This is a genomic window from Massilia sp. UYP32 (genome assembly GCF_050434365.1).
GTDB lineage: Bacteria > Pseudomonadota > Gammaproteobacteria > Burkholderiales > Burkholderiaceae_D > Telluria > Telluria timonae.
Genome location: NZ_JBNDIK010000036.1, coordinates 1 through 55,922, shown reverse-complemented (window position 1 = coordinate 55,922; position 55,922 = coordinate 1). Strand labels below are relative to the sequence as shown.

General features: G+C 69.3%; 49 protein-coding genes and 1 pseudogene (1 of these 50 running past the window's edge). 19 read left to right on the top strand and 31 right to left on the bottom strand.

The genetic code is table 11. The annotated features are described in order from the left end of the window. The 4 genes from ABIB42_RS23845 to ABIB42_RS23830 all read right to left on the bottom strand — a co-directional run. Positions 1–495: the 5' end (the start) of a catalase gene (locus ABIB42_RS23845; RefSeq protein ID WP_219863742.1), read on the bottom strand. The gene continues 969 nt to the left of window position 1, outside the view; only the first 495 of its 1,464 coding nucleotides appear in the window; the start codon lies at positions 493–495; its stop codon lies off the left edge, out of view. Positions 496–644: 149 nt separating this feature from the next. Further along, entirely contained in the window at positions 645–878 is a 234-nt protein-coding gene (locus ABIB42_RS23840; protein WP_429249096.1) for a hypothetical protein, read from the bottom strand. A 2-nt stretch (positions 879–880) separates the two neighbouring features. Further along, positions 881–1,954 (bottom strand): Ku protein, encoded by a 1,074-nt coding sequence (locus ABIB42_RS23835; RefSeq protein ID WP_005669984.1) that lies wholly within the window; start codon positions 1,952–1,954, stop codon positions 881–883. 33 nt (positions 1,955–1,987) lie between these two features. Then, positions 1,988–2,953 carry an SDR family oxidoreductase gene (locus ABIB42_RS23830; protein ID WP_005669987.1) on the bottom strand — a complete coding sequence of 322 codons (966 nt, stop codon included), beginning with the start codon at positions 2,951–2,953 and terminating at the stop codon, positions 1,988–1,990. Positions 2,954–3,108: 155 nt separating this feature from the next. Between ABIB42_RS23830 and ABIB42_RS23825 the strand changes: the two genes are divergently transcribed. Both ABIB42_RS23825 and ABIB42_RS23820 read left to right on the top strand, forming a co-directional pair. Further along, the gene (locus ABIB42_RS23825) at positions 3,109–4,587 is read left to right on the top strand and encodes a GGDEF domain-containing protein (protein ID WP_005669989.1); all 1,479 of its coding nucleotides are present in this window, start codon (positions 3,109–3,111) and stop codon (positions 4,585–4,587) included. Between the two features lie 121 nt (positions 4,588–4,708). Beyond that, positions 4,709–6,397: a SulP family inorganic anion transporter gene (locus ABIB42_RS23820; RefSeq protein ID WP_005669990.1), complete on the top strand. Its 1,689-nt coding sequence runs from the start codon at positions 4,709–4,711 to the stop codon at positions 6,395–6,397. Positions 6,398–6,399: 2 nt separating this feature from the next. Here ABIB42_RS23820 and ABIB42_RS23815 read toward each other — a convergent pair whose 3' ends face one another. Beyond that, the gene (locus ABIB42_RS23815; protein ID WP_005669992.1) at positions 6,400–7,029 is read right to left on the bottom strand and encodes a 1-acyl-sn-glycerol-3-phosphate acyltransferase; all 630 of its coding nucleotides are present in this window, start codon (positions 7,027–7,029) and stop codon (positions 6,400–6,402) included. Positions 7,030–7,222: 193 nt separating this feature from the next. On the opposite strand from ABIB42_RS23815, the pseudogene arsC reads away from it, so the two are divergent. Next, positions 7,223–7,567, top strand: a pseudogene (gene arsC, locus ABIB42_RS23810) (arsenate reductase (glutaredoxin)); the annotation flags it as partial. A 6-nt stretch (positions 7,568–7,573) separates the two neighbouring features. On the opposite strand, the gene ABIB42_RS23805 reads toward arsC, so the two are convergent. The 7 genes from ABIB42_RS23805 to ABIB42_RS23775 all read right to left on the bottom strand — a co-directional run bounded on the left by ABIB42_RS23805 (position 7,574) and on the right by ABIB42_RS23775 (position 15,820). Next, positions 7,574–8,809 carry a DUF1565 domain-containing protein gene (locus ABIB42_RS23805; protein ID WP_005669995.1) on the bottom strand — a complete coding sequence of 412 codons (1,236 nt, stop codon included), beginning with the start codon at positions 8,807–8,809 and terminating at the stop codon, positions 7,574–7,576. Positions 8,810–8,932: 123 nt separating this feature from the next. Then, positions 8,933–9,376 carry an acyl-CoA thioesterase gene (locus tag ABIB42_RS23800; RefSeq protein WP_005669997.1) on the bottom strand — a complete coding sequence of 148 codons (444 nt, stop codon included), beginning with the start codon at positions 9,374–9,376 and terminating at the stop codon, positions 8,933–8,935. 379 nt (positions 9,377–9,755) lie between these two features. Continuing rightward, positions 9,756–10,481: a hypothetical protein gene (locus tag ABIB42_RS23795; RefSeq protein WP_219863747.1), complete on the bottom strand. Its 726-nt coding sequence runs from the start codon at positions 10,479–10,481 to the stop codon at positions 9,756–9,758. Positions 10,482–10,488: 7 nt separating this feature from the next. Continuing rightward, positions 10,489–13,143 carry an aminopeptidase N gene (pepN, locus tag ABIB42_RS23790; protein ID WP_229520403.1) on the bottom strand — a complete coding sequence of 885 codons (2,655 nt, stop codon included), beginning with the start codon at positions 13,141–13,143 and terminating at the stop codon, positions 10,489–10,491. A gap of 226 nt (positions 13,144–13,369) precedes the next feature. Next, positions 13,370–14,434, bottom strand: coding sequence for an alkene reductase (locus tag ABIB42_RS23785; RefSeq protein WP_005670003.1), 1,065 nt, complete (start codon positions 14,432–14,434; stop codon positions 13,370–13,372). 10 nt (positions 14,435–14,444) lie between these two features. After that, positions 14,445–14,741, bottom strand: coding sequence for an ArsR/SmtB family transcription factor (locus ABIB42_RS23780; protein ID WP_005670005.1), 297 nt, complete (start codon positions 14,739–14,741; stop codon positions 14,445–14,447). Positions 14,742–14,851: 110 nt separating this feature from the next. Beyond that, entirely contained in the window at positions 14,852–15,820 is a 969-nt protein-coding gene (locus tag ABIB42_RS23775; RefSeq protein WP_429249095.1) for a succinylglutamate desuccinylase/aspartoacylase family protein, read from the bottom strand. 116 nt (positions 15,821–15,936) lie between these two features. Between ABIB42_RS23775 and ABIB42_RS23770 the strand changes: the two genes are divergently transcribed. Beyond that, the gene (locus ABIB42_RS23770; protein WP_429249094.1) at positions 15,937–16,569 is read left to right on the top strand and encodes a hypothetical protein; all 633 of its coding nucleotides are present in this window, start codon (positions 15,937–15,939) and stop codon (positions 16,567–16,569) included. Here ABIB42_RS23770 and ABIB42_RS23765 read toward each other — a convergent pair. The 3 genes from ABIB42_RS23765 to ABIB42_RS23755 all read right to left on the bottom strand — a co-directional run bounded on the left by ABIB42_RS23765 (position 16,550) and on the right by ABIB42_RS23755 (position 18,630). Beyond that, positions 16,550–17,020: a hypothetical protein gene (locus tag ABIB42_RS23765; protein ID WP_005670010.1), complete on the bottom strand. Its 471-nt coding sequence runs from the start codon at positions 17,018–17,020 to the stop codon at positions 16,550–16,552. The two genes, ABIB42_RS23770 and ABIB42_RS23765, sit on opposite strands and share 20 nt — an antisense overlap. Positions 17,021–17,123: 103 nt before the next feature. Continuing rightward, positions 17,124–17,993: a pirin family protein gene (locus ABIB42_RS23760; protein WP_429249093.1), complete on the bottom strand. Its 870-nt coding sequence runs from the start codon at positions 17,991–17,993 to the stop codon at positions 17,124–17,126. Positions 17,994–18,033: 40 nt separating this feature from the next. Next, entirely contained in the window at positions 18,034–18,630 is a 597-nt protein-coding gene (locus ABIB42_RS23755) for an FMN-dependent NADH-azoreductase (protein WP_071363155.1), read from the bottom strand. Positions 18,631–18,740: 110 nt separating this feature from the next. Between ABIB42_RS23755 and ABIB42_RS23750 the strand changes: the two genes are divergently transcribed. Further along, the gene (locus ABIB42_RS23750) at positions 18,741–19,694 is read left to right on the top strand and encodes a LysR family transcriptional regulator (protein ID WP_429249092.1); all 954 of its coding nucleotides are present in this window, start codon (positions 18,741–18,743) and stop codon (positions 19,692–19,694) included. Here the strand turns inward: ABIB42_RS23750 and asd are convergent. The 5 genes from asd to ABIB42_RS23725 form a co-directional block, all read right to left on the bottom strand. Beyond that, positions 19,691–20,497, bottom strand: coding sequence for an archaetidylserine decarboxylase (gene asd / locus ABIB42_RS23745; protein WP_051205172.1), 807 nt, complete (start codon positions 20,495–20,497; stop codon positions 19,691–19,693). The genes ABIB42_RS23750 and asd overlap by 4 nt on opposite strands. Positions 20,498–20,716: 219 nt before the next feature. Continuing rightward, positions 20,717–21,559, bottom strand: coding sequence for an SMR family transporter (locus ABIB42_RS23740; RefSeq protein WP_429249091.1), 843 nt, complete (start codon positions 21,557–21,559; stop codon positions 20,717–20,719). 3 nt (positions 21,560–21,562) lie between these two features. Further along, the gene (locus ABIB42_RS23735) at positions 21,563–22,807 is read right to left on the bottom strand and encodes an MFS transporter (protein WP_429249090.1); all 1,245 of its coding nucleotides are present in this window, start codon (positions 22,805–22,807) and stop codon (positions 21,563–21,565) included. 11 nt (positions 22,808–22,818) lie between these two features. Beyond that, positions 22,819–23,529 (bottom strand): HD domain-containing protein, encoded by a 711-nt coding sequence (locus ABIB42_RS23730; protein ID WP_429249089.1) that lies wholly within the window; start codon positions 23,527–23,529, stop codon positions 22,819–22,821. Then, complete coding sequence (locus tag ABIB42_RS23725) at positions 23,526–24,191, bottom strand: ribonuclease HI family protein (protein WP_005670026.1); 666 nt, start codon at positions 24,189–24,191, stop codon at positions 23,526–23,528. The genes ABIB42_RS23730 and ABIB42_RS23725 overlap by 4 nt, the downstream gene beginning before the upstream one ends. An 87-nt stretch (positions 24,192–24,278) precedes the next feature. Here ABIB42_RS23725 and ABIB42_RS23720 point away from each other — a divergent pair, with 87 nt between their 5' ends. Further along, a complete protein-coding gene (locus tag ABIB42_RS23720; RefSeq protein WP_429249088.1) occupies positions 24,279–26,204 on the top strand; it encodes a S9 family peptidase in 1,926 nt (641 codons plus the stop codon). A gap of 24 nt (positions 26,205–26,228) precedes the next feature. On the opposite strand, the gene ABIB42_RS23715 is transcribed toward ABIB42_RS23720, so the two are convergent. Together ABIB42_RS23715 and ABIB42_RS23710 are read right to left on the bottom strand one after the other, a co-directional pair. Next, the gene (locus ABIB42_RS23715; RefSeq protein ID WP_184237721.1) at positions 26,229–26,750 is read right to left on the bottom strand and encodes a YXWGXW repeat-containing protein; all 522 of its coding nucleotides are present in this window, start codon (positions 26,748–26,750) and stop codon (positions 26,229–26,231) included. 173 nt (positions 26,751–26,923) lie between these two features. Continuing rightward, positions 26,924–27,160 (bottom strand): hypothetical protein, encoded by a 237-nt coding sequence (locus tag ABIB42_RS23710; protein WP_429249087.1) that lies wholly within the window; start codon positions 27,158–27,160, stop codon positions 26,924–26,926. A gap of 224 nt (positions 27,161–27,384) precedes the next feature. Between ABIB42_RS23710 and ABIB42_RS23705 the strand changes: the two genes are divergently transcribed. From ABIB42_RS23705 to ABIB42_RS23670, 8 genes are all read left to right on the top strand, one after another. After that, entirely contained in the window at positions 27,385–30,510 is a 3,126-nt protein-coding gene (locus ABIB42_RS23705; protein WP_429249086.1) for a penicillin-binding transpeptidase domain-containing protein, read from the top strand. 91 nt (positions 30,511–30,601) lie between these two features. Next, positions 30,602–31,921, top strand: a complete 1,320-nt coding sequence (locus ABIB42_RS23700; protein ID WP_429249085.1) for a hypothetical protein — start codon at positions 30,602–30,604, stop codon at positions 31,919–31,921. Further along, positions 31,918–32,478: a hypothetical protein gene (locus ABIB42_RS23695; protein ID WP_229409909.1), complete on the top strand. Its 561-nt coding sequence runs from the start codon at positions 31,918–31,920 to the stop codon at positions 32,476–32,478. The genes ABIB42_RS23700 and ABIB42_RS23695 overlap by 4 nt, the downstream gene beginning before the upstream one ends. A gap of 25 nt (positions 32,479–32,503) precedes the next feature. Next, on the top strand, positions 32,504–33,610 hold the full coding sequence (locus ABIB42_RS23690; RefSeq protein ID WP_081589987.1) for a hypothetical protein: 1,107 nt from the start codon (positions 32,504–32,506) through the stop codon (positions 33,608–33,610). Continuing rightward, complete coding sequence (locus ABIB42_RS23685) at positions 33,607–34,617, top strand: hypothetical protein (RefSeq protein WP_429249084.1); 1,011 nt, start codon at positions 33,607–33,609, stop codon at positions 34,615–34,617. Before ABIB42_RS23690 ends, ABIB42_RS23685 begins: the two co-directional genes overlap by 4 nt. Positions 34,618–34,762: 145 nt before the next feature. Then, complete coding sequence (locus ABIB42_RS23680) at positions 34,763–36,817, top strand: hypothetical protein (protein ID WP_005670043.1); 2,055 nt, start codon at positions 34,763–34,765, stop codon at positions 36,815–36,817. 10 nt (positions 36,818–36,827) lie between these two features. After that, positions 36,828–39,080 (top strand): SUMF1/EgtB/PvdO family nonheme iron enzyme, encoded by a 2,253-nt coding sequence (locus ABIB42_RS23675; protein WP_429249083.1) that lies wholly within the window; start codon positions 36,828–36,830, stop codon positions 39,078–39,080. 45 nt (positions 39,081–39,125) lie between these two features. After that, positions 39,126–40,016: a pirin family protein gene (locus ABIB42_RS23670; RefSeq protein ID WP_429249082.1), complete on the top strand. Its 891-nt coding sequence runs from the start codon at positions 39,126–39,128 to the stop codon at positions 40,014–40,016. Positions 40,017–40,251: 235 nt separating this feature from the next. On the opposite strand, the gene ABIB42_RS23665 is transcribed toward ABIB42_RS23670, so the two are convergent. The 3 genes from ABIB42_RS23665 to ABIB42_RS23655 form a co-directional block, all read right to left on the bottom strand. Beyond that, positions 40,252–41,796, bottom strand: a complete 1,545-nt coding sequence (locus ABIB42_RS23665; protein ID WP_429249081.1) for an FHA domain-containing protein — start codon at positions 41,794–41,796, stop codon at positions 40,252–40,254. Positions 41,797–41,912: 116 nt separating this feature from the next. Further along, a complete protein-coding gene (locus ABIB42_RS23660) occupies positions 41,913–42,896 on the bottom strand; it encodes a PP2C family protein-serine/threonine phosphatase (protein WP_429249080.1) in 984 nt (327 codons plus the stop codon). A gap of 62 nt (positions 42,897–42,958) precedes the next feature. Further along, positions 42,959–44,224 carry an MFS transporter gene (locus ABIB42_RS23655; RefSeq protein ID WP_429249079.1) on the bottom strand — a complete coding sequence of 422 codons (1,266 nt, stop codon included), beginning with the start codon at positions 44,222–44,224 and terminating at the stop codon, positions 42,959–42,961. A 108-nt stretch (positions 44,225–44,332) separates the two neighbouring features. Here ABIB42_RS23655 and ABIB42_RS23650 point away from each other — a divergent pair, with 108 nt between their 5' ends. From ABIB42_RS23650 to ABIB42_RS23640, 3 genes are all read left to right on the top strand, one after another. Further along, positions 44,333–44,818, top strand: coding sequence for a GNAT family N-acetyltransferase (locus ABIB42_RS23650; protein ID WP_071363138.1), 486 nt, complete (start codon positions 44,333–44,335; stop codon positions 44,816–44,818). A 119-nt stretch (positions 44,819–44,937) separates the two neighbouring features. Beyond that, on the top strand, positions 44,938–45,660 hold the full coding sequence (locus ABIB42_RS23645) for a MarC family protein (protein ID WP_184237697.1): 723 nt from the start codon (positions 44,938–44,940) through the stop codon (positions 45,658–45,660). Positions 45,661–45,705: 45 nt separating this feature from the next. Next, complete coding sequence (locus tag ABIB42_RS23640; RefSeq protein WP_184237694.1) at positions 45,706–46,455, top strand: hypothetical protein; 750 nt, start codon at positions 45,706–45,708, stop codon at positions 46,453–46,455. On the opposite strand, the gene ABIB42_RS23635 is transcribed toward ABIB42_RS23640, so the two are convergent. The 5 genes from ABIB42_RS23635 to ABIB42_RS23615 form a co-directional block, all read right to left on the bottom strand. Continuing rightward, the gene (locus tag ABIB42_RS23635; protein ID WP_429249078.1) at positions 46,456–46,926 is read right to left on the bottom strand and encodes an SH3 domain-containing protein; all 471 of its coding nucleotides are present in this window, start codon (positions 46,924–46,926) and stop codon (positions 46,456–46,458) included. Positions 46,927–46,934: 8 nt separating this feature from the next. Continuing rightward, complete coding sequence (locus ABIB42_RS23630) at positions 46,935–48,512, bottom strand: hypothetical protein (protein ID WP_429249077.1); 1,578 nt, start codon at positions 48,510–48,512, stop codon at positions 46,935–46,937. Beyond that, positions 48,482–50,833 (bottom strand): FtsW/RodA/SpoVE family cell cycle protein, encoded by a 2,352-nt coding sequence (locus ABIB42_RS23625; protein WP_429249076.1) that lies wholly within the window; start codon positions 50,831–50,833, stop codon positions 48,482–48,484. Before ABIB42_RS23625 ends, ABIB42_RS23630 begins: the two co-directional genes overlap by 31 nt. Then, on the bottom strand, positions 50,830–51,792 hold the full coding sequence (locus ABIB42_RS23620; RefSeq protein ID WP_429249075.1) for a protein kinase domain-containing protein: 963 nt from the start codon (positions 51,790–51,792) through the stop codon (positions 50,830–50,832). The genes ABIB42_RS23625 and ABIB42_RS23620 overlap by 4 nt, the downstream gene beginning before the upstream one ends. 99 nt (positions 51,793–51,891) lie before the next feature. Continuing rightward, positions 51,892–52,371, bottom strand: a complete 480-nt coding sequence (locus ABIB42_RS23615; RefSeq protein WP_005670065.1) for a hypothetical protein — start codon at positions 52,369–52,371, stop codon at positions 51,892–51,894. A gap of 194 nt (positions 52,372–52,565) precedes the next feature. Here ABIB42_RS23615 and ABIB42_RS23610 point away from each other — a divergent pair, with 194 nt between their 5' ends. Beyond that, complete coding sequence (locus tag ABIB42_RS23610; protein ID WP_429249074.1) at positions 52,566–53,702, top strand: metallophosphoesterase; 1,137 nt, start codon at positions 52,566–52,568, stop codon at positions 53,700–53,702. Positions 53,703–53,814: 112 nt separating this feature from the next. Next, positions 53,815–55,257: a M20/M25/M40 family metallo-hydrolase gene (locus tag ABIB42_RS23605; RefSeq protein ID WP_184237678.1), complete on the top strand. Its 1,443-nt coding sequence runs from the start codon at positions 53,815–53,817 to the stop codon at positions 55,255–55,257. Positions 55,258–55,280: 23 nt separating this feature from the next. Here ABIB42_RS23605 and ABIB42_RS23600 read toward each other — a convergent pair whose 3' ends face one another. After that, positions 55,281–55,652 (bottom strand): DUF1566 domain-containing protein, encoded by a 372-nt coding sequence (locus tag ABIB42_RS23600; protein ID WP_005670069.1) that lies wholly within the window; start codon positions 55,650–55,652, stop codon positions 55,281–55,283. Between the last annotated feature and the right edge of the window lie 270 nt (positions 55,653–55,922).

The window sequence follows — 55,922 nt, the reverse complement described above, 5'->3', positions numbered from 1 at the left end:
CCAGAAGTCGAACATCATATTGGCCGACTTCAGGTTGGTCTGCGGATCGCGCTTCTGGGTGTGGATGAAGTCCGGGAAGTTGATCGGGTCCTTGATGAAGAACACCGGCGTGTTGTTGCCGACCAGGTCCCAGTTGCCTTCCTCGGTATAGAAGCGCAGCGCGAAGCCGCGCGGATCGCGTTCGGTGTCGGCGCTGCCTTTTTCGCCGCCGACGGTCGAGAAGCGCAGGAAGACCGGGGTCTGCTTGCCGACGTGGGCGAACAGGTTCGCCTTGGTCAGGCCGGTGATGTCGTGGGTGACGGTGAAGCTGCCATAGGCGCCCGAACCCTTGGCGTGGACGACGCGCTCAGGGATGCGCTCGCGGTTGAAGTGCTGCAGCTTTTCGATCAGGTGGAAATCCTGCAGCAGCAGCGGGCCACGCGGGCCGGCGCTCAGCGAGTTCTGGTTGTCGGCGACCGGGATGCCGGAGGCGGTGGTGAGGCGTGCTTGCGTCATTATAGAATCTCCTTATCACTGATGAAAAATCAATGAAGAGATTCTATCAAGAAACTAGCAAATCCGAAAGTGTTGTGAATTTATTGCCGCGATAGATTTTATAAATTCAGCAAAAATGATATGCGCGGCGTTTCCCATTGTCAAGTTCTTCAATCGCCGTTCTTGAAGATGCCGCGCACGTTCATCGCCATCAGCGCCAGCTGCAGGGGAATGAGGGCCCAGGCTTCGTCGTGCCAGCCCCACACGATCCACAGCAGGTTACTGAGGATGAACATCCAGAACCCGAACACCCGGCGTTCGGCGCGCTTGGAGCCGATCAGGAAGGCGGCGTAGAGGCTGACCAGCATCGCCGGCCATTGAAGGAGGTCGATCAGTCCCTCCATCCTCACGCCGCCTTCTTGCGTGCCGGCGCCTTGGCGGACGCTTTCCTGGCGACCGCTTTCTTCGCCGCCGGCTTGGCCGCGGTCTTGCTCGCCGTAGCCCGCGTCGACTTGGCGGCGCTCGCGCCCGCACGGCTGCCCGATCCCGCCGTCTTGCGTGCGCGCGGCACGTGGACCTCGTCGTCGTCGTCGTCGCCGGCCGCCGGCTTTTTCGACTTGCGCGGCGGCGGATCGTCGTCATCGTCGTCGTCATCTTCCAGCGCCGCCGCCAGCGCGGCCCTGGCCGGCTTCTTGCCCAGGCTGGCCTGGAGCAGGGCGACCAGGTCGATGACCTTGCCGCTCGTGCGTTTTTCTTTCTCGGGCTCGGGCTGGGTGATGGTCTTGGTCTGCCTGGCCTTGATCTTCTTCTTGACCAGGGCCAGCACGTCCTCGCGGTAGGTGTCGTGGTACTGCTCCGGCGCCCAGTCCTCGCTCATGCCCTCGACCAGCGCCATCGCCATCTTGAGTTCCTTGACGGTGACGGCGGCGGTCTTGGAGTCGGGCGACGGGATCTTGAGTTCGCCCGCATCGCGCATCTCGTCCGGATAGCGCAGCGTGTTGAGCACGATGGTGTCGCCCACGCACACCAGCGCCGCCAGGTGCTGCTTGACGCGGATGACCACGCGCGCGATGCCGATCTTGCCGGCCTCGCGCAGGGTCTCGCGCAGCAGGGCATACACCTTGGCGCCGCCCTTGCCCGGCGCGAGGTAATACGGCTGGTCGTAGTAGATCAGCGGCACGTCCTCGGCATCCACGAAGGCCTGGATGTCGATGGTCTGCGTCGCTTCGGGGTTGGCGCGGCGCAGGTCTTCGTCGGACAGGACGACGTACTCGCCGTCTTCATATTCGTAGCCCTTGACGATGTCGTCCCACGCCACCTCCTTGCCGTTGCCCTTGTTGTAGCGCTTGAAACCGACCGGCGAAAAGTCGCGCCGGTCGAGCATGGTCAGGTCCAGCCCCTTGCTTTCGACCGCGGTATACATATCGACCGGAATATGGACCAGCCCGAAACTGATCGCCCCCTTCCACATGCTGCGCATGGATGTCCTCCTTGTCGTTCGCAGGCCGGCCGGTCAGCCGACCGAACCGGTGATCGGCAGCACGATGCCGGTGATGTAGCCCGAGCACACTGGCGAGGCCAGGAACACATAGGCCGGCGACAGTTCTTCCGGCTGGGCCGGGCGTTTGTAGTCGGTCTGGGCGCCGAATTCCTTCAGCTGCTCGGGCGGCTGGTCGGCCGGGTTCAGCGGAGTCCAGACCGGGCCCGGCGCCACCGCATTGACGCGGATGCCCTGTTCGATCAGGCTCGAGGCGAGCGACATCGTGAAGGCGTGGATCGCGCCCTTGGTGGCCGAATAGTCGAGCAGCTTCTTCGACCCCTGCAGGCCGGTCACCGAGCCGGTGTTGATGATGGACGCGCCCTGCTTGAGATGCGGCAGGCATGCCTTCGCCATGTGGAAGTAACCGTAGATATTGGTGCGGAAGGTCTCGTCGAGCCGCTCTTCGGTGATGTCGAGCAGCGAATTCGCATGTTCCTGGAAGGCGGCGTTATTCACCAGCACGTCCAGGCGGCCGAATTCGGCCACGACTTTTTCCACTGCCTCGTTGCAGAAGGCGGCGTCCTTGACGTCGCCCGAGATGGTCACGCAGCGGCGGCCCTCGGCCTCGACGCAGCGCCTGGTTTCCTCGGCGTCTTCGTGTTCGTTCAGGTACATCACGGCCACGTCGGCGCCTTCGCGCGCGAACAGCACCGCGACCGCACGGCCGATGCCGGAGTCGGCGCCGGTCACGATGGCGCTCATGCCTTCCAGCTTGCCGCTGCCCTTGTAGCCCTCGGCCATGAACTTCGGCTTGAGTTCCATCTGCGCCTCGATGCCGGGCTTGGCCAGGTGCTGGGCGGGCATTGGCGTCTCGGGCTGGCGCACGCCGGTCTGCACCGCCTCGTCGCGGCTCTCGGCCTTCTGCATGCTGCCATCGATCTGGTCCTGGCGGTTCTGGATGGCCTTCTGCTTGTTTGCCACGTCGTCCTGCTGTCCCATCGTGCTTCTCCCATGAATGTACGTTCGATCTGGAGAGTATTGGACGCGCGGCGCGGCGCGACGGTGCGGTTCCACACACAGCGCCGCGGTTATGGCACACTCGCGAGGCAAACATGTCGAATCGGTAATGCCAGGAAACGTTTTGGAGGATGAGAATGGGAGAAGAGGGCGCGCGCGCCGATGAAGTGAACATCGACTACAGCTGCCTGTTCGTGAACCCGGTGGGCCAGCGCCGCGCCGATTTCCAGAGCGCCTGCGCCGGGGTCTTCGCGCAGTTGCGGGTGGCCTCCGGCGCGACCCAGGCGCGCGGCCTGCTGGAACGCGAGCCGGCCGACCTCGTGGTGCTGGACCTCGAACGCTGCGAGCTGGGCATCGACCTGGCGGCCCTGGGCGCCCTGGTGGCCGAACGGGCCGGCAAGCCGATCCTGGTGCTGTGCCCCTTCACCAACGCGCGCTGGCTGCCGGCGCTGATGGCCTTCGGCCCGATCGACTATGCGATCGGCCCGCTGCGCGCGCAGCAGACGCGCGCGCTGCTGGACGCGCGCCTGCGCGCCGGCTTCGCGCGCGCGCCGGCCCCGAGCCCGGCCGAGGAAGCGCTGCAAACGCTGCTGGCGCTGCGCGGCGCCAGCCAGGAGGCGCTGGACCACGCCGACGACAGCGTGCGCTTCGCCGAGCGCCTGTGCGCGGCCTTGTCGGGCTGGCCGGGCCTGGTGCATGCGGCGCTGTTCCAGCACCGCGACGGCGACCTGCACCTGGAAGCCGAGCAGGGTGTGGCCGGCCTGCACCTGATGGCGCTGCTCGAGGTCGAGGGCCGCCTGCTGCAGTCGCCGCTGCGCCACGCCTTTCCCGGCCTGCTGGCCGCCGCCAGCGGCGAGTTCACCCTGCTCGACGCGCCGGAAAAGGCGGGCGAGCCCGAACTGGCGGCCAGCCTGGAGGGCTTCGGCGTGCGCATGGCGGTCGGCCTGCCGATCCCGGGCCCGGGCCCGGGCGGCCCGCGTGGCTCGCTGTGCCTGATGTTCGACCATGCGCGCGCCTTTTCGCGCGCGCAGCTGCAGGCGCTGGACGACCTGGCCCAGCTGGCCGCGCATGGCCTGCGCATGGCCGAGGTCACGCGCGAGAACGAGGCCCTGCTGGCGCGCGTGACCCACCTGGCCACGACCGACGCCCTGACCGAGGTCGCCAACCGCCGCCACGGCGAACACCTGCTCGAGCAGGAGATCAAGCGCGCCCGCCGTTACCGCCTGCCGCTGGCGCTGGTGAGTTTCGATATCGACCGCTTCAGCCAGGTCAACGACAGCTTCGGGCATCCGGTCGGCGACATCGTGCTGCGCACCGTGGCCGACACCGCGCGCGCGCTGCTGCGCGCCAGCGACGTGCTGGTGCGCGCGGGCGGAGAAGAATTCCTGGTGATCGCGCCGCATACCAGCGCGATCGACGGCCTCAGGATGGCCGAGAAGCTGCGCGCCGCCATCGAACAGGTCGAGATCCCGGGCTGCGACCACGTGACCATCAGCCTGGGGGTGGCCCAGCTGGGCGAGAGCGAGAGCGGCGACTCGCTCGCGGTGCGGGCCAATGCCGCACTGGCGCGCGCCAAGCGGGCCGGGCGCAACTGCGTGGAACTGGCGATGTCCTGAGGGCGTGCGGCCGGTGTCGCGCCCATCGCGGCGACCGGACGATCACAAACCGAATATCGATATGCGGTATTTATGCTACGCTAGCGGCCTTTCAAACAGGCAAGACCTCCCAGGGTAATCCATGCTTCAGTGGCTGCGCGAGTACCGGCGCGCCGCGCTGCCGGGCGACATCAGCGCCGGCATCGTGGTGGCGATGATGATGATCCCGCAGGGCATGGCCTATGCGCTGGTGGCCGGACTGCCGCCGGTGGTCGGGATCTACGCCAGCATCTTCCCGCCGCTGCTGTACGCGCTGTTCGGGACCAGCAGCACCCAGTCGGTGGGGCCGATGGCCATCGTGTCGCTGATGACGGCGTCGACGCTCGCGCCGCTGGCCACGCCCGGCACCGGCCTGTATGGCGTGCTGGCGGCCCAGCTGGCGCTGATGTCGGGCCTGGTCCTGCTGGCCTGCGGCCTGCTGCGCATCGGCTTTCTCGCCAATTTCTTTTCGCGCCCGGTGATGAGCGGCTTCACCATCGGCTCGGCGATCGTCATCGCCTGGGGCCAGCTGCGCACCCTGGTCGGCGGCCCGCTCACGCTGGACGCGACCCGGGACTGGTATGCGCGCTGGCCCAGCATCGCGCTGGGCTTGGGCTCCCTGGCCTTGCTGGTGATGGCGCGCGAGTGGCTGGCGCCGCTGCTGCGCCGGCTGCGCGTCAAGCCCGTCGTGGCCGACATCGCGGCCAAGCTGGCGCCGATGTTCGTGGTGCTGGGCGCGACCGCGCTGGTGCCGCTGCTGGGCCTTGAGGCGCTGGGCGTGGCCACCGTCGGCGCGGTGCCGGCCGGCTTGCCGGGCCTGAACCTGGCCACCTCGAGCGGCCACTGGCAGGCCTTGCTGCAGCCGGCGCTCTTGATCGGCTTCATGGTGTTTTTGATCAGCATGTCCGGCGCGCAGGCGCTGGCGCTCAAGCGCGGCGGCGAGAAGCTGGCCAGCAACCGCGAGCTGGTCGGTCTGGGCGCGGCCAACGTCGGCAGCGCCCTCTCCGGCGGCTTTCCGGTCACCGGCAGCATCTCGCGCTCGGCGGTGAACTTCGCGGCCGGCGCCAATACCCAGCTGGCGAGCATGATCACGGCCGGCCTGCTGGCCCTGGCGCTGGTGGCGCCCACCGGCTGGCTGGCCCTGCTGCCGCTGCCGACGCTGGCCGCGACCATCATCGTGGCGGTGCTGGGCATGCTCGACTGGTCGACCCTGCGCACCGCCTGGCGCTACGACCGCGCCGACGCGCTGGCGCTGCTGGCCACCGCCGGTGGCGTGCTGGTGCTGGGGGTGGAGGCGGGCGTGCTGGTGGGCGTGGCGCTGTCGATGGGCGCGCTGATCTGGCGCGCCAGCCGGCCCCACATCGCGGTGCTGGGCCGCATCCACGGCACCGAACACTTCCGCAATGTCGACCGTTATTCAGCCGAAACCACGCCCGGCCTGTTGATGCTGCGGATCGACGCCGGCCTGTTCTTCGGCAACGTGGACGCGGTGAACGAGCGCATCGACGAGGAACTGGCGCAGCGTGCCTCTACAACCCACCTGGTGCTGGTGCTGTCGGCGGTGAATGCGATCGACACCTCGGCCCTGTTCGGCCTGGGCGAATTGAACGCGTCGCTGCGCCAGCGCGGCGTGACCCTGCACCTGGCCGAAGTGAAGGGGCCGGTGATGGACCGGCTGCGCGACAGCGACCTGCTGGGCCAGCTCAGCGGGCAGGTGTTCCTGAGCGCGGCGAATGCCTGGGACAGGCTGGCGGGGTCGAGCGCGGCGGGCCGGCCGCAGCCGGGCGCCTGAGTTCAGGCGCGCTTGCGCTGCGCTTCGTTGTCGTCGCGCGGGGCGAGCCGGATCGGCGCGGCGTTCTCGGGATAGAGGGCGGTGACGTCCCGGTAGACGCCGCGGATCGCTTCCATGTCGGCTTCGACGTCGCCGCTGAGATCGAGCGTGGCGGTCACGCGCAGCTCCTTCTTCTTGTAATCGAAGCTGACCAGCAGCAGCGGCACGTTGGCGGTGCGCGCCAGGTGATAGAAGCCGCTCTTCCAGTGCGGACGGTAGCCGCGCGTGCCCTCCGGGGTGATGGCGACCCAGCACCAGTCTTCCTTCAGCATCTTCTGGGCCAGCTGGCGCGTGGCGCCCATCGGCGAACTGCGGTCCACTGCGATCCCGCCCCAGTAGCGCATCAGGCGACCCATCGCGCCGCGGAACAGCGAATCCTTGGCCAGCCAGCGAAACGGCAGGTCGAGCGCCCATTTGGCGACCAGGCCGATCGGGAAGTCCCAGTTCGAGGTGTGCGGATAGACCACGACGATGCCGTGCGGACCGGGCAGTGGCTTGAAATACAGCTTCCAGCCGAACAGCTGCAGCACGCGCAGCGCGGTGCGCTGGCGCAGGGTGGGCAGTGCCTCGGGACGCTGCAGGTGATCGTTCATCGGGTCTCCGGTTGGGCGTAATGGCATGTTGCTACGGGAATTTTTGATTACGCTCTAGAAAATGAAGCGTGGGATTCTAGCCGGAGCGGAGAGGGGGGACAAGCAAAAATGCTGGTGCCGGGTATGCGCTGTGGTTATCATGCCGCTGTCTGAACGACAAGCCAATGACAATCCGCCACTACGTGTAATGACAATGGATATCACGATTTATCACAACCCGCGCTGCGGGACCTCGCGCAACACCCTGGCCGCCATCCGCGAGGCCGGCCACGAACCGCAAGTGGTCGAGTACCTGGCCAATCCACCGGGCCGCGAGCAACTGGCGCGCCTGATCGCGGATGCCGGCCTGCAGCCGCGCGACGCGGTGCGCCGCAAGGAAGCCCTGTACGCCGAGCTGGGCCTCGACCGGCCGGAGGTGACGGATGCGGCGCTGCTCGATGCGATGGCCGCGCATCCGATCCTGATCGAGCGGCCCTTCGTGGTCACGCCGAACGGCGTGCGCCTGTGCCGGCCGTTCGAGCGGGTGCGCGAAGTCTTGTAAACCTCAGGATGGCGGCGCCGCCGGCAGCGCCCCGATGTCCGCCTTGCGCATCGGCCGCGCCCCGGTATTGCCGCTGCCGGGCGGCGCCGATTCGGATGGCAAGCCCTGTCCGATCGCCGGCGACCCGGGGCGCAGGCGGAAGTCCGGCGTGCCGCTGGCGCTGTACTCGACGAACTGAGGCGGCGCGCTGATGCTGCCGACATGCTCGCGGCCGGGCGACAGCTTCCAGTCGTCGCCGGCATTCTGGTACACGAGGTTGTTGCGGAAGCTGTTGTGGCGGCCGATCGCCCCTTGTTCGAGGATGCCGTTGTTGTTGTCGTAGACGATGTTGTTGCTGACGTGGGTGTGGTCGTTCGGCCCCTTGCTGTGATAAAAGTCGCCGCCGCCGACGACGATGCCGGTGCCGGAGGCCGCCACGGTATTGCCGCGCACGGTCACGCGGTTGGCGTCGTGCCACAGATGGATGCCGGCGCCGGACACGCGGTAGACGACGTTGCCGCGCACGCTGGCCGTGGTGCTGACGTAGATGCCGTGCATGTAGCGGCAGCCGGGCGGGCCGATGTCGTGCACGTGGTTGCCGGTCACGACCACGTCCACGCCCTTGTAATAGCTGTCGATGCCGATGCCGGAGCCGCCCTTGGACTCGCACGGCACGTCGTTGCCGATGTGGTGGATGCGGTTGCCGTGCACGCCGTTGTGCGAGCCGCCGTTGTAGATGCCGCTCAGCCATTTCATGCCGCTCTGGTACTGGGTGCCGTCGATCTCGAAGCCGATGATGTCGACGTAGTTGCCGCGGTTGTCCCAGGCCGCGCTCTGGCGCGCGTCGAGCGGCGGCACGATCCTGGCGCCCCAGCGCTCGGTGCTCTGGAAGATGATGCGCGCCTCGAGCGTGCCGCTGGTGGTGGTGCGCACGCCGCCCGAATAGATGCCGGGCGCGACGTGCACGGTCGTACCCGGCGTGACCACCTGGGCCGCGCGCGCGAGGGTGCGGAAGGGTTCGGCGCGGGTGCCGGGATTGCTGTCCGAGCCGTTGGGCGCGACATGGAGGTGGGTGCGCACCAGTTCGGGCACCACGAGTTCTTCGTGCCCGCCGTCGCGCAGCCGGCAGCCGGCCAGCAATTGCCCCGCCAACAGCGGGCAGGCCAGCAGCCAGAACACGCCCAGCTGCATGCGCCGGCGCACGAGCGGGTATATCAGCAGGCGAACGGCGGTCAAGACCTCGGGCAAAATCCGGCGCATTGCGTCCTCGTCATTAGAGCAGGTGACGGAACCAGTCTGAGCCTGCCCATGCGAGGGGGATGCCGGATCGATCAAACTCGTCCTTGAGCATGCGCAATGCGCGCACGCCGCGGGACGTCGAAATCAAGCGGTCGGCGCAGCGACCACCACCGGCATATACGTGTCCAGGAACGCGGCCGGCATGCGGCGCGGCCGGCCGCTGCCGATCTCGATGCAGACCAGTTCCCAGCGCCCGCGCAGCACGGTGGCGCCGTCGCTGTCGCGCACCAGCTGGAAGCGGCGCTCCATCGTCAGCTTGCCGTCGCCGCCGACCAGCCAGGTGGCCAGGCTCAGCGCCTCGCCTTCCACGGTGGGCAGCAGGTACGCGTAATCGCCGCGCCGGATCGCCATCGCGCGGTCCAGGCGCCGGTAGTCGTCCAGCGACAGGCCCAGCCCTTCCGAATGGGCCCAGCCGGCCTGTTCGCACCAGCGCACGTAGACGGCGTTGTTGGTGTGGTTCAGGCCATCGATGTCGCCGGCCTGCGGCATGACCGGCAGGATGAACGGTTGCGGATAATCCCAGTCCAAAGTGTGTCCTCTGCAAGCGCGGCCGGGGCCGCGAACCTGGGCATTATATGTTCACGATGATCCTGCTGCTGTACCTGCAACAGAACCTCGACGTCACGCTGGCGAGCAGCAGCCTGCGCGGCGAGTTCGCCAGCAGCGCCGCATGCGAGGAGGCCGCCGTCAGGCTGCGCGGCCCACTGCCAACACCCGAAGGCCATGCGGCGGCCTGGCATGACGCGCTGTGCGTGCCGATCGCGCGCGGGGTCAAGGTGCGTGTGGGCGCGCCGCTCGACCTGGGCGCGCTGCTGCGCGAACATCCGCCGGCAGAGTGCGGGGCCGACGGTGCCTGGCGCAGGGTGGCGGAACTGTGCGTTTCACCGTCGACGCCGACGAGCGGAGTTCAGTCGCGCTTGAACTCGGCCTGGGAGGGACAGGGCACGAGGCCGGCGATACCGCCGCCGCCGGGCTTGTCGAACAGGACCGCGCCGCCGCCCTCGGCGCCGAACATGCTCGGACGCACGCCGCCACCCGTGCGGCAGTAATATTTACCATTCTTGCGGAAGCGGTAGACGATGGTGCCGTCGGGGGATGTGTAGCTCTCCGAGGTCTGCGTGAGTGAGCTGTCCTTGCGGGCGCCCTCGACGGCGCTGGCAAAGCGCTTCCATGGCGTGTCGGTCGGTTCGAGTGGAGCCAGCTTGCCTTTGCGTAGGTCGTGATCGGCGCTGCCGGCGGCACGCCTGGCGCGGCCGGCCAGCGTCGCTTCTTCGGATGCGGCATCGTCTTGCGGCGCGGGCTGCGCCAGCGGGTCGGGATAGGCTTCAGCGGCAGACTCCGCTAACGGGGCAATGGCAGGAGCGGTCGTGACAGGCTGCGCTTCGACCGAAGGGCGTGCCGGCGAGCGAGCAGAGGAACGGGGAATCGGAGCGGGTGGTGAGGATTCGGGGGCAGGCGGCGGCACCAGCACCGGCACCACGAGGACTTCACGCAGCGCCGGCACGATGGACGGTAACGCCCGCACGCTGGTGGCGTCAAACCACCACCATGCGAGCAGCAGGTGCGCGCCGAGCGTGGCCGCCAGCGGCCAACCCGGCGCGCGGCGCGGCATCAGGCCGGCGTCCGCGCGCATCGAGCGCTTACTTCGGCGCCGTCATCGCCGCCTTGATCGCCACGCAGCGCTGTTCGTCCTGCAGGGTGTCCAGCAACGAGCGGCGGGTGAACGCCGACAGGTCCTTCATCCCGTCGGCGGCGCGGCTCAGGCGCTGCACGCTGTGCGGCGTGCACGCGGTCGGGATCATGGTGGTGGCGTAGGCGCGCATATAGACCGGGCCGGCCGCCTTGTCGATCGCCGGCAGGCGTGCCAGGCGCGCATCGGCCTCGAGCTCGCTCAGCTGGCCCTGTTCGGCCGGGAACACGCTGCCCATCGCCGTGCGGATGCGCGAGAACGGCAGCGGCGTCTTGAGGTCTTCGATCTTCCCGACCCATTCTGCCTTGACCTTCGGATCCGGACGCGATGCGGTGGCCGCCACCGCCGCCACCTGGCCGGCGTCGGATTTGTCGCGCGCGCTTTCCGCCGCGACCAGCGCGTCGGCGCCGGGGTGATTGTAGCGGTTGAGGTGGGCGATGATCGACCAGCGCATTTCCTGGGTGAGCTGCAGGCCGGCGGCGTCGACCTTGCCGTCGAGGATGCCGGCCAGGCGCGCCAGCGCCTCGGGGCTCGACGCCACGCTCACGTAGAGATTGAACCAGCGGCGCTGGACGTCGGCGTCGGCCTTGTGCGCCAGCACGCCGTCCCAGGCCATCTTCTCCAGGGCTGCATAGGTCTGCTTCGCATACGCGCTGTCGAGGCGCATGGCGTCGAGGTAGGCCTTCGACTGGACGACCTTGCCCAGCACGTCGCCGAGCAGGGTGTAGTCCTTCTCTTGCGGCGCATTGTTCAGGGCCACGGTGATGAAGTCGTTCAGCGGCAGCTGGGCGTCGCGCACGCTGTCCCACAGGCTTTGCCACAGCATGGCGCGCAGCAGCGGATCATCGACCTGCGACAATTTCGTGCGCGCGGTATCGAACGAGCGGGCGTCCAGCTGGACTTTCGCATAGCCCCAGTCCTGGTAGTTCGGGTAGACGAGGTCAGGGCAGGCCGCGCCGTCCAGATCCTTGACCGCAGTCTTTGCGCCCTTGTAGGTCACCGGCACGTTCTTGACCAGGGACAGCTTGCCGCCGTCGATCTTGAAGGCGGCCACCTGCACGCGCTGTTCGCGCAGGGTCGGCAGCTCCTTGCTCGGCGCCGATTGGGTAAGGGTAAAGTCCTTGATCTTGCCGTTGCTGCAGCTGTAATTGGCGGCGATCGTGTTCACGCCGGCGTGGTACAGCCATTCCCTGGTCCAGCCTGACAGGTCGCGGCCGGCGGTCCTGGCCAGCGTATTGATGAAGTCATCGAGGGTGGCGTTCTGCCACGAATACTTGACCAGGTAGTTGTGCACGCCCTTGCGGAACACTTCCTCGCCCAGCAGGTGGCGCAGCTGCTTGAGGGCGGCGCCCCCTTTCGAATAGGTGATGGCGTCGATATTGTCGAAGGCGTTGGCGGACGACGGCACCGGCACCTCGATCGGGTGGGTGCTCGCGGTCTGGTCCTGGATGTAGGCGCGCTGCTTGCCGGTCTGGTAGAACTTCTGCCACGAATCCTTGAACTCGGTCGACTCGGCGGTGGCCAGGATGCCCATGAAGGAAGCGAAGCTTTCGTTCAGCCACAGGCCGTTCCACCACTTCATGGTGACCAGGTTGCCGAACCACTGGTGCGCCATCTCGTGCATGATCACTTCGGTCATCGACTGCTTCTGGTCGGCCGTCATGTTGGCCACGCCGTAGCGCGCTTCGGCGAAGGTGATGGCGCCGGCGTTTTCCATCGCGCCGTACAGGAAGTCGGGCACGATCAGCTGGTCATACTTCTCGAACGGGTAGGGGATGCCGAAATACTCTTCGAAGAAGGTCATGCCGGCCTTGGTCTGGCGGAACCAGTCGGCCGGGACCACCTGCCTGGCCAGCGACTGGCGCGCGAACAGGCGCATCGGGTACTTGCCGCTATTGTCTTCCCAGACCTGGTAAGGACCGGCGTGCAGCGAGAAGTTGTAGGGGCTCAGGCGCTTCGTCTGCTTGAAGCTCCAGCGGCGGTTGGCGCCGGCGTCATCGATCCTGGTCTCGCGGGTGGTGGTGACCACGTGCCAATCCTTCGGCGCGGTGACGCTGACGGTATAGCTGGCCTTCAGGTCGGGCTGGTCGAACAGCGGGAACATCTGCTGGGCCGCCACCGGCTCGAAGTGCGAATACGTGTACACCCGGCCGTCGGCCGGGTCGACCATGCGGTGCAGGCCTTCGCCATTGGTGCTGTGCAGGCGCTCGTAGGCGACGGTGACGGTGTTGCGGCCCTTGGCCAGATGCGCCGGGTCGATCGTGATGAACCAGTTGTTGTAGCGCGCCTGGACCGGCTTGCCGTTGACGCTGACCGACTTGACGGTGGCCTTGTTGAGGTCGAGGGTGACCGCGGAATGCGTGTCCTTGAGGTCGAAGGTGACGGTCGTGGTGCCGGCGAAGGTTTCCTTGCCGGTCAGGGTAAAGTCCAGCACATAGTCCACGTTCGCGATGCGCGCGGAACGGGCGAACGCATCGGCCTGCGAGAGGAAGGCGGTTTCGGCGCGGGCCGGGGCTTGTTGTGCCGGTGCGGCGTGAACGGCGCCGCCGAAGACGAAGGCGGAAGCGATGGCAACGGCCATCACGCGGTGTGCGGGAAAGTTCACTGAATATCCTCTCTCGGGTGGGCGCATCTGGGTGCGCGAAATGTCAATCGCGCAAGAATAGCACTAACGTTCCACGCTGGACACCTGTTGGAGAGATTGCGTACTCTCGGCATGCGGATTCGATGCCGGTGTCAATACGAAGAAACGGGACCGCGAAGGTCCCGTCGAAAGAGGCGCCGCCGCTTCGCCGGCGACAGGGCAGCGAAGCGGTGGCGAAAACGAAAAATCAGGCGGCCTGTTCCAGCGTCGGGTAGTCGGTATAGCCGACCGCGCCCGGATGGTAGAAGGTGTCGGTGTTCGGCTCGTTGAGCGGCGCCTTCAGTTGCAGGCGCTTCGGCAGGTCCGGATTGGCGATGAACAGCTGGCCCCACGACACCGCGTCGGCGCTGCCGCTGGCGATCAGTTCCTCGGCCTGTTCGCGGGTCAGCTGCTGGTTGGCGATCCAGACGCCGCCGAACTCCTTCTTGATCATCGGGCCCAGCGCGTCCGGACCTTGCCCTTCGCGGGTGAAGATGAAGGCGATCTTGCGCTTGCCCAGCTCGCGCGCGACGTAGCCGAAAGTCTCGGCCGGGGTCGAGTCGCCCATATCGTGCGAATCGCGCGCCGGCGCCAGGTGCATGCCGACGCGGTCGGCGCCCCAGACCTCGATGCAGGCGTCGGTCACTTCCAGCATCAGGCGCGCGCGGTTCTCGATCGGGCCGCCATAGGCGTCGGTGCGCTTGTTGGTGGAATCCTGCAGGAACTGGTCGAGCAGGTAGCCGTTGGCGCCATGGACTTCGACGCCGTCGAAACCGGCCTTCTTGGCGTTCTCGGCGCCCTTGCGGTAGGCGGCGACGATGCCGGCGATTTCATCGAGTTCGAGCGCGCGCGGGGTGACGTAGGGACGCTTCGGACGCAGCAGGCTCACGTGGCCTTCCGGCTGGATCGCCGACGGCGCGACCGGCAGCTCGCCGTCCAGGAAGGACGGATCGGAGATGCGGCCCACGTGCCACAGCTGCAGGAAGATGCGGCCACCGGCCTTGTGCACGGCCTCGGTGACGATCTTCCAGCCCTCGACCTGTTCGTCGGACCAGATGCCCGGCGTATCGGCGTAGCCGACGCCCATCGGGGTCACCGACGTCGCTTCGGACAGGATCAGCCCGGCCGACGCGCGCTGCACATAGTATTCGGCCATCAGCGCATTCGGCACGCGTGCGCCGCCATCGGCGCGCGAGCGGGTCAACGGCGCCATGACGATGCGGTTCGGCCATTCGAGGGCGCCCACCTTGATCGGGTCAAACATTGTAGTCATCGGGTTATTCCTAAAGTCCGTCGTTCAGTTGTGCGAGAAAGGCCTGGATCGCCTCCTCGTTCCGTTGGATGAAAATCCATTGCCCGACGCGGCGCGTGTTCACGAGCCCGGCGCGCTGCAGGGTGGCCAGGTGCGCCGACACCGTCGATTGCGACAGTCCGGTTTTCTGGTCGATCAGCTTGCAGCACACACCCATCTCGAGCGGATGTTCCTGCTCGATGAAGTGCTGCTGCGGCTCCTTGAGCCACTGCAGGATCTGGCGCCGCACCGGGTTGGCCAGGGCCTTGTGGATCGCGTCGATATCCATGGGTTTCCTTATATCGGGTTCTTTCGATCCGAATATCGTCATCTTACGATATTCAAGAAATGTTTGCTGGCGACGGTGCGAAATCCCCGATCGAAGGTGGCGACGACGCCTTACTCGCGGCCGAAAGTCGTGTTCGGGCGGGTGAGGTAGTACCACTCGGTGTTGGCGGCGGCGTTGGCGGCCGGGAACAGGATGCGCCCGCCGAATTCAGCCACCACCGGCGTGCCGTCGGCGCGGTGGCCGAGCAGCTCGCCTTCGCTCACCGGGTCGAAACTCTTCCACGGGCGGACAAAAGCGTCGTCCGCATGCAGTTTGTCGTGCACCACGACCATCGACAGCGCTTCCATCTCGTCGAAGGCGACCGGTTCCGGATCCGCGGCGGCGATCAAGCCCAGGTGGGCCAGCGTGTTCATGATGGCGCGGTAGGCGACGTCCGGCGCGGCCGGATCGTCGTGCTGCCCGCATTCCAGGGTCAGCGCGTAGCCGCCGGTGCTGCGCATGTACTCGGTGGTGCCGACGCCGTAGCGCAGCACGGTTTCCAGTTCATCGGCGCTGCGGCTGCGGCGCTGCACGCCGTCGCCATAGGTCGCCAGCCAGCCGTCGACGAAGCGGCGCACGCCCAGGCGGCGCGCCCAGGCGCGTTCCTTGGCGGCGTGGCGGAACGGCTGCAGGGCGCCGTCGTTGTCGAGCGGCCCGACCATCACGAACGGCTCGCCGGTGGCGGCGAAGGAATGCAGGTCGAGCAGCACGTCGTGCTGGCCGAGCAGGGGGCACAGCCAGTTGGCGACCTGGTCCTCGAAGTCCAGCGGCTTCTCTTTCGGGAACAGGTCGCGGTTCAGGTTGCGGTCGCCGTTGCGGGTGTTCTGGGCGTAGGCCAGCGGATTGACGATCGGGACGAAGGTGACGCTGCCTGCCGCGATGTGAAGAAGGCCGCTGTCGATTTCTTCCATGACCCGCTGGATCGCCTTGGTGCCGCACACCTCGTTGCCGTGGGTCGCGCCCATGATGATGACGCGCGGGCCGGCCTGAAGGCCGGTGTAGTTGATGGATTTGAATTGGTACTGGCGGGTGGAAGTCATGGGTAGCGTAGGCCGGAGAAAAAAGGTGGCGACATTCTATCGGTAAAAGTGCAAGTGATACTATCCCCTGGAGCGAGGCCGACATGCGGTGTCGCTGCCGATCCGAAAGGAGCCATATGAAGCGACGGAAGACCAGGGCGCTGCTTGGGTTGCTGCTGCTTGCCGGCGCGGCCCAGCCGGCGCTGGCCTGCCGTTTCCTGCCGCAGCGGTCAAGCGCACACGAGCAGGTCGCGCGCGCCAACGACGTCTCGCTCGTCATGGCGGTGCGCGCGACGCCCAGGCCCGGGGCCGCGCCAGATCGCCCACGCGACACGCCGGCCTGGATGATGCCCTATCTGGGCTGGAATCCGGCGACCGGGCATAGCGGCCCCGCGAATCGGGACGACGAACGATACCTGGCGCAATACCCGGTCGAGTACGAATTCGTGGTCGAGAAGCGCTGGCGCGGCGCGGACCGCGCGACTTTCACGCTCATGGGTGTCTCGCCGCCGACCGCCTTCCATGACCCGGGACCCGAAGCCGACCAAAGCCGCGAGGAATTCTGGGAGGCCGGAGGCGGCCGCTACGCCCGGATGCACCTCTGCAGCATCGAACCCTGGTTCGTCGTCGGCGAACGGTATCTCATATTCGTCGGGGATCCGGTCACTGCGCGCAGTTACGAGCACGTCGCGACCATCGAGGGCCGGGCAAACCCCGACGACAAATGGCTGGCCTATGTCGAGGAGCGGCTCAGCCCTGCGCCTCGATAACGCCGAACCCGGCCGGCGCGTCGCCCAGATAGGCCAGCACCGCATGCGCCTGGATATTGGCGTCGTACTGGGCGTTGGCCGCGATCGCGGCGCGCAATCCCGGCACGATGTCCGGCGTATGCGGCTGACGATAAGCCTTGATCAACAGGTGCACCAGGTCGGCCGGCGCATCGGCGCGGCGCAGGCGCGATTCGATGATGGACAGCAGCGCGCGCTGCATGCGCGGGGTGGGATTGCGGATCTCGCCGAACACATAGGGCGTGTTGGCGATCGCGGCGCAGACGATGCTCTCCATCCGGTCGGCCTTGTAGTCGGACGGGATGTCGAAATACGCCTTGTTCCAGCGGGTGTGCGGATAGGCGTGGCCGGGCGGGAAGCGGTCGGCGTTTTCCAGGCCCATGGCCCGGCTTGCGCGCGACCACAGGTCGCCGAGGGTGTCCAGCAGTGCCATTACGAGATGTCTTGCGCTTGTGTCATCCCGCGAGTGTAGCGCATGGCCGGGAACCTCGCATAGGGGGCAGCAGGGCGGTTGGGGGCGCCCTGCTGCCGGTCGTTCACGCAAACCTGCCGGCGCGGAAATCCTCGACCGCCTGCTGCAGCTCGGCCTGGGTATTCATCACGAACGGACCATACTGCGCGATCGGCTCGTTCAGCGGCCGTCCGGCCAGCACCAGCAGCCGGGTCGGCGCCAGGGCCTTGATGCGTACGCCGTCGGCGCCGGGCGCATTGTCGAGGATCGCCATGCGCGCCTGGCCGACGCCCTTGCCCTCGATGACGGCCTCACCGCGGAACATGTAGACGAAGGCATTGTGGCCGGCCGGGATCGGCTGCTCGAACGTCACGCCGGCCGGGATCTCCAGGTCGAGGTAGAGCGGCTCGGTATGCGCGCGCTGCACGGCCCCGGTCACGCCGTGGGTGCTGCCGGCGATCACCTGCACCGTCACGCCATCGTCCAGCGTAAAGCGCGGCACTTCCTCGAGCGGGATGTCGCGGTACCAGGGTTCGATCATCTTGTCGCTGGCGGGCAGGTTCAGCCACAGCTGGAAGCCTTCCATCAGGCCCTCGTTCTGCTCCGGCATCTCGGAGTGGATCACGCCGCGGCCGGCCGTCATCCACTGCACGCCGCCATCGGTGATCATGCCTTCGTTGCCGGCGCTGTCGCGGTGGCGCATGCGGCCGGCCAGCATGTAGGTGATGGTCTCGAAGCCGCGGTGCGGGTGCTCCGGGAATCCGGCGATGTAGTCGCCCGGCTTGTCGCTGCCGAACGCGTCGAGCATCAGGAACGGATCCAGGCGGCGCTGCAGGGGACCGGTCAGCACGCGGTTGATCTTCACGCCCGCGCCGTCCATCACGAACTGGCCGTTGATGATGCGCTCGACGCCGCGCGTTTTCTGGATGGGGGTGGTGGCAACTGCGGTGTTCATGCTGTTCTCCTGTTGGTTGCGCCGCGTGGCGGGCGGCAGATTACGCCAGTGCTGCCTCAATTGCCGCGTTGGCCGCGGCCTGGCCCTTGGCCACGGCCTCCGGACCCATCGCCATGCCCGACGAATAGATGAAGGTGTGGTCGTTCAGGCCGAGGAAGTTCAGCAGGGCGCGCATCTGCGGCACCTGCGGGTCGGCCGCTTCGTCGTAGACGCCGCCGCGGGCCGCGGCCACGTACACCTTCTTGTTCTTCAGCAGGCCTTCCGGACCGGTCTCGGTATAGCGGAAGGTCACGCCGGCGCGGGCGACCGCGTCGAACCAGCTCTTCAGTTGCACCGGCATCGAGAAGTTGTACATCGGGGCGCCCAGCACGATCACGTCCGCCGCCTGCGCTTCAAGAATCAGCGCGTCATCCAGGGCGACGCGCGCCGCCTGTTCCGGACTGCGTTGCTCGGCCGGGGTGAACAGGGCGCCGACGGCGGCGCCGTCAAGCAGCGGGTGCGGCTGGGCGCCGAAGTCGCGACGCACGACGGTCGCGCCCGGGTTGGCGGCGGTCAGCTTGTCGACGATCTGCTGGGTGACGCGGGTCGATTCCGATGCGTCGCCGCGAACGCTGGTGGTGATGTGCAGGATGTTCATGGTAAGCCCCTTCATTTTGGTGGAGAGTTTCGATGGGGACACTTTAGCAATTCCAAAATCAGTCCGGAAGCCAGTAGAATGGATAACATTATTCTGCTGATGGGACAATCATGGACGTGGAACCGAATGACTTGCTGCTGTTCGCGCGGATCGTCGAGTCGGGCAGCTTTACCCGCGCCGCCGAGCGCGTCCACCTGCCCAAGTCGACCGTCTCGCGCCGCCTGGCGCTGCTCGAGACGACCCTGGGCGAACGCCTGCTGCAGCGCACGACCCGCAAGCTGGTGGTCACCGAATTCGGCGCCAGCCTGTACGAACACGCGCGCCGCCTGGCCGACGAAGTCGACGCCGCCGGCGCGCTGGCCCAGCACCGCCAGGGCGAACCGAGCGGCAAGCTGCGCATCTCGGCGCCGGGCGACTTCGCCAATAGCGGCCTGAACGAAGTCATCGCGCGCTTCCTGGAGCGCTATCCGGCGGTCAGGCTCGAGATGGACCTGACGCCGCGCCGGGTCGACCTGGTGGCGGAAAATTTCGACATCGCGATCCGCATGGGCGACCTGCCGAACGACGCGACCTTGAGCGCGCGCCCGATCACGCTCGAGCAGCCCGGCCTGTACGCGGCGCCGAGCTACCTGGCGCGGCGCGGCATTCCCGAGCATCCCGACGATCTCGACGCGCACGACGTGCTGTGCATCCTGAGCCGCACCGGTGGCGCCGCGCCGTGGACGCTGGTGCGCGGGAAGCTGCGCTGGGAGCGCGCGCTCAACGCGCGGCTGACGGCGAATTCGCCCGACCTGCTGGCGCGCATCGCCTCGCGCGGCGCCGGCATCGCGCTCAGCTCGACGCTGTTCGCCCAGCCCTATATGCAGACCGGTGAACTGGTGCGGGTGCTGCCCGAATGGGACATGCCGACCGCCAACGGCTGGGCGGTCTTCCCGAGCCGTAAGCTGATGCCGGCCAAGACCCGGGCCTTCCTGGAGATGATCGAATCGGCGTGCACCGAGAAGGGCCATAGCCCGCATGCCGCGGTGGCCGCCTTCAGGGCGCGCGCGACGCTGGAGGACTAGGAGGTGAGCGGCCGCTCGCCCATGGGCTCGCCCAGGCGCACCTTGCCTTCCGGCGCCCAGGCCGGATCGAAGGCGATGGCGCCGCGCTGGAACAGCATCACGACGGTCGAGCCGAGCAGGAAGCGGCCCATTTCCTCGCCCTTCTTCAGGGTGACCTGGCCCGGCTCGTAGTTCCACTCGCAGATACGCGGCATGCGCGGCGGATTGACCACGCCATGCCAGACGGTGGCCATGCTGCCGACGATGGTCGCGCCGACCAGGGTCATCACGAAAGGCCCGAATTCATCGTTCTCGAATACGCACACCACGCGCTCGTTGCGCGCGAACAGGCCCGGCACGCCGCGCGCCGTGGTCGGGTTCACCGAGAACAGCTTGCCCGGCACATAGATCATGCGCGTCAGGCGCGCGTCGCACGGCATGTGGATGCGGTGATAGTCCTTCGGGCTCAGGTAGACGTTGGCGAAGTGGCCGTGCTGGAAATGCGCGGCCAGCGACGCGTCGCCGCCAACCAGTTCGCTTGTCGTGAACTTGTGGCCCTTGGCCTGGAAGATCTGGTGGTCGTCGATGTCGCCGAACTGGCTGATGGCGCCGTCGACCGGGCACACATAGTCGCTGGCCGCGATCGGACGCACGCCGTCGCGCAGCGGGCGGGTGAAGAACTCGTTGAAGCTGGGATAGCTGGCGATGTCCGGATTGGCCGCCTCGCTCATGTCGACGCCGTACTTGCCCACGAACCAACGGATCAGGCTGGTCGTCATCGACCCTCCCTTATGACCGGCGACGCGGCCGGCAAGGTTGGTCATCGCCTGCTTCGGCATGACGTATTGCGGCAAGACTTTTATACGGGACACGGACGATCGCCTTTCTTCGAAAAGTGCGCATTATAACGGGCGTACACTATAGTAGTGCCGAATGGAAATGGTATTTCCATTGCAAGCCTTTGGTCGAGTGTACCCCAGGTGGCGCCGCAGTGGCGGACGCTGGCGCTGCGCGTTTCTTGCCCTGGACGGTGAGAGTACGATTTACGCCAGTCGCACCGCCGCCGCGCCCAGCGTTACGAAGGCGGCGCCGCAGATCCGGGCGCGGGTGGCGCGCTCGCGCAGCACGAAGACCGCGATCGCGGTGGCGAACACGATCGAGGTTTCGCGTAGGGCGGCGACCACCGCGACCGGCGCCCGGGTCATCGCCCACAGTGCGAGGCTGTAGGAGACGGTGGTGGCGACGCCGCCCAGCAGAGGCAGCGTCGGGTTGCGCAGCATGTAGCGGGGCAGCTGGCCGGCGGTACGGCGCCACGACACGACGGCGATGCCGATCCCGCTGGCGATGAAGACCCAGGCGGTGTAGGCGGCGGGCGAGCCGGAGCGCCGCACGCCGAGGCCATCGACCAGCGTATACGCGGCGATCGTCACGGCGGTGAGCAGCACCAGCACGGTCGGGCGCACGCCGCCCGAGGCATGGCCGCGGGCGCCGAACGTCAGGGCGGCGGCGCCGGCGCAAATCAGGCCGATGGCGAACCACTGCACCGCCTGGAGCGTTTCGCCGGTAAAGAAGATGCCAGCCACGGCCACCAGGACCGGCGCTATGCCGCGCATCAGTGGATACGCGTGGCCGATGTCCGCATGCTGGTAGGAGGCGGCCAGCAGCGAGTAATACGCGATGTGGATCAGGCCGGATGCAGCGATGAATGGCCAGCTGGCTGGCGCCGGCGCCGTCAGGAAGGGCAGGGCCAGCGCGCCGATCAGGGCGGCCCCGCTCATCACGGCCAGCGCCGCCATGAAGGTGTCGGTACGCGATTTGAGGGCCGCATTCCAGGCCGCGTGCAGGAAGGCTGCGAACAGGATCGCGGCAAGCACGGGCGCCGACATGGATCAGGTCCTCACGCCGGCATATCGATGGCTGCGAAAGTAATGCCACGCCACCACCAGCGCCAGCGCCTGCATCGCCGCGCACACGAAGAAGCTGCTGCCGACCCGCCAGTCGCCGGGGGGCAGGTGGCTGACCGCGCTCAGGATGGCGGTGCCGAGCAGCGGCGTGACGATCACGCCCAGGCTGCCGATCGACTGCAGGGAGCCCATCAACTCGCCCTGCTGGTCGGGCGGCGACGATTTCGACACGATGCCCTGCAGCGCCGGGCCGGTGGCATACGCCAGCACGTTGGCCAGGATGAAGACGTACATCATCCAGCCCTGGGTCGCCAGGCCATAGGCGAGGAAGGTCAGCATGCCGGATGTCAGGGCCATCAGCGACAGCCGCACCTCGCCGAACCGGTGGATCAGCTTGCCCAGCAGCCAGGCCTGGACCACCACCGAGCCGAGGCCGACGCAAAAGAGGGCGATGCCGTTGTCGCGCGGCGTCCAGTCGAAGCGGAAGGTGGTGTACAGGACCCAGGTCGATTGCAGCATCATCTGGGCGAAGGTGGCCAGGGTGATCACGACCACCAGGCCGCGGATGTCTTCGCGTTTCACCAGTCGCAGCAGGGCGGAGAAGGGATTCAGGCGCGCCAGCCTGAACGGTCCGCGGCTTTCCTTCGCCAGCGACTCCGGCACGAACAAAAAGCCATACACCAGGTTCGCCGCCGACAGCGCCGCCGCGACGTAGAACGGTAAATGGAGGTTGGCGTCGCCCAGCACGCCGCCCAGCATCGGGCCGCAGATGAAGCCGAGGCCGAAGGCGGCGCCGATCTTGCCGAAGCTCTTGGCGCGGTTCTCGCGGGTCGAGATATCGGAGGCATAGGCCGAGGCGACCGACATGCTGGCCGAGGACATGCCGCCGATGATGCGGCCCACGAACAGCCAGGCCAGGCTGGGCGCCCAGGCCGTGACCAGGAAGTTCAGGCACATGCCCGCCATCGAGTACAGCAGCACCGGACGGCGGCCGATGCGGTCGCTCAGCGCGCCGAGCGCCGGCATGAACAGGAATTGCAGGATCCCGAAGGTTGCCGCCAGCACCCCGTACCACAAGGCCCGCTTGTCCGGCCCGTCAACGAACTGGTCGAGCAGCAGCGGCAGCACCGGGACGATCAGGCCGATGCCGAGCATGTCGATGAAGACGCAGACGAGGACGAAATTGAGTTTGCCGGGGACAGCTTGCGGTGCTGCGGTCGAACTGGTCATGGACACCTCGGTCAATACAGTTCGTCTATCTTAGCATTGCTACAAGTGGTCCAGGTTGTGGTCCAGGTTCCACTCCATTCGGCCGCGAATTCCTCGCGGAAGGCCAGCAGCTTGGCCAGCCGTTCACGGCCCAGTGCACGCGCGGCGTCGGTCTGCATCATGTCCGGGAGCTTCTGCAGCTTGACCATGATGTGGTCGAGGCTATAGCGGCGGTCGTCGAAGGCGCGGTCCCGGCCCAGCGGGTCGCTTGGATGGGCCAGGCTGCTTTCCATGCGCCCCGCGATATAGAACATGCGCGCCAGCCCCACCAGGCCCAGGCCGTCCATGCGGTCGGCGTCCTGCACGATTTTCGCCTCGATGGTCTCGGCCGGGATCGCCGCCGAAAAGCTGTGCGCCTCGATCGCATGCGCCACGGCGTCGAGTTTCTCGCGCGGGAAGCCGAGATGGGCCAGCTGGTGGCGCGCCAGCCGCGCCGAGCGGCGGGAGGCCTGGTCGCGTTCGGGGTCGTTCTTCGGCAGGTTGACCAGGTCGTGCAGGTAGCAGGCGGCCAGCACCACCAGGCGGTCGGCCTCGGGGTGGTTGACGAGCAGGGCTTGCGCGGTGCGCCAGACGCGGTCGAGGTGGGCGCTGTCGTGGGCGCCGTCGGTGTCGGCGCTGCCGGCGGCCATGGCGGCCAGCCTGGTGCGCCAGTCGGCGAGATCGGTATTGCTTGTGTCGGTCATGTTTCCTGTTCCAGGGTGAGGGGCGGCATGGCGCGCTGCGACAGCGCGTCGGCCCGGGCATTCTTGTGGCGCGGGATCCAGCGCAGCCGCGCCTGCGGCAGGCGGGCCAGCAGGGCCAGCGCCTCGCTGCGCAGCAGCCCCAGCGCCGGCGCGCTGGCGCCATCGGGGGCATTGACGTCGTCGATCACGACCTGGCTGTCGCCCAGCACCAGCAGGTCGGTCGCGCCATGGTCGATGGCGGCGCGCAGCACGGCATTCAGGGCGCGGTATTCCGCTTCGCTGCTGTTGCCATGGCCGCCGTCGACGGAAAGTTCGCAGCGCTGGCCGGCCGGCCCTTCAAGCACGGCGCCCAGTCCGCAGCGGCCCGGGTTCGGCCGCGCCGAGCCATCGAACCAGGCGCGCCAGGCGCTGGCCTCCGGTCCCGCGCCGCGGGTGCGCGCGGCGGCGACGCTGGCCTGGCGCCGCGCGGCCTGCAGTTCGGCGTGCCGGCGCTGGGCCTGGCGCGCGGACAGCAGGCTGGCCAGTCCGGCGCTGCCGGCGCTGAGCGTCAGGGTGCGTTCCAGGGCATCGGCCTCCGGCATGCCGGTGCGCGCCGTCAGGCGGCGGGCGGCGGACAGCTCGGTCTTGAAGGCGGCGGCTTGCAGGATGGCGAGATCGATCATGGCGAGAGCATAACCGATTCGCGATTGTTGACAGGTGTTAAGACTTTTGAAACACTCAATCCGTTGAACTCAACCACAGGAGAAGGTATGCGTCAGAATCGCCGAGCTGTCAGTCTGTCCCTGTTCGCCATGCTCGCCGGCGCCGGCCTGGCGCCGGTGCAGGCCCTCGCCCAGGCCGCGTCGGCCAGGCCGCGCGCCCGGGCCGTCAAGCGCTACACCATCGAGCAGTTCATGGCGACGACCTCGCTCACCGGCGCTTCGTTCAGCAAGGACGAGAAGCAGATCCTGTTCAGCAGTAACGAGTCCGGCATCTTCAATGCCTACACGCTGCCCGTCGGCGGCGGCAAGCCGCGCGCGCTGACCGCGTCGAAGACCGACACCACCTACGCCGTCGGCTACTTCTACAACGACGACCGCATCCTGTTCACGCGCGATGGCGGCGGCAACGAGCAAAACCACCTGTATGTGCGTGAACTCGACGGAAAAGAACGTGATCTCACGCCGGGCGACAAGCTGAAAGCCTCGTTCGCGGGCTGGAAGCCGGACGGCAGCGGCTTCTACGTCGTCACCAACGAGCGCGATCCGAAGTTCTTCGATCTGTACCTGTACGACGCCGCCACCTATGCGCGCACGATGGTGTACAAGAACGACAGCGGCATGAACGTCTCGAGCATCAGCCGCGACGGCAACTGGCTGGCCTTCAACAAGCCCGCCACGACGTCGGACAGCGACGTCTATGTGTATGACGTGCAGGCGCGCGAGATGAAGCACGTCACGCCGCACAAGGAGCCGGCCAGTCATTCGGCCGAGACGTTCGACCCGGCGTCGAAGCGCCTGCTGTTCACGAGCAATGCGGAAGGCGAGTTCGCGCGGATCAAGGCCTACGACCTGGCCAGCGGCGCGACGAGCGACGTCGAGAAAGCCGACTGGGACCTGCTGGGCACCGGCTATTCGCGCAACGGCCGCCACCGCGTCAGCATGGTCAACCGCGACGGCAGCATCGAAGTGCGCCTGTATGACGACGCCGGCAACCCGGTGGCCTTGCCCAAGCTGCCGGGCGGCGAGATGCGCCAGGTGACGTTCTCGGAGAGCGGCAACCTGATGGCGTTCTACCTCAACGGCGACCGCTCGCCCAGCAACCTGTATGTGCACGACTTCAGGAACGGCAAGACCACCCAGCTGACGCGCAGCCTGAACCCGGAGATCGATCCGAACGACCTGGTCGAGGCCGAGGTGGTGCGCTTCAAGTCCTTCGACGGCATGGTGATCCCGTCGATCTACTACCGGCCGAAGGGCGCGTCGCCGAGCGCGAAGGCGAAGGCGCCGGCGGTGGTGTTCGTGCACGGCGGGCCGGGCGGCCAGACCATGCGCGGCTACAGCGCCCAGATCCAGTACCTGGTCAACCACGGCTATGCGGTCCTGGGCATCAACAACCGCGGCAGCTCGGGCTATGGCAAGACCTTCTTCCGCGCCGACGACCGCAAGCACGGCATGGAGCCGCTGTGGGATTGCGTCGAGGCCAAGACCTGGCTGGCCAGCCAGGGCGATATCGATCCGGAGCGCATCGGCATCATGGGCGGCAGCTACGGCGGCTACATGACCCTGGCGGCGCTGGCCTTCCGGCCCGAGGCGTTCAAGGTCGGCATCGATATCTTTGGCGTCAGCAATTGGGTGCGCACCCTGGAAAGCATTCCGCCGTACTGGGAAGCGCAGCGCAAGGCGCTGTACGACGAGATCGGCGACCCGGTCAAGGACAAGGACTTCCTGGTCGCGACCTCGCCGCTATTTCACGCCCATCACATCCGCAAGCCGCTGATGGTGATCCAGGGCGCCAACGACCCGCGCGTGATCAAGGCCGAGAGCGACGAGGTCGTCGAGGCGGTGCGCAAGAACAAGGTGGAGGTCGAGTACGTCGTGTTCGACGACGAGGGCCACGGCTTCTCCAAGAAAAAGAACGCGGCCGTGGCGAACGCGAAGATCCTCGCCTTCCTCGACAAGCATCTGAAGCCCTGAGCCGCATCCCGGCCGCGCCGTGGCTCAGTAGCGGTGAGGATTGTCAGGGCGGCGGTCGTGGCGGTTGCGCACGCCGTCGCCATCGCGGTCGCGGTCATGGCGGTCGCGGATGCCGTCGCGGTCCCGGTCGCGGCCATGGTGGCGGTCGTGCTTGTCGTGCTTGTCGTGCTTGTAGTGATGGCGGTCGCGATGGTCGCGGTAGTGGCCCGGCGGCGGGCCGTCATGGTGGGCCGGACCGCGGTTCCAGCGCGACGGCTCCATCACCCAGCGGCCGCCGCGATGGTGCCAGCTCGGCGGGGCGTACACATAGCCGGGACGGGCGGCGACATAGTGGCCTCCCACCCAGTGGTGGCGGTGCGCGCGCCACTCCCAGTAGCCGGGCGCCCAGACATAGCCGCGGCGCGGCGCGGGCACGACTTCATAGATGGGCGCCGGCGGCGCGGTGTTGATCACGACCGAGATATGCGGCTGGGCGTGCGAGTCCTGCGGGGTGAAGGCAGCGGCGCCGATGGCGACCAGGGCTGCAATCAAAATAGGGGATTTCATGTTCGTCTCCAGATCCTTGAGCGGATGCGCTGCAATATAGCAATCCGGGAAACGAAACGTGGCGTTTGAAGCAAGTTCTTACAACTGAAACAGATCAGCGGGCGGCGCAGCTTCGGGCCGCCGCGCGCCGCATCCTGGCGGCGCGTCGGCGCAGGCGATCCGACCGACGGCGTTCACATGCGGCTCCCGACGGTGACGGTGTCCGCCGCCAGCAGCTGCGATTTTTCGGCCGGGTCCAGGCGCTTCGCGCTGACCTTGACGACCGCCATCTTGTCGCCGCTGGCGATGGCGGCATCGCTGACGTTGTAGCTGCTTGCATGGGCGTCGGGAATCCTGGCCAGGTAACCGGCCGGGACGGCGACCAGGGCGGCGGCGATGAAGATGGCTTCCATGTGCTTGAGGACGTTCATTTTGCGGCTCCGTTTAGTGAGTAGTGAGGGGTGGTTGGTGTGTCGATGTGTCCACTGTAGGCCAGCCGCCGCCCTGTCTCCAGCGACATGCGACGAGCCGTAGAAAACGCGGAATGAGCTGCATCGGGAGGCGGATAAAGCCCCGGACAGGCTGTCTTTCACGCTCCCCCGGCTAGATGAGCACGAAGGGCGCGTGGGCGCCACGTAACCACCGGATGACAGGCATGCTCGCCACCCTGATCGACCAACTGGCCGCTTCGCGCACGGCGCGCCGGCGCTCCCGCAACCTGCGCGCAGGCGCCCGTCCGGCGTGCGCCGAGGCCGGCCGGTCGCTGTCCATCGGCCCTGCCTGGCTGTGGGCCGTGCTGGTCGTGGTCCTGGGCGGCGCCGTCGCGCTGGCGATGCATGCGCGCGCGCTGCCGGACGGCGCCGCCGAGACGCCCGGCGCGGTCGCGCTGGGCGCCCTGCAGCCGCTTGCGCCGGGGCTCGACTTCGTGGTCCCGCGCGAGAGCGGCGTCTCGCTCACCCAGCACGGGGGGCTGGCCCTGCTGGTGGCGAGCGGCATGCGCGCCGGCCCGGCGCTGCGGGTCGACCTGTGCACCCAGATGCTCGACCCGGCGCGGCCGCGCATGCTGCCGCTGCGGATCGGCTATCCCTTCGACGAGGCGGCGCGCATCGCGCGCGCGGCCAATGCGCCGCCGCGCAGCGTGCTGCTGGCCCGATCCGGCTCGACGATGCCACGCATCGACATCGCCGGCAATGCCGGCGCCGGCGCGACTGGCTTGACGCTCGCCTGGAACGCCGGCGCCGCAACGGCGGGCTGGATCGGCGATGCAAGCGGCGGCAACGTGACGCGCGCGCGCCAGGGCCAGGCCGTGCTGGGCAACAGCGGCTGGCTGCTGTGGGGCAGCGAGGCCCTGCGCTTCACGCGCCGGCCCAGCGCCGCCTGCCCGCAGGCGGGCGAGCTGGTGCTGCATCACTATCAGCTAGGCGCCGCTGGCGGCGCGGCCCTCGTGCAGGCCTTTCCGGCCCACGGCGCGAGCGTGGAGTTGCGCCTGGCGCCGGGCGCGTGGCAGGTGCCGCTGCGGCCTGGCCCCGGCATGGAAGACCAGGCGCTGTTCGAGGCGCTGCGCGCGCGCGGCCTGCTGCGCCAGGGGCGCGACGGCCTGGTCGAGCTCGCGCCGCGCGACCTGCTGGCCTGGCAGCAGGCTGGCCAGGAGGCGCGCGCGCCGCTGCCGGGCTGGGAAGATCACGTGCTGGACGTCGGCGACCGCCGCCTGCTGGAACGTCTGCATCACCGCGCCGACGGCGCCTATGTGCGCGAACAGGTGCGCATCTTTAACAGCGAGCGCCGGCTGGTGGCCTGGCGCACCCGGCCGGGCGCCGACGCGGTCTGGCATGCGCTCGTCGGCGGCGCGCCGGCCCCGCGCGAAGCCGGCTTGCCGGTGGCCGCGATGCGCCTGTTCGCACGTCTGCCGGAAGGCTGGGAACCGTGGCAGCGGGTCGGCGGCTGGGAAGGCGGCCGCCAGGGATCGCTGGTGACTTTGAATACACCGGCAACCGGCCGGCCGGTCGAGCTGCTGGTGGCGGGCCGGGTACGCGGCGTGATCGGCGCACGCGTGCTGGCCCAGGGTGCCTGCGACGGCCGCGCCTGCCCGGACCGCGAGGCGGTGCAGCGGCTGGTGCTGGCGCCGCTGGCCGGGGCGGCCGCGATCGCAGTGCAGGTCGAGCCGCTCGACCTGGCGGCGATGTCGGGCAGCGCCGACGCCGCCTACCGCCACCTGGCCATGGTCGATGGCCGCCTGGCCTGGCAGGCGCTGCCCGCCGGCGGCAGCGGTGGAACACGGCCCGCCGCCGTACCGGTGCGCCTGCGCGACCGCCATGGCGAAGCTTTGTGGGCCGACGGCGCGCCGGCCGGAGCGGCGCTGGGCGCCGGCCTGGCGCCGCTGCTGGGCGTGCACCGCCAGCACGACGGCAGCGTGGCCGGCATGCTGGCGCGGCTTGGCGGTGCCGGCCACGTGGCGCAGCTGAGCCTCGACCTGGACCTGCAGGCCAGGGCCCAGCAGCTCCTGGACTGCATCGGCCTGCGTGGCGGACGCTGGGACGGCCAGGCCTGTGTCGGCGGCCTCGATGCCCAGCCGGAGCGGCGCGCCGGCCTGGTGCTGCTGGATGCGGGCAGCGGCGACATCCTGGCCGCGGCCTCCAGCGGCGGCGGCCAGGCCGATCCGAGCCGCTGGGCAGAATTGCGCGACTTCGACCGCGCCGATCCGGCGCGCAGCCCACTGCGCAGCGCTGCCTTCCAGCACGACGGCGGCGCGCACCGCGCCCCAGGCTCGACCTTCAAGGTGATTACCGCGCTCGGCCTGGAGGGCGCGGCGCGCGCCGACGCCGGCCTGGACGGTCTGCTGCAGGGCTTGCCGCTGGGCGAGGTGGACCGGCTGGCGCACGAGGGCGGCTACGGCTTTCGCACCGGCGCGCCCAGCTATCCCTTCGAGGGCAAGCGCGCCCGCATCACCAATTTCCGCGACCAGATCACCAGCACCCGCGCCCAGGACGGCCGCCTGGGCCTGGCGCAGGCGATGGCGCACAGCGTCAATACCTGGTTCGCCTGGAGCGCCGAACTGAGCGACCGCACGCTGATGGGGCAGCCGGACGGCGGCATGCCGGGCGCGCGCGAACTGGAGCCGGGCGCGCTCGACACGGTGCGGCCGGTAGCGGCGATGGCGGCGCGGCTCGGCTTCGGCCAGCCGCTGCGGCTCGACGGCGGCCTGCTGCCGCCCGACTACCGCTGGGGCGAGTGGGACGCGTTGCAGGCCAGCGCCTCGCGCCTCGACCCGGTCCACAGCCGCCACGAACTGCGCCAGATGGCGATCGGCCTGCGCATGCAGGCCACGCCGCTGCAGATGGCGCTGGTGGCGGCGGCGGTCGGGGAGGGCCGCACCGTGGCGCCGCGCCTGCTGCTGTCGCTCGACGGCCGCGCGGCGCAGGCGACGCCGGGCCAGGCCCTGGGCGTGCGCCTGGACCGCGTGCGCGCCGGGATGAAGGGTGTGATCGACGGCGGCACCGCGGCCGGGGCGTTTCGCGGCGCCGGTTTCGACCTGCTCCGCCCCGGCCTGTACGGCAAGACCGGCACGGCGCCGGCCGGCCAGGACGAGCTGGCGACCGTCTGGTTCATGGGCTGGCTCGAGCCGGGCAGCCTGCCGGGCCAGACCGGGCGGCTGGCCTTCGCCGCATTCGTGAGCCATTCGGCGGCCACCGGCGGCGGCCATGCGGCCCCGGTCGTGGCGGCCCTGTTGCAATCGATGCAATCGGCAACAGAAGGGCAGTCGTTGGAAAAGAGGCACAAATAAGGTTCTTCTGCGCGCCTCAAGGCCGTGTTTGTATGGCATCATCTATTTCAATCCGCAAAAAATGCGGGGCGAAACAGAGGATGGGGTAGGTATGCGTTTGCCGGGAACCCGGTATCAGGAGCACGGTTGGGAGCAGGTCCGCAAGCTGCTGGGACACTGCTCCCTGCAGGCGTGCGCCCGGATCAAGCCGGCCACCTTGCTCGACCCCGATCCTGAACAGTCGCTCGGCGCCTATGTCGACGCGGTCGCCCAGGCCCTCGATGCGGCCGGCGCGCGCGCAGAGATGTACAGCAAAAGCGACGGCAACAGCTATGGCGACACCTGCGGCGAGCTGGCGCTGACCCTGGTCTACGAACTGCAGGCGCGCCCGGCCGACTGGGCCGCGCTGTGCGCGGCGGTGGCGGCCGAGCATGCGCGCATCGGCGCGTTCTGGAACGCAGCCGGCGGCGAGGCGCTGCTGCGCAAGAAATTCAACGACCTGTATGCCATCCTGCGCGACAAGGTCGACAGCGACAATTACCAGGCCGCCTGCGGCCGTCCGTGCAGCCCGAACCGCATGTATGCCTACCGCATGCTCGATACCGCCTGGCACGAGGTCGCGCGCCTGTTCGAGCTCTGGCGCGAGCACGCGCCGCAAGTCGGCGCCATCCTGGGACGCGAGGTCGTGGCGATGCCGATCGAGGCGCGCCAGCTGCGCACCAGCGGCGACTGCAAGCCCGAATGGATCATGCGCTGGAGCGAAAGCCTCGCGTTGCATACCGGCGCGCCGGGCCCGTTGCACACCAGGTCCAAGCGCTTCGCCAGCCTCAAGAACAGTCCTGACAAGATCGGCGCCATGCTGCGCGAGATCGGCGAATACGAGCTGCTGTCGGCCAACCGCGACCAGGATTGGCTGCACGACGCGAGCCAGGCCCATGCCTGGCTGGACGACTACTGGCGTGTGCTGGATGAATCGGAACGGGGAAGCACGCCCGGCCCCGACCTGATCCTGGAGGCGCGGCAGGACGAGCTGGACGCCAGCGTCGGCGCCGAACCCGAGGCCGCGATCGATGGCGATCCGCTCGAGGCGCGCGAAGCCGCACGCCTGGCGCTGGTCGCCCAACAGGTTTCACTCCCCCCCAACTATTCCTTGCTGGCGGCGCTGGCCGAGGACCGCGCCAGCTGGGCGGCGCGCCGGATGGCGCATGACTCCCTGCCGGTGCGGCTGGCGGTGTATCTCAAGCTGCTCGGCCCATTCGACGACAGCTATCCGTCCGAATGGCTGGATCCGCAGACCGGCGAGTTGCCGACGATGCAGCAGCTGGCCGGGCTGGACGGGATCTCGCTGCCGACCCTGCGCAAGCGGCGCGACGCCGCGATTGCGCGCCTGAACGAGATGGCGGGAATGGAGGAGGAAAGACGATGGGCATGACGGAACTGGATCGCAAGCTGCAGGCCGGCGCCTTGCTGGGACGCCGGGTGGAAGGCGACCGCCTGGTGCTGGCCGACGCGGTGCTGGCGCAGGCGCTGGACGGCAGCCGACCCCTGACGGCGGGCGAACGCGCCGCGCTGCAAGCCTCGCCGCTGACCTTGCGCCGCCTGCGCCACCTGGCGGACAGCCGGCGCACGCAGGCGCAACCCGGCAACTGGCGCGGCAGCCGCGGCCTGTTGCGGGCCGCCGACAGCGGCAATGCCCTGGACCTGCTGCGCACCGACGACGGCATGTGGCGCCTGCACTTCGTCGAGGCCGCAGGCAGCCTGGCCGTGGTCGTCCAGCTCGACCCGGAAGCGGCGGGGGCGGCCGGGGTGATGGCGGCGCGGCCGGCGATCCAGGTGCGCGATGGCCGCGGCGCCCTGGTACTGGAAGGACAACTCGATGCCGACGGCGAGTGCGAAGGCCGGTGGCCTTTCGCGGCGTCGCCCGCGGCGCATTTTCAGCAGCATGGAGCACGCTTCGAGGTCATCCCCGGCGTGAATCCAGTCACATAGTAGTTCGGACATACCCGGAAGGACGATGATGCTAGGTTCGCTGTTCAAGAGTACATTGCAGAACACGCTGCGGCCGCTGCGGCAACCGGAATTCGACGCGACGCGCCTCGGCAGCGCGGCGATCGCGCTGCCGGCGCCGAATGGCCTCACCGTCCCGCCGGGCTGCGCCGCCGTACTGGTCGACCGGGGTGGACGCAGCCGGCGCCAGGCGGCCGGCAGCCGCATCGCCGCCATCGAGGGTGAAACCGCATGGTGCGTCCATCCCGGCCCCTATGCGTGCGAGCTCGTGCCGTTCGCCGGCGCGCCCGAGATCGGCCTGCGGGTGCACTTCGCGATCGACGCCAGCGACCCGCGCGCCACGCACCAGCGCTTCGACCTGTTCCTGGCCAGCGAGGCCGGCTGCATGGTCGAGTTGACAGGATTCGTCGAACTGGCGCAGACCGCGCTGCAGCGCGAGCTGGCCCAGGGCAACCTGGAGCTGCCTCCCTGCACGACCCTGGAAGAGTGGAATGCCTTCCGCACCGGTTTCAACCAGTTGATGTATACCCGTTTCGGCGTGACGGTCGACGATTGCGTGCCGGTCGACCTGGGCGCCGCGCGCGATTATGCGGCCACGCTCGACGCGCGCCTGGCCGCGCGGCTCGATGCAGTCCATCCGTCCGCCGCGGCCAGGGAAGAGTTGGCGGCTGCGCCGGCGCCGCAGCAAGCGTTCGTTCCCGCCTGCGAGGATGCGCGCGCGCTGCGCCGCCTGTTCCTGGAGCTTCCGTGCCTGATGTGCGCGGTGCGCATGGCGGTGATGCCGGCCGACCAGGGACGCTTCCGCCAGCATCAGGAACTGCTGCGCCGGCTCGACCTGGTCAGCCTGGCGGTCGGCACCATGCCGGCCCTGGAACTGGCGGCCCCCGGCCAGCCGCTGGCGCAGGAAGAGCAGTTGCGGCGCGCGCGCCACAGCCGGCGCGCCGCCGCCGCGCTCGACGAGGCATGGGCGCTGTTGGCGCGCCTGAAGGTGGCCGGCGAAGGCCCGCTCGACGCCCTGTTCGACGAGGCCGACCGCATCGTGGCCAATCTCGAGACCGAGGCCGGCGCGCGGCGCGCCGTCACGGCGCGCGACGTGGAGCTGGAGGAGGCATGAGCGCAAGCGCAGACGCGAACGCGGTCCAGTGCCGCAGCATCGCCGCCGACGGCGGCATGCTGACGATCACCGCCACGCGCCGCCCGCGCGCCGGGCGCGCCGACGTCAAGTGCAGCGTGCCGGGCGCGCCCGCCGTGGCCGAGCGCATGCAGCAGGTGGTGCGCCTGGCGCGTCACACCGAGCCGCGCTTCGACAGCCGCGACCAGGTGGTGCTGAGCCTGGACCGGGCGCCGGCCGACGGGGACCGCGACTGGGAACTGGCGGCGGTGCTGGCCGACCGCGTCGTGCGCGACGTCTTTGCGCCGAGGCGCGAGGTCGTGGCCAACGGCTGGTCGGACGCCTGGCACCTGGGCCGGATCGACGGCCGCAGGCTGGCCGGCGCCCCGGACGGCGTGCTGCTGGGCGGCGCCGACGCCCTGGCGCACCTGGGCGCGCTGAACGGCCAGCCCGATCCTGGCGCCGGGATCTCGAGCGCGCGCGCCTGGTTCCCGCTGCACAGCGGCGGCGAACACGATGGCCTGGGCTGGGTCGAGGTCAGCGTGCGGCCGCTGGCCAGGGCCGGACGCGACGACGATGATCCGGTCAGCGTGCCTGACATGGACGCGGTGCGCCAGGCCCAGGTGGCGGCGGTGCTGGCCGGATCGCGCCACTTCGACGGCCGCGGCCAGGGCCAGTGGCGCACCACGGTGCGTTTCGGCGAGCCGCGCTTTTCGGGCGACTCTTACCAGCTGGCGCTGGTGATGGCCGACCGCATGGCGCGCGGCCGCGAATTCCTGGCGCGCGGCCGGGTGATCGCCACCGGCAGCTCCAGCGCCTGGCATGCGGGACGGGTCGAGGCGGTCGAGGCGCTGGCGCCGAAATGCGCGCTGATCGCGCGCGAGGCCGGCCCGGGCGACCGCGTCCTGCTGCCGAAGGAGTGGGAAACCGCCCTGCCGCAGGGCTTGCGCGAAGCCCTGCGCGCGCGCGGCGCCAGCCTGGCCTGCGTCGAGCGGATCGGGATCATCTAGCAGGCGTGTTGATTTGTTTGACCGGATCGCACCCTGCGCACGGGAGCGATCCGTGCCGCAGGCATGGCCCTGCTAAAATCCAATGGTTGGACCGGCAGGTTTGCTTTGGTAGTGACAAGAAGTACAGGACAGAACGGAGTCGGATATGTTGCAGATGTTCGCAGTAAAAAGCGCCGCTTGCCCGCGCTGCGAGTGCAAGAACGCGCCTGAGGCGCGCTATTGCGCCGGCTGCGGCGTGATCCTGGGCGCGCCGCGCAACAAGCCGGTGCTGGTCGAGAACCGCTGGGTGCCCGGCCCCGACGAACTGGCCGTGTTCTTCGGCGTGCGTGAACTCTCCGGCCTGTTCGTCAAGACGCTGCGCGTGCCGGCCACGGCGCGCGGCTTCATCCTGCAAGGCGACAAGGCCACCGAGGTGCCGCAGGGCGAATACGAGATCGAAGGCTTCTTCACCCGCCTGAACCACCTGCTGCGCGACCAGCACGCCGAGATCCTCGTCACGCGCACCGGCGCGCTGGCGGTGCCGTTCGAGTTCGACGACATCCCGACCTGCGAACATCTCGACGTCGCCCTGCGCTTCTCGGTGAGTGTCAGGATCGAGAACGTGCCGGCCTTCGCGCGCCACTTCATGACCATGCCGGGCACGATCGGCGCTGCCGAACTGCGTGAGCTGCTGTCGCATCCGGTGCGCCAGCTCGCGCTCGAGTTCATCGGCGCGCGCTCGATCCGCGAACTGGCGGCCAATGGACAGTTGCGCGAGCAGCTCGACCAGCGCCTGCAGGGCGGCCTCAAGACGCTCCTGGCCGGCTACGGCCTGGCGGTGACGGCGGTCGAGACCTTCGAACTGCGCCACGACAAATACGACGCCAACCGGGCCCGCATCGGCAGCCTGTGGCTGGCGGCCGACGACAAGCACGTGCAGCTCGCGCACAGCCGCCACCTGGACGAACTGTACACGGCCGAGGAATGGCAGCGCATCAAGCGCAGCGAAGAAGAAGGGCGGCTGCGGCTGCGGCGCGCCGAGCTGCGCCAGGATGACGCCATCGCGCGCGCCGAACTTTCCTTGCAGGGCGCCGACCGCGCGCATGGCGTGCGGGCGCGCCAGATCGAACTATACGGCCGCATCCTCGAGGCAGGGTCGCGCAAGCAGGCGCTGGCCAATGGCGCGGCCGAGGTGTTGGCCGAACTCGAGCACGAGATGGCGCACAAGAACGCGCAGCGCGCCGACGAGGCGGCCGAGTGGCGGCACCTGCGGGCGCTGGCCGGCGTGCGCATGCGCGCCGAGATCGCGAGCGCGCAGCAAGAAGCCACCCAGGCGCGCCAGCTGGCGCAGCAGCGCTTTTCCCAGCAACTGCTGCAACAGCAGATCCGCAACAAGATCGAGCAGGCGCGCCAGATCGAGGACGCGGCGCGCCAGCGCGCCGAGCTCGTACGGCTGCGCGCGAGCGAAGAAGAAGCGGCGCGGCGCCTGCGCGACATCGACGAGGCCGGGCACGAGGCCACGTTCCAGTCCCTGAAGCTGGCCAATGAAGCGCGCCGGCGCGAGGCCGAGCGGGCGCAGGAATGGGAAGACGAACAGGCGCGCCAGCGCATCGAAAGCGTGCGCCGGGGCGCCGGCCGCGCCGATGCCCAGGCCCAGCACGAAAAGCTGCTGCGCACGATCGAGGCCGACGCCACGCATGCGCGGCGGATGCAGGACGTCACCCTGGAAGCCGACGAGCGCCGCGCCGGCATCGGTGAGGCGGCGCGCGCGGCCGACCGCGCCCACGAACTCGAACTGGCGCGGCTGGCGATGGCGCGTGCCGAAGCGCTGGGCGCGATGGACGACACCGCCAAGCTGGCGCTCAGCGAGGCGCCGAATGCGGCCGTGCTGGCCGACTACCTGAAAACGCGCGTGCATGCGACCATGGATGGCGACCAGTTGACGGCGCTGGCCGGCGTGGCCGGCGCCGGCAAGGTCGACGCGGCGCTGGCCGACGCCCGGGTGGCCGCCGAACAGGCGCGGCGCGAGCTCGAGGTCGACAAGGACCGGCGCCACCAGCTCGACCTGCTGGCCATGCAGAACGACGTGAACAAGGCGGCGCTGACCTCGCAGGCGGCGCTGGCCGCCGGCATCGCAGGCGCGCGCCAGTGCGTCCACGGCCACCCGGCCGGGCGCGACGACCGCTTCTGCGCCGCTTGCGGAGCGACGCTGCCGGCGTGATCCAATAGCAATGCAGACTGCCATCGACAAGATCCGCGAACTACGCGCGCTGCACGAAGACGGCCTGTTGAGCCGTCAGGAGTTCGACCAGCGCAAGAACGCGATCCTGGACGCGGCCTATACGCCGGCCGAGCGCGCCGGCGCCGAACCCCAGGCGCCCGGCACGCAAATTGGTCCCGCGCCCGATGATTTCACGACGCGTCCGGGCACCGAAATCGGCCTGATGGCGGGCCAGGAAATCGGCCCGCAGACCCGCCGCTACCGGCTCGAGCGCCTGATCGCCCACGGCGGCATGGGCCAGGTGTGGCAGGCGACCGACCTCGCCACCCACGCCGAACTGGGACACAGCGCCCAGGTCGCGCTCAAGATCCTGCCGCCGCACCTGACCCAGGCCGCGAGCCATGCGAAACTCCTGATCCAGGAAGCCACGCGCGCACGCCGCCTGGCGCACGAGCACATCGTGCGCGTCTACGAATGGGCCCAGGATCCGGCCACGTCCAGTTACTTCATCATCATGGAGTACCTGGAAGGCGAAGACCTGGACGCCGTGCTGGCCCGGGAGTCGCGCCTGCCTTTGGCCCGCGTGCTGGCGCTGCTCGACCCGGTGGCCGACGCCCTCGACTACGCCTGGGGCAAGCACCGCCTGGTCCACCGCGACATCAAGCCGGGCAATGTGTTCGTCACGCGCAAGGGCGAAGTCAAGCTTCTCGACTTCGGCATCGCCGCGCGCGCCCGCGCCAGCGGCGCCATGTCGCCGCTCGATGCGCCGGCGACGTCCGGCACCGCCGGCTACCGCGCGCCCGAGGCGGCGCTCGAGGGGCGGGTGCCGGAGCCGACGCTCGACGTGTATGCGGTGGCGGTGATGATCCACCAGCTCCTGACCGGCGTGTTGCCCGGCGCACCGGGCGGGCAGGTGCCCGAGACGCTCGGCGCGCGCCAGTGGGACGTGCTGCGCGCCGGCTTCGCCGCCGATCCGGCGCGGCGTCTGGCCACGGTGCACGCGCTGCTGGACGCGATCCGCGCCGCGGCCGGCCCCTCTGCCGAGGAACTGGCCGCGCAGGAGGCGGCGCGCCGCGTCGAAGAAGAGCGGCAAGCGCGCGAACTGGCGGCGCGCCGCAAGGTCGAGGCGCAAGCCGCCGCGGCGGCCCAGGCCCAGCTGGACGAGCAGCGTCGCATCCAGCTGCGCGAACAGCAGCGGCGCGAACGGGCCGCGGCCGAAGAGGCGCGGCTGGCGCGCAAGGAAACACTGCGCCAGCAACTGCTGGCCAAGCGCGACGAAGAGGTGGCGAAGGCGCAGGCGGCCAAGGAGGAAGCCGCGCGCAAGCTGGCCCAGGCCAAGGCCGCGGCGGCGTATATCGCGCAGCAGAAGAAGGCGCGCGCGGCCGAGCAGGAGGCGTCCGTGCAGCCCGCGCCGGCTCAACCGGCGCCGGCGCCCCTGCCGGCGCTGGACCCCGGCGGCATCCTGCGCGACCCGTTCGTCGACGGCAGCGGCGCCGGCCCGGCCATGGTCCTGATCGAGACCGGCCGCTTCGAGATGGGCTCGCCGGAACACGAACGCCGCATCGCGATGGCGGCCGGCTCGCAAAAGAACTGGATCGCGCGCGAGACCCCGCAGCATTGGGTCGGCATCGAGCGCGCGTTCGCCATGGGCCGCTATCCGGTGACGGTCGGCGAGTGGCGCGCCTTCGTGCAGGCCAGCGGCTGGGAACAGCATGGCGACGTCAATTGGGAATCCCCGGGTTTCCCGCAGACCGATATGCATCCGGTGGTCGGCGTGACCTGGTTCGACGCGCTGCAGTACGTGGCCTGGCTGGGCGAGGCGACGGGCAAGCGCTACCGCCTGCCGAGCGAAGCCGAATGGGAATACGCCTGCCGCGCCGGCAGCAAGACCGCGTTCAATGTCGGCGACACGATCTCGACCCTGCAAGCCAACTTCGACGGCAGCTTCACCTATAACGGCGGCCCGCGCGGCGAGTTCCGGCACGGCACTACGCCGGTGGACCTGTTCGCGCCGAATGCCTGGGGCCTGCACGATATGCACGGCAACGTCTGGGAATGGGTGCAGGACGTGGTGCACGACAACTACGAAGGCGCCCCGATCGACGGCAGCGCCTGGGAACTGGGCGGCGACCAGGTGCGCCGCATCCTGCGCGGCGGCTCCTGGCTGTACAACCCGCGCTACCTGCGCTCGGCGCTGCGCAACGGCTTCTCGTCCGTGCTGTCGAACGATATCGTCGGCTTTCGGGTGGTGCGCGAATTGTAGCTCCGGTGTACAGTCGGGCATTGCCTTCTCGCCCAGGAGTCCGCCATGACCATCGCACACCTCTTCAAATCGCACGACAAGGACCTGGGCGGCGGCTTCACCGTGCGCCGCATCCTGCCGGCCGCGGCGCGCCAGTCGGTGGGTCCCTTCCTGTTCTTCGACCATATGGGGCCGGTGGAGGCCGAGCCCGGCGCGCGCCATGACGTGCGCCCGCACCCGCATATCGGCCTGGCTACCGTGACCTATCTGTTCGAGGGCGCGATCATGCACCGCGACAGCCTGGGCACCGAGCAGCGCATCGAGCCGGGCGCGATCAACTGGATGACGGCCGGCAGCGGCATCGTGCATTCCGAGCGCACGCCCGAAGACCTGCTCGAGCGCAAGCGCCGCACGCATGGGCTGCAACTGTGGGCCGCGCTGCCGCGCGAACACGAGGAAGCGCCGGCCGCGTTCAGCCACACGCCGGCCGACCGGATTCCCGAGGTGCAGCTCGACGGCGCCAGGGTGCGGGTGCTGGTCGGCACGGCGCTGGGCCGGACCTCGCCGGTGCCGACCTTCGCCGACACGTTGTATCTCGACGTGCACCTCGACGCCGGCGCCGCCATCGAGCTCGACCGCCTGCCGGATGAGGCCGCGCTGTACGCGCCGATCGGCGCCATCGAGATCGACGGCGAAGCGGTCGCCGCCAACACGATGGCCATGCTCGAGCCGGGCGCGGCGGTGCGGGTGAGTTCGCGCGAGGGCGCGCGCTTCGTCGTGATCGGCGGCGAGCCGCTGGACGGCAAGCGCTTCATCTTCTGGAATTTTGTCTCGACCAGCCGCGAGCGCATCGAGCAGGCGGCCCATGACTGGGAAGCGGACCGCTTCGTGGCGGTGCCCGGAGAAACGGAACGCATTCCGCTGCCGCCTTTGCCGGCGGCCTGGCGCCACGACTGACTTGCCGCGCGGCTAACTGGCGCGGGAGCGCCGCGGCCAGGCGTAAGCTGGCGTCACGCCGTTGTCTTGATGCGGTGGTCTTGATGTGGAGGTGATGCCATGAAGATACCCGAACACTTGCGGGCGCCTGTGATCGTGTTCGCCCTGCAGGCGGCGCTGCTGGCGGGCACGGCGCTGGTCTTCCTGATCCTGATTCCGCCGCACGGCTGAGCGCTCGTCCGCGAGGACGGCCGGTTCAGGCGTCGAGTGCGGCGCCAAGCGCGTGGTGGTGGCGTTCGCCGCCGCCACGGTGGCCGCCGTGCGCCTCGGGATAAGCCTGCGCCACGAAGCGCGCCGCGATGCCCGGGCCGGCCTGCTGCAGGCGGCCCAGCTGGGCCTGCGGCGCCAGCGGGGTCTCGCGTCCGCTGTCGCGGTCGCGCTGCCAGAAGCCGCCGTCGCGATGGAACAGCAGCGGCAGCGCGGCGGCGCGCGGCATGCTGGACCCCTGCTGGTGCCTGCTTGCAGACGGCAGGCAGTCCGGCGCCATCAGGTAGAAGCATTCGGCGCGTGCGCCGGCGTCGAGCCGGTGCAGCACCACCGCGTGCGCCATCAAGGCCGTCACCTCGAGCGTGACGATGCCCTTGATGCTGGCCGTCAGTTCGATCCGCATGCCGAGCCGCAGCTGCACCGGCATGTGCTTGCCGGGCCAGACGCCGTCCAGCAGCAGGCCGTAGCGCGACACGTCCTCGATCTCGAAGCCGTGGCGGCTGCGGCGGATGACGGCGTGCCGTCCCGACAGGCGGCGCGTCAGGCCGCCGAGATCGGCGCCGGTGTCGCCGTGGTGGGCCAGCAGCAGGTCGGCCTCGGGGGCGATGCTCTCGAAGCGGCCCAGCACGCACTCGTCGAGCGCGAACAGGCGCACGTGGCGCTGGGTGGCCGAGTCGGCCTCGGCGTGCACCAGGCAGGCCCTGGCGCCGGGGCAAGGATGCAGCGCCGCCTCGACCGGCATGTCGATCTCGATCAGGTCTTCGTCCCAGGCGATGGTCGACATGCCGAGGTCGATCTTGCCGCTGCCGCCGTCCAGGTCGAGCTGGGCGATCGAGGCGTTACGCGCGCTGACGTCGATGTCGATGCGTCCGCCGCCCGGCGCATGCACGCGGGCGATGCCGGCGTCGTCGGCCGTCACGCGCACGTTCTTGTGGGTGGCGAGGAAGGTCTGGTGGATCTCGCCCAGGCTCGCGTCCTGGCGCGGCACGAGGATGACGGGCGAGCAGGTCCAGGTGCGGTTCGACTCCGGCGCCTGGCGATGATGGCTGTGCAGCTCGATTTCGATGCGGTACTGGCCGTGTTCCAGGCCGCGCGAGGAAAACTCGAGGAACAGCGGGCGCCAGTCGCCGCGCGAGGTGCGCTGGAAGGCATAGCTTTCGCCGCCGTGCAGGCGCAGGGCCGAGCGCACCAGCATGCGCACTTCGGGCGCGCAATCCATCGGCATGCCGCGCAGCTCGAGGCGGATCGCCTGGCGCCCGCCGGCGGCGCGCGGGTCGAAACCGCTGATGTGCAGCTGCGGGCGTTGCGGGTTGGCCCGGGGGACGGTCGGCGCCGGCCCGATGTCGGTCGGGCGCCGGCTGCGCAGGGCGGTGATGGCGTCGAAACTCGACGGCAGGCCGACTGCCGGCGCAGCGGCCAGTGGCGCTGGCTGCGTGTCGACCTCGGGCTGGGCATGCCCGTGCGCGCACATGGCGTCGCCGGGCAGGACCCAGACGGTGCAGTGCGGATGCTCGGGATTGCGGCAGCGGTTCATGTCAGGGCGACAAGTTAAATAATGGTCGAAATCAATATTGCAAGCTTACGCTGTTTTTGAACCGTACGGCGCACCAAGTTCGTTGATTAACAACATTATTTTCTAAAAGCATTAGATCAGTTGGTGGCGTTGGTGGGGGCTTCCACCGGCAATACGGTTTCGTCCGCATGGCGGGCCAGCGGTCGCACGACCAGCGCGGTCAGATTGTCGGGCTGCAGGCCGGCAGGTGGATCGTTTGCCAACATGGCGAACAGGCGCTCGACCAGGGTGACCGCATCCGCGTCGCCCTGCATCAGCTTGGGCCAGCCGGCCACGAAACCGTCCGGCTGGGCGCACGACCAGAACCCATCGGTGGCCAGCAGGTAAGCCGCGCCGGGCCGCAGGGGCAGCGCGCGGCGGTCGGCCAGGTGGGCGAGCCAGCAGGGCAACATGTCCTGGGTCAGGGCGAACAGCGGATCGGACAGGCGGGTCGGGTCGGCGAAGGCATTGCCGAGGATGACCGCCTGGGCGATCTGCGGCGCATGGCGCCCGTGCACCTGGCGCCACCAGTCGGCTTCGTCGAGGCGCCCGGCGAGGGCGGCCACGGTGGCCGGCACGTGGTCGACGGTGAGGGGCGTGGCGTGCGCCGCGTCGAGCTCGTACAGGCGCGAGTCGCCCACGTGGTAGAGCAGCGGCGCGCCGTTGGCCCGCAGTTCGAGCAGGGTCAGCGTGGTGCCGGGCCGTCCGGCGCCGCCGGCGACCTGGGCGAAGCGCGCCTGCAGGCTGGCATGGATAGCGTCCAGGCGCTCGCTCAGTTCTGCCGGCGTGGCGCAGGCCGGCATCGCCAGCAAGGCCGCCGCCAGCGCCTCGGCCGCCTCGCGGCCATGGCCGTGCCCGCCCATGCCGTCCAGCACCGCCAGCCGGCCGTGCCCGGCCGGCCAGCCGTCCACGGTGAGGCAACAGGGCTGCTGGTCCTGCAGGCGGCAGGCGCGGCCGTCGAAATCGATGACGACGAAATTGTCCTGGTTCTCGGCGCGGGTGGACGGGCCGCAACCGACGCGGCTCGCGACCGCGACGTCGAAGCAGGGAGCGAAACGGAAATCGGCGAGCGTGACTGGCATTGGCAGGATGATCAGGATAATACCGCCACTTTACACGCTCGCGGGACGGATGAAAGCCACGATCAGATCGGATGTTTCCTGCCGCCCGTCAGCAAGACCAGGGCGTTGATGACCACGCAGGCGCCGGCGGCGGCGAACGCGGCGCGCACGCCCCAGGCGTCGGCGACCAGTCCCCACACCACGCTGCCGGCCGCATAGCCGCCGGACATCACGAACAGGTAGATCGACAGGGTGCGCGCGCGCACCTCGGGCGGGAAGGACAGCTGGGCCGCCGCGTTCAGGGTCGAGACGGTGGCGGACCACGCCATGCCGCCGCACACGATCAGGGGCGCCAGCAGGGCCAGCGAGCGGGTATGCGGCATGGCCAGCAGCATGGCGCCGTAGACCAGCAGCGCGCCGGCCAGCAGCCCGGTGCGGTCGACCCGGGCCCGCACCTGCGGCAGGAAGAAGGCCGCGGCCACCGCGCCGCCGCCCAGGCAGCCCATCAGGGTGCCATACACGCCGGCGCGCATGTGCAGCACGTCGCGCACGAACACCGGCAGCAGGCTGGCAAAGGCGATGGTGGCGAAGAAGACCGAACACACATTGCGCAGGATGCGGCGATAGCGCGGGCAGCCGAAGGCGGTGGCGAAGCCCAGGCGCAGGCGCGCGCCGAAGCCTTCGCGCGCGCGCGGCTGCGGTGCGCCCTCGCGCCACCAGTGCCAGTAGACCGCCAGCAGGCCGATGAAGGACACCGCGTTGGCCAGGAACAGGGCGCCCGGCCCGATCCAGCCGAACAGCAGGCCGCCCAGCGCCGGGCCGAGGATGGCGGACAGGTTGTACGACAGGTTGTTGAGCGTGGCGGCGGCTTCGACCTCGTCGGGCTCGACCAGGCCGGACAGCGCCGCCTGCCAGGCCGGCCAGATGAAGGCGGTGCCGATGCCGAGGCAAAAGGTGATCGCCAGCACCGGGCCGCTGGATACCTTGCCGCTCCAGACCAGCACGGCCATCGCGCCGGCGCACATGGCATTGAACAGGTTGCAGAAGAACAGGAACTTGGGCCGGTGCACGGCGTCGGCCAGCACCCCGGCGAGCAGCGCGAACAGGAACACCGGCACATAGGTGGCGGTCTGCACCAGCGAAGTGATCGAGGCCGACTGCGACAGCGAGGCCACCAGCCAGGCCGCGGCGAAAGTCTGGACCCAGGTGCCGAGGTTCGACACCAGGTTGGCGAGCCAGATGCGGCGGTAGCGGGCGTGGCGCAGCGGCTGCGTCAGGGGCACCTTGCGGCGTCTGGAAACCGTGCCGGCGGCAGGGGAAAACAAGGCGAAGAAGCTGGCTTTCGGCATGGTCGAACCATGGTAGGACGGGGCCGGCTTGCTCGTCAATGAAATTGCATTATGGAAAATCAACGCTGTGGTATGTTTACGCTCCACGCAACACTGTCAATACATTCCATGGACATCAGGCCGCTGGTCGACACCGATATTCCGCTGCTCGTTCCCGCCATCGCCGCCCAGCTGCGCGAGCTGGCGCTGGAATTCATCGTGCACGAATCGACACGCGAGGGCGCTGCGACTTTCCTGGCCGAGAACGACCAGATGGGCGTGCGTAAATTCCTGGCGCTGGGGCATGTCTACCACGTGGCGCTGGACGATGGACAACTCGCCGGCTTCATCGCGATCCGCGACAACAGCCATTTGTTCCACCTGTTCGTCGGCAAGCGCTGGCAGGGACGGGGCCTGGCGCGCAAGCTGTGGAACGTGGCGCGGGCGGCCGCGATCGCGCGCGGCGGCGACGGCAACTTCACGGTCAACTCGTCGAATCATGCGGTGCCGGCGTACGAGGCGTTCGGCTTCGTGCGGGTGGCGCCGACCCAGTGCGTCAAGGGCTTGTACTTCAATCCGATGCGGCTGGGGTGGGCGGACGACGGCCACGGTTGAGCGCTGGTCAGCGGTGTGCCCGCGACGCCAGGGCATGATGTACAGTGGCGGTCCGGGCCTGGGGCCCGGCCCGCCAGCGGCAATCGTCGACCGCCGGCCGGGCTTCAATACGCTATTTCATGACCATCGAGTTGATACTGGCCGCGGCCAGGAGTTTTCTGTTCGTCCTGGTGACGATGCTGCCGATCCTGAATCCGGCCGCCACCGCACCGATCTTCCTGAGCATGACCGAAGGCGCGTCGCCCGCGACCCGCGCGCTGCTGGCGCGCCGCATCGCGCGCAATATGTTCTGGCTGATGACGGGATCGATGCTGGTCGGCTCGTATGTGCTCGATTTCTTCGGCATCTCGCTGCCCATCGTGCGCGTCGGCGGTGGCCTGATTCTCGCCTCGGTGGCCTGGCGCCTGCTGGGAGCCACGCCTTCCACGCTGGACAGCCGGACCGCGCTGGCCGAGGCCTATACGCAAGACCATGCCTACCGCCAGGCCTTCTATCCGTTGACGTTTCCGATCAGCTGCGGCCCGGCATCGATCGCGGTGGCGATCACGGTGGGCGTCGCGCTGCACGACGTGCAGATCGTGTTCTCGCTGGCGCGCATGGGCGGCGCCTTGCTGGCGCTGGCGGTCATCGGCGTGCTGCTGTATCTCGCGTTCCGCTATGGCGAACACCTGCTGCGGCTGATCGGCGAAGCCGGCACCGCGGTGTTCCTGCGCCTGACCGCGTTCATCCTGCTGTGCCTTGGCGTGCAGATCGTCTGGGACGGCCTGCGCGAACTGCTGCTCGAGGTGATGTCGGTGCCGATGCACCTGGCGGCGGTCGGGGCATTCGCCGGCGCTGGATAGAATTGGTGAGCATGCGTGCTGGCTGGCTCGCTATACTGCTGGCCTATGTCCAGTATCTTTCCAGCGTACGCGCCGACGACCGGCACGCCCAATGATCGCCTCGCCGGCATCGGCGTCACCCTGGCGGTCCACCTGGTCCTGATCCTGGCCTGGCAGATGGCCGGCAAGTTGCCTTCGACGGCGCAGGAAGGGAGTGACGAGGCGATGCAGTGGGTATCTTTACCCGCGCTACCCACGCTGCCGCCTCGCGCCGAGCCGGCTGCGCCAGAACCGGTGAAGGAAGTGCTGCCTGCACCGGCGGCCGCTCCGACGCCGGCAGGTCGGAGCCTTCCCGCCCCGGTATCGTCGGCGTCGCCGGTCGAGGAGGCGCCATCGGCCGCTCCGGCGGCGGCGGACGAGCAGCCCGCCGCGCCGCCAGGCGCCGCGGAGATTCTCGCCAATGCGCGGCGCAGCGTTGGCGAGATCGACCGCGCCCTGCGCAAGGAAAACAAGCCCCTGATCGTCCTGCCGCCGGATAGCCCGCAGATCCGCATGCGCGAAGGCATGGAACACGCGCGCGCGATGGCGCCGCCGCGGCTGTGGGAAGCGCCCAAGGTCGAGGAACTGGTGAACAACACCGGCGACGGCGCGCGCCGCACGCGGGTGATCACCGGCAGGCGCACCTATTGCATCACCAACCGGGCGCCGACCACCAATGTGGAGATGATCGAGATGCACGGCCGCCAACGTTTCACCAATTGCCCCAGCGACGAAGAGCCGCCCAAGCAGCAGGTCTGGCGCACCGCGCGCGACTGATCAAGAACCGGTGACGCGGCCCTCGTCGGCCCGCCGCAGCCACAGGCTGCTGGCCCAGCCCTCGACCGCCTCGCCGTCGACCGTCGCCCGCACCTGCCACCAGTCGCCGTCGCGGCGCCCGGACGCTTCGACGCGCGCGCCCGCCGGCACCACCAGCAAGCGCTCGGCCCCGACGCCACCTGCCACGCGCAGGTTGAGCGCATCGTGCACGCGGTAGCGCGCGCCGGGGACCGGCACGTCGGTGCCTGAGACCTGCTGGGCCTGGGCCGCCCGCACCAGTTGCGGCGCAGGTGCGGGCGTCCCGAACATGGCCAGCAACAACGTCCCGCCGGCCGCGGTGCCGACGCCCAGCACGCCGAGCGCGCGCGCGTTCGGCCGCCGCCACCAGGCGCGCGGGGTCAGCCGGGCGCACAGGCACAGGGTCAGCGCCAACGCCAGCGCGTAGGCGGCCGCTTGAGTCCAGGTGACCATCGCGGTCCTCAGGCGTCGAAGCGCAGCACGTAGTGTCCGGCCACCAGGTGATGGCCGGGCGGGATCACATAAGGCTGCTCCTGGGTCGCCGCCTCGATCTGGGCCACCAGCGCCAGCTGCTCGTCCAGGTGGTACAGCGCCTGGGTGGGCGACAGGCGCGCGATGCGCAAGCCGTCGCTGGAAGCTTCCCAGCTGAAGGCGTTGCGCGACAGGCCGAGGCGGTCGGCGCTGGCGGCCGGGGCGCCGTCGCCCTGGCGCACGAATTGGGGCGTGTCGAGCACGCGCAGCGCGCCCAGCGACGGCATGCCGCGCCCGAAGGTCAGGCGCGTGCCCGACGCCGCCGGCTGCGACGGACCGTCCGGCAGCAGCAGCAGCGCGCTGTAGCGCTCGGCCAGTTGCTGCTGGACCGCCAGCAGGCGAATGCTGGCGTTGTCGAGCGGCGCGAATTGCGACGGCACGGCGATGCGCTGGCGCCCGGCCGGGGTGATCGCGTGCAGCTCGTCGGCGTCGTCGACCGCGAAGCGGATGACGCTGTCCTTGCCCGGCGCGCTGGGCAGCAACTGGGCGTTCAGGCCGACCTCGAGCGCCTGGGCGCCGGTCTCGCGGTAGCGGCTCAGGCGCGGCATGGCCAGCGCGGCCAGCGTGATGCGGTGGCGCGCGACCGGGGCGTAGGTGGCGTCGAGTTCCGTCGGCGGCGCCGGCCTGGCCACCAGGCTCGAAGCGGCCAGCGGCATCGCGGTCAGGTCCGCCGCCGGCGGCGTGGCGCTGCGCGACTTCCACACCGCCGGGCTGCGCTGCGGCTGCGCGCTCGGCATGACCGGCGCGGCGCTGGCGGCCGGCGCAGGCTGCGCTCGGGCGGCGGCGCCCGCGCCGGCGCGGCTGATCTTCAACAGCAGGCGCTGAGCGCTGGCGCCCTTGCCGCGCAGGACGTAGTAGCCGTTGGCGGCGTCGAAGCGGCATTCGAAACTGTCCTTCGGACGCACCTGCAGTTCGAGCGGGGCGCCCGGGCCGTCGTTCACCAGCAGCAGGCCGGCGTCAAGACCGAACGGCCAGCCGGGCGCCGCGAAGGTGGCGTTGGCGGCGTCCAGGCCGACCAGGGTCAGGCGCTGGTTCGGATAGATGGCGCACACCTGCTGCCAGATCGCGCTGTCGCGCGAGGCGGTCACCGTGTACTGGACCTGTTCTCCCGGGGCCGGCAGGTAGACGGCGTGGCCGAACTTGACCTGCACTTCGCCCGGATCGAGGTCGTCGCTGCCCAGCACGTGGTAGCGCACTTCGTCGCCGCCGAGCAGGTCGCCGAAATCCTTCTGGTGCAGGGCGGCCAGCGATTGCGCCAGGTCGCGCACGCGCGCGCCGCGGGTCAGGTGGCGGTCGTCGTCGACCTCGTCCTGCGGCAGCACCAGGGTCACGTGCGAGAAGCAGCGGGTGGCCGCGCGCCCGCGCTGCTCGCGCGGCGAGCGCTCGAGCAGGTCGCGCAGCAGCGGACGGCGCGAGAACAGCGCAAGGCCAGGCGCCTGCCACAGGGCGTCGGCGTTGAACACATCCTGGACCTTGCCTAGGACTTCGTGTTGGACATAGACCGGCATGATTGACTCTCCTCGTTGAATTGGGTGCTCGCCATGCCGAACGCTAGCAGGGGGCAGATGAAAAACAGCAGGTGCGAGCCGCCCGCGGACAGGAAGCTCATGGGCTGGCCCATGATCGGGAACATGGCGAGGTTGGTGCCCCACGACAGCAGCAGGTGGCCGGCGATGAAGGCCGCGCCACCGCACAGGGCGAAGCACTGGAAGCGGCCGATCCAGGCGCGCCGGAAGTCCTTGGCCTCATGCGAGCAACGCCAGGCGCCGGCGGCGGCGCGCAGCAGCGCCGCCAGGAACAGCGCCTGCAGGCTCCACAAGGCCAGCCCCGCCGCCAGGCCGTGGCGGTGCAGCAGGAACGACGGGGCGAAGTCGTCCTGGATGGCGGGAATCGCCAGCGCCTCGCCGGCCGCGCCGCCCAGCGCCGCCAGGCCGAGCAGCCCGTCGGCGCCCAGCCAGCCGCCCTCGACGATCGCACGGCTGCCTTGCAGCATCTGCTGGCCGGTATGCGGGTGGATGGTCGGCTCGCTCCAGACCTGGAAACGCTCCGGATAGAAGCCGAAGGCGCCGAGCAGCTCGCCGCCGGCGCGCATCGTCACGCCGCCCGCCGCCAGCAGGCTGGCGGCCACGAGGATCGAGGCCAGCGCGGCGCGCCGTCCGTGGCTGGCGCACCAGGCCAGCAGCATGGCGCCGCTCCACACGAGCAGCAGCAGCAGCGGAGAATAATCGTCGACGCGCACCAGGGCCGCCGCCAGCAGGAACATGAACAGCAGCACCGGCGCCGCCATGCGCAGCCAGAAGCGCCAGTCGCGCCGGCCGTGGGGCGCGCCGCCCGCGGCCAGCGCCAGGCAGTGCGCGCTCAGCGCGGCCAGGGCGAACTTGGCGAATTCGAAGGGCTGGATGTCGAACACGCCGGTCTCGCTGCCGAAGCACACCTGCAGCAGCAGGCCGCCCAGCGCGAGCGCGGCGAACGTCAGCAGCACGCGCTCGGTGACCGGGCGCGACACGGCGCCGCGCGCGAAACAGGACAGCAGCAGCAGGGCGCCCGGCAGGCCCAGGCCCAGCAGCGCGGTCGTGTTCTGGAAGTGGCGCAGCCAGGCGGTGTCGGCGGCGCCCAGGCCCATCTCGAGCTGCACCAGCAGGCCGGCGCCGAGCAGCAGCACGGCGCTGGAGGCCAGCAGCGAGGCGCGGCGTGGATACAGCAGGGTGAGCCAGAGCGTGGCCCAGGCCAGCAGCAGGGAGATGGCGGCGCCGGGGGCGGCGACGGTGTGCTGGGTGATCAGGAGCAGCATGGCGCCGGCGGCCAGCAGGCTGGCTGCGAGCGGGCGTGCGAGATCGGAACGCATGCTGCGCTGGCGCAGGGAGGGCGCGATGCACGCAAGTCCCATCAGCAGGACGAGGCCGGCGGCGGCCCAGGCCAGCGGCGGCGGCGCGGGCAGGGCGAGATGGTCGCGCCGCTCCCAGCGCCAGGCCACCGCGGCCGGCAACTGGCTGGAGGGGGCGGCCGATAATGCGACCTGGCGCGACGGCGCCAGGCGCAGGGTGGCGCCATCGTGCTCGAGCGTGAACAGGGTGCGGCCGACGGCGAAGGCATCCACGTCCGCCAGCGGCAGCTCGCGCTGGGCGGCATCGATCCAGCCGGCGCCGCTGGACACCAGCACCGGCTGGGCGCCGCGCGCCGACAGCGCGATGCGGCCGTCTTCCTGGCGCAGCAGCACGGCGTCGCCCGGCTCGATCGCGGCGGCGGCGATGCGGTTGCCGCAGTAGAGCAGGCCGCCGAGGCTCAATGGGCGGGCCAGGCTCGCGCCTTGCGGCAGCCAGCGGTTCCAGGCCGCCACCGCGCGCGCCGACAGGCCGGTGTCGGGACAGGCGGGCTGCGGCTGGCCGTCGCGCCGCACGCTGGCGCCGTCGTAGTCCCAGGTCTGTTCGCCGTCGTGCAGGGTGACGCCTCCGGCTTGCGCCGCGACCACCTCCAATCGCAGCGCGCCGGCCTGGATGCGCTGGCCGGCCGCGAGCGGCAGGTCGCTGCTGCGCTCGCGCGCTTCGCCACGGCGCAGCACGACCGCTTGCCGCGGTTCGGCGTTGCGCAGCAGCCAGGCGCCGTCATGGTCGCGCCGCAGCACCAGCTGGCGCGCGGCGGCGCGCGGCGCGCCCAGTTCCTGGCGGCCCAGCATGACCGATTCGCCCGGCGCGAGGCTCACCGCGATCGCGGATGGGGTCCAGGCGGCCGGTGCCTTGATCAGGGCCAGCAACTGCACGGCGCACAGCAGCGCGAGCAGGGTCCAGGCCACGCTGGCGCCGAGGAACGGGCGCTGTGGGCCGGACTTCATGCCGCGCTCCGCAGCGGTTCGGAATGCAGGGCGGAGATGGCGTCCGCCAGGGCGCGGCTGATGTCCAGCGCGTGGCGCGGACGGTCGGCGGGACGCTCGGCCACCAGCGCGCGCAGCAGCGCGAGGCCGGGCGCGGCGGCCGAGCCCAGGCGGCTGGCGAACAGCGCCGCTTCGTCCGGTTGCAGCACGGCCGGTCGTCCCTGGCGTTCGGCCAGCAGGCTGGCCGCCGCATCGCGCCCGTGCGCCTGCCAGGCCTGGCCGCAGGCGCTGCTGTAGCGCAGCAGGCGAGCGCAGACCAGGTAGTAGAGCAGGGCGCCGAGGGCGAAATAATCGGTGCGCGCCTCGGTGGCGTAGCCGTCGGCGTCGGGGAAGAACTGTTCCGGGGCTTGCCAGTTGGCGGTGCCGGCGTAGGTGTGGGCGCGCAGGTCGTCGAGGCGGCGGTTGGTGCCGAAATCGGCCAGCTTGACCGAATCGCTAGCCGCGTCGAGCAACAGGTTGCCGGGCTTGAGGTCGAGGTAGCGCCAGCCGCTGGCGTGGACCTTGGCCAGCGCCTGGTTGACCTGGCCGATCCAGGCCAGGGCGCGGGCGGGGGCGATCGTGCGGCCGAGCGCCATCTCGCGGGCCAGGTGGCCGGCCAGGTCGCCGTCGAGCAGCTCGAGCGCCATCGCCGGCATGCCGGCGTGTTCGCCGCTGTCGAGCAGGCGCACGATGTGGCGGCCGTCCCACGGCGCCAGGCCGCGCAGGAAGGCGATCTCGGTGCTGGCGCTGGCCAGCCAGCGCGCGCGCAGGCTCGAGGGCGCGCGCGCCATCTGTTCCAGGTTGACCAGCTTAAGGGCCACGGCGCCGTTGGCGTGCAGGCTGTCGGCGCGCCACACGACGCCATAGGCCGAGCCGGCCAGCGCCTCGCGCAAGCGGTACTGGCCGCCGGCCAGCGAAATGACGGTGCCTGCTTCGTACATGGTGTCCCCCGAACCTGGCGCATGGCGCCGATGCGTGGGACTAGCGGAGGGGAGACGAAAAAAAGCCGCGGGGTGCGCGGCTCATTGGATCGGCGTGGATCAGCGGCCGTGGCCGTGGTGGTGACCGCGACGGTCGTCGCGATCCCAGCGGTCATGGCGATCGTGGCGGTCATGGCGGTCCCAACCGCGGCCGCGGTGTTCGACGTAGACCGGGCGCGGTTGCACGTACACCGGACGCGGCTGGACGTAGACCGGACGCGATTCCACGTACACCGGGCGTGGTTGCACGTAGACCGGGCGCGGCTGCACGTACACCGGTTGCGACTGGTAGTAGCCGTTGTTATAGCCATTGTGGTGGCCATAATGACGGCGATCGTCGCGGGTGTTGATGGAGTTGCCCACCGCCGCGCCGATCACGCCGCCGGCGACGGCGCCGCCGGTGCCGCCGACCGTGTGGCCGACGACGGCGCCGAGCACCGCGCCAACGGCCGTGTTCGTACCACGATCACCGGCCATTGCCGCCGGCGATACCGCGACAGCGGCCAGCAGCACAGCACCAAGGGTTGTCGATTTCAACATGGTTTTTCCTCGTACCCTGGCGGAGATCGGGATGATGACTGCGACACCGGGTATGGACGTACTATATTCCCGGCGCACGATTGTGCCATTCGTTAATACAGTTTTTTACAACTGCATCTCAGCCGGTAACATTCTGCCTTGCAAGCAGCGTCTGGCGCCCCATCTAGGCACGACCACCCTCATTCGATCCCGCCATGCGCCCGAGCCGAAGCTTCGTCGTCGTCCTCTCCCTGCTGGTATTGTTGCTGGTCTATATCGGCATGCGCCTGCTGCCCGACCTCGGGCTGACGCTGGCCGGCAATGCCTTCGCCATCCTCCTGCTGGGCCTGGTCGGCGCGCTGGTGCCGGTCGGCCTGATGTCGTCCTCGCTGCGCCGGCGGCGCTGGTCGAACCTGGTCGCCTGGCTCGGCCTGCTGTCGATGGGCCTGTTCTCGTCGCTGCTGGTCGCCACCCTGCTGCGCGACCTGGTGTTGCTGGCGCTGCTGCCCTTCGGCGCGCTGACGCCGGCGGTTACCCACGGCAGCGCGCTGGCCGTGCCGCTGGTGGCGCTGGCCGTGACCGTGGTCGGCTACGTCAACGCGCGGCGGGTGGCGCGGGTGGTGAAGGTCGACGTGCCGATCCGGGACTTGCCGGCCGAACTGCACGGCTATGCCATCGCCCAGATCTCGGACATCCACGTCGGCCCGACGATCAAGCGGCCCTACCTGAACGCCATCGTCAACAAGGTCAACAAGCTGGGCGCCGACGCCATCGCCGTCACCGGCGACCTGGTCGATGGCAGCGTGCAGCGCCTGGCCATGCATACCGAACCGCTGGCGCGCTTGCAGGCGAGCGACGGCGTGTTCTTCGTCACCGGCAACCACGAGTATTATTCCGGCGCGCTGGAGTGGATCGCCGAGGTGCGGCGCCTGGGCCTGACGGTGCTCATGAACGAACACGTGGTGCGCCGGCGCGGCGGCGCCGCGCTGATGATCGCCGGCGTGGCCGACTATACCGCCCACCATTTCCACCCCGAGCACAAGAGCGATCCACAGCGCGCCGTCCATGGCGCGCCGCCCGAGGTGGGCGTGAAGGTGTTGCTGGCGCACCAGCCGCGCAGCGCGCCGGAGGCCGCCGCGGCCGGCTTCGACTTGCAATTGTCGGGCCATACCCACGGCGGCCAGTTTTTCCCATGGAACCTGTTCGTGCCGCTGCAGCAGCCTTTCGTCGCCGGACTCAACCGTGTGCGCGATATGTGGGTGTACACCAGCCGCGGCACCGGCTACTGGGGGCCGCCGAAGCGCTTCGGCGCGCCATCCGAGATCACGCTGGTGCGCCTGGTGCCGGCCTGAGGGCGGCGTGGCGCCCGCATTGTTTGCTTGTACGTACGGCAAAAAACAAGGGCGAAAAGTTGCCGGATGCGCTATCGTTTGAATCCTTTCGAACTAGCAAGGGTTTCCCCGCATGAAACGCAGCTTCCGTCTCTACCGCCTTCCCGTCATGGGCGTCATCGCCGCCGCACTGCTGAGCGTCCCGGCCCTGGCCGCCAGCCCCGGCAACGATCCCGCCGCCCTCGCCAAGATCCGCGACACGGCGATGAGCAGCGACTACGCCTGGCAACGCACCGAAGATATGACCGATCTGATCGGTCCGCGCCTGTCCGGTTCGCCCGGTGCGGCGGCGGCGGTGACCCAGGTGGCGGAAGCGATGCGCAAGCTCGGCGCCAAGGTGACTTTGCAGCCAGTAAAGGTGCCGCACTGGGTGCGCGGCATCGAGACGGGCGAACTGGTCGAGTACACGGGGCGTCCGCAGGGCGTGACCCAGCGTGTCGTGCTGGCCGCACTGGGCGGTTCCGGCGCGACCCCGGCCGCGGGCCTGGTGGCGCCGGTGCTGGTGCTCAAGAGTTTCGATGAACTCAAGAGCCGCGCCGCCGAAGTGAAGGGCAAGATCGTCCTGTTCGACGTGGCCTTCGACCAGCACATGGCCGATCGCGGCCTGGCCGGCCACGCCTATGGCCAGGGTTCGGCCTACCGCCGCAACGGCCCGCGCATGGCGGCCGAGCTCGGCGCTGTCGGCGCGCTGGTGCGGTCGGTCGGCGGCGCCGCCTATCGCCTGCCGCATACGGGTTCGTCGGGCCTGCTCGAGAACGCGCGCATCCCGGCCGCCGCCGTCACGGCGGAAGACGCGATGCTGATGGCGCGCCTGGCCAAGCGCGGCCCGCTGAGCATGAAGCTGGTGCTGACCCCGCAAAACCTGCCGGACGCTGACAGCTTCAACGTGATCGCCGACTTGCCGGGCACCGAGAAACCGGACGAAATCGTGATCGTCTCGGGCCACCTCGATTCCTGGGACCTGTCGCCGGGCGCGCACGACGATGCCGCGGCCGTCGCCAGCGCGATGGCCGTATTCGACGTGCTCAAGAAGCTCGACTACCGTCCGCGCCGCACCATCCGCTTCGTCGCCTGGATGAACGAAGAGAACGGCCAGCGCGGGGCGAGCACCTACCTCGCCGCCGAACAGGCGAACGCGGGCAAGCACTTCGGCGCGATCGAGAGCGACAACGGCGTCGGCCGCCCCTTCGGCCTGCGCGCCAGCGTGATGCCGCAGTCGGTCAAGCTGTTCGCGCCGCTGCAGACGGCGTTGCAGCCGATCGGCGCCAACGTGTTCCAGCGCCAGGACGTGCTGGCCACCGGCGACCTGGCCGGTCTGGAACGCGCAGGCGTGCCGAGCTTCGCGCCGATCGTCGACACCTCGAGCTATTTCGACTATCACCACACGCCGGCCGACACCCTGGACAAGGTCGATCCCGACATCCTGCGCCGTCACGTGGCGCTGATGACCGCCACCGCGTGGTACCTGGCAAACATGGAGCAGGACATCGGCCGCTCCAGCGTGCCGAAGCCCTGACCCCGTGTGCCCGCGCTGCCGGCTCAGGCCGCTGTGCTGATGCGGCGTATCGCGCGCGCATGGCCGCGGTAGGGCCGGCCATAGATGGTCTGGATGCCGCTTGCGAAATTCTGGCCCCAGACCAGCTGCGCGCGGGTGGCGTGCGGCTCGCTCGACCAGTACCAGTTGCGCTCGAACGATTCGCGCAGGTTCGCGAACAGCAGCGCCAGTTCGCGCCGCGTCGGCAGCGCCCCCCCGTGGCCGCTGGCCCAGTCCACGGCCGTGGGCCAGCTGACGTCGGAGGAGTCGCCTGGCAGCAGGACCAGGTGGTAGTCGGGTTCTTCCTTGCCCAAGATCAGACCGGCATATTCCTCTCCGTCTTGCAGCATGCCCCGGATTTGCATGTATTCGCCCATTGAAATCTCCTCGCGTTAAGTAGCCGTGGGATAAGACTGCTGAGCGCGACTTTTGGTTTCGTGCCGGGTTCGATCTAGATCATGGGAGTGTTTAATTTCTAAAAGGATGAGTCTCGTGGGGATTTGATATCACGTGGAAAAATTTCTTGGAGGGACTTGAACTAAGGAAGTTAGCTGTTTAGTGCCGTGCGATCATATTCCTCGTCGTAGCTGGCCTTTATTCCGAGCAAAGGCTATGCTGAACGAGTTGATTGCTGGGTTCAGCAATCC

Coding starts and splice junctions, on each gene's coding strand:
- ABIB42_RS23715 (WP_184237721.1), bottom strand. CDS start 26,750: ATGAAATCCCCTATTTTGATTGCAGCCCTGGTCGCCATCGGCGCCGCT.
- ABIB42_RS23690 (WP_081589987.1), top strand. CDS start 32,504: ATGATGCTAGGTTCGCTGTTCAAGAGTACATTGCAGAACACGCTGCGG.
- ABIB42_RS23735 (WP_429249090.1), bottom strand. CDS start 22,807: ATGACCAGTTCGACCGCAGCACCGCAAGCTGTCCCCGGCAAACTCAAT.
- ABIB42_RS23840 (WP_429249096.1), bottom strand. CDS start 878: ATGGAGGGACTGATCGACCTCCTTCAATGGCCGGCGATGCTGGTCAGC.
- ABIB42_RS23740 (WP_429249091.1), bottom strand. CDS start 21,559: ATGTCGGCGCCCGTGCTTGCCGCGATCCTGTTCGCAGCCTTCCTGCAC.
- ABIB42_RS23835 (WP_005669984.1), bottom strand. CDS start 1,954: ATGCGCAGCATGTGGAAGGGGGCGATCAGTTTCGGGCTGGTCCATATT.
- ABIB42_RS23775 (WP_429249095.1), bottom strand. CDS start 15,820: ATGACTTCCACCCGCCAGTACCAATTCAAATCCATCAACTACACCGGC.
- ABIB42_RS23815 (WP_005669992.1), bottom strand. CDS start 7,029: ATGAACGATCACCTGCAGCGTCCCGAGGCACTGCCCACCCTGCGCCAG.
- ABIB42_RS23795 (WP_219863747.1), bottom strand. CDS start 10,481: ATGCGCGCGGACGCCGGCCTGATGCCGCGCCGCGCGCCGGGTTGGCCG.
- ABIB42_RS23820 (WP_005669990.1), top strand. CDS start 4,709: ATGCTTCAGTGGCTGCGCGAGTACCGGCGCGCCGCGCTGCCGGGCGAC.
- ABIB42_RS23600 (WP_005670069.1), bottom strand. CDS start 55,652: ATGGGCGAATACATGCAAATCCGGGGCATGCTGCAAGACGGAGAGGAA.
- ABIB42_RS23625 (WP_429249076.1), bottom strand. CDS start 50,833: ATGAAGTCCGGCCCACAGCGCCCGTTCCTCGGCGCCAGCGTGGCCTGG.
- ABIB42_RS23705 (WP_429249086.1), top strand. CDS start 27,385: ATGCTCGCCACCCTGATCGACCAACTGGCCGCTTCGCGCACGGCGCGC.
- ABIB42_RS23655 (WP_429249079.1), bottom strand. CDS start 44,224: ATGCCGAAAGCCAGCTTCTTCGCCTTGTTTTCCCCTGCCGCCGGCACG.
- ABIB42_RS23750 (WP_429249092.1), top strand. CDS start 18,741: ATGGACGTGGAACCGAATGACTTGCTGCTGTTCGCGCGGATCGTCGAG.
- ABIB42_RS23720 (WP_429249088.1), top strand. CDS start 24,279: ATGCGTCAGAATCGCCGAGCTGTCAGTCTGTCCCTGTTCGCCATGCTC.
- ABIB42_RS23805 (WP_005669995.1), bottom strand. CDS start 8,809: ATGCGCCGGATTTTGCCCGAGGTCTTGACCGCCGTTCGCCTGCTGATA.
- ABIB42_RS23830 (WP_005669987.1), bottom strand. CDS start 2,953: ATGGGACAGCAGGACGACGTGGCAAACAAGCAGAAGGCCATCCAGAAC.
- ABIB42_RS23755 (WP_071363155.1), bottom strand. CDS start 18,630: ATGAACATCCTGCACATCACCACCAGCGTTCGCGGCGACGCATCGGAA.
- ABIB42_RS23665 (WP_429249081.1), bottom strand. CDS start 41,796: ATGAACCGCTGCCGCAATCCCGAGCATCCGCACTGCACCGTCTGGGTC.
- ABIB42_RS23770 (WP_429249094.1), top strand. CDS start 15,937: ATGAAGCGACGGAAGACCAGGGCGCTGCTTGGGTTGCTGCTGCTTGCC.
- ABIB42_RS23650 (WP_071363138.1), top strand. CDS start 44,333: ATGGACATCAGGCCGCTGGTCGACACCGATATTCCGCTGCTCGTTCCC.
- asd (WP_051205172.1), bottom strand. CDS start 20,497: ATGACCAACCTTGCCGGCCGCGTCGCCGGTCATAAGGGAGGGTCGATG.
- ABIB42_RS23725 (WP_005670026.1), bottom strand. CDS start 24,191: ATGATCGATCTCGCCATCCTGCAAGCCGCCGCCTTCAAGACCGAGCTG.
- ABIB42_RS23605 (WP_184237678.1), top strand. CDS start 53,815: ATGAAACGCAGCTTCCGTCTCTACCGCCTTCCCGTCATGGGCGTCATC.
- ABIB42_RS23780 (WP_005670005.1), bottom strand. CDS start 14,741: ATGGATATCGACGCGATCCACAAGGCCCTGGCCAACCCGGTGCGGCGC.
- ABIB42_RS23785 (WP_005670003.1), bottom strand. CDS start 14,434: ATGACTACAATGTTTGACCCGATCAAGGTGGGCGCCCTCGAATGGCCG.
- ABIB42_RS23700 (WP_429249085.1), top strand. CDS start 30,602: ATGCGTTTGCCGGGAACCCGGTATCAGGAGCACGGTTGGGAGCAGGTC.
- ABIB42_RS23760 (WP_429249093.1), bottom strand. CDS start 17,993: ATGAACACCGCAGTTGCCACCACCCCCATCCAGAAAACGCGCGGCGTC.
- ABIB42_RS23675 (WP_429249083.1), top strand. CDS start 36,828: ATGCAGACTGCCATCGACAAGATCCGCGAACTACGCGCGCTGCACGAA.
- ABIB42_RS23645 (WP_184237697.1), top strand. CDS start 44,938: ATGACCATCGAGTTGATACTGGCCGCGGCCAGGAGTTTTCTGTTCGTC.
- ABIB42_RS23615 (WP_005670065.1), bottom strand. CDS start 52,371: ATGTTGAAATCGACAACCCTTGGTGCTGTGCTGCTGGCCGCTGTCGCG.
- ABIB42_RS23660 (WP_429249080.1), bottom strand. CDS start 42,896: ATGCCAGTCACGCTCGCCGATTTCCGTTTCGCTCCCTGCTTCGACGTC.
- ABIB42_RS23685 (WP_429249084.1), top strand. CDS start 33,607: ATGAGCGCAAGCGCAGACGCGAACGCGGTCCAGTGCCGCAGCATCGCC.
- ABIB42_RS23640 (WP_184237694.1), top strand. CDS start 45,706: ATGTCCAGTATCTTTCCAGCGTACGCGCCGACGACCGGCACGCCCAAT.
- ABIB42_RS23825 (WP_005669989.1), top strand. CDS start 3,109: ATGGGAGAAGAGGGCGCGCGCGCCGATGAAGTGAACATCGACTACAGC.
- ABIB42_RS23695 (WP_229409909.1), top strand. CDS start 31,918: ATGACGGAACTGGATCGCAAGCTGCAGGCCGGCGCCTTGCTGGGACGC.
- ABIB42_RS23620 (WP_429249075.1), bottom strand. CDS start 51,792: ATGTACGAAGCAGGCACCGTCATTTCGCTGGCCGGCGGCCAGTACCGC.
- ABIB42_RS23610 (WP_429249074.1), top strand. CDS start 52,566: ATGCGCCCGAGCCGAAGCTTCGTCGTCGTCCTCTCCCTGCTGGTATTG.
- ABIB42_RS23635 (WP_429249078.1), bottom strand. CDS start 46,926: ATGGTCACCTGGACTCAAGCGGCCGCCTACGCGCTGGCGTTGGCGCTG.
- ABIB42_RS23670 (WP_429249082.1), top strand. CDS start 39,126: ATGACCATCGCACACCTCTTCAAATCGCACGACAAGGACCTGGGCGGC.
- ABIB42_RS23710 (WP_429249087.1), bottom strand. CDS start 27,160: ATGAACGTCCTCAAGCACATGGAAGCCATCTTCATCGCCGCCGCCCTG.
- ABIB42_RS23765 (WP_005670010.1), bottom strand. CDS start 17,020: ATGGCACTGCTGGACACCCTCGGCGACCTGTGGTCGCGCGCAAGCCGG.
- ABIB42_RS23630 (WP_429249077.1), bottom strand. CDS start 48,512: ATGCCGGTCTATGTCCAACACGAAGTCCTAGGCAAGGTCCAGGATGTG.
- ABIB42_RS23730 (WP_429249089.1), bottom strand. CDS start 23,529: ATGACCGACACAAGCAATACCGATCTCGCCGACTGGCGCACCAGGCTG.
- ABIB42_RS23680 (WP_005670043.1), top strand. CDS start 34,763: ATGTTGCAGATGTTCGCAGTAAAAAGCGCCGCTTGCCCGCGCTGCGAG.